At 59.2% G+C, this 56,848-nt stretch carries 57 protein-coding genes (2 of these 57 running past the window's edge); 34 read left to right on the top strand and 23 right to left on the bottom strand.

Annotated features, from left to right (window positions below; translation table 11 throughout):
• The 4 genes in view from KL786_RS02095 to KL786_RS02080 are tightly spaced (each overlapping or abutting the next) and all read left to right on the top strand, a layout consistent with a single transcriptional unit that may run on beyond the window.
• Positions 1-213, top strand: partial view of a hypothetical protein gene (locus tag KL786_RS02095; RefSeq protein WP_215516564.1) — the 3' portion only. The gene continues 66 nt to the left of window position 1, outside the view; only the last 213 of its 279 coding nucleotides appear in the window; its start codon lies beyond the left edge, outside the window; it ends in the stop codon at positions 211-213.
• Positions 210-497 (top strand): hypothetical protein, encoded by a 288-nt coding sequence (locus tag KL786_RS02090; RefSeq protein WP_215516563.1) that lies wholly within the window; start codon positions 210-212, stop codon positions 495-497. Before KL786_RS02095 ends, KL786_RS02090 begins: the two co-directional genes overlap by 4 nt.
• On the top strand, positions 494-691 hold the full coding sequence (gene xisR / locus KL786_RS02085) for an excisionase family protein (RefSeq protein WP_042944248.1): 198 nt from the start codon (positions 494-496) through the stop codon (positions 689-691). Before KL786_RS02090 ends, xisR begins: the two co-directional genes overlap by 4 nt.
• Positions 658-1,896: a site-specific integrase gene (locus KL786_RS02080; protein ID WP_215516562.1), complete on the top strand. Its 1,239-nt coding sequence runs from the start codon at positions 658-660 to the stop codon at positions 1,894-1,896. The genes xisR and KL786_RS02080 overlap by 34 nt, the downstream gene beginning before the upstream one ends.
• Positions 1,897-1,933: 37 nt before the next feature.
• Here the strand turns inward: KL786_RS02080 and KL786_RS02075 are convergent, their stop codons facing one another.
• Positions 1,934-3,142, bottom strand: a complete 1,209-nt coding sequence (locus KL786_RS02075) for a PIN-like domain-containing protein (RefSeq protein ID WP_215516561.1) — start codon at positions 3,140-3,142, stop codon at positions 1,934-1,936.
• Between the two features lie 201 nt (positions 3,143-3,343).
• Here KL786_RS02075 and KL786_RS29340 point away from each other — a divergent pair, with 201 nt between their 5' ends.
• Positions 3,344-3,676, top strand: coding sequence for a tyrosine-type recombinase/integrase (locus KL786_RS29340; protein ID WP_353844638.1), 333 nt, complete (start codon positions 3,344-3,346; stop codon positions 3,674-3,676).
• Between the two features lie 270 nt (positions 3,677-3,946).
• Here the strand turns inward: KL786_RS29340 and KL786_RS02065 are convergent, their stop codons facing one another.
• Together KL786_RS02065 and KL786_RS02060 are read right to left on the bottom strand one after the other, a co-directional pair.
• Positions 3,947-4,351 (bottom strand): hypothetical protein, encoded by a 405-nt coding sequence (locus KL786_RS02065; RefSeq protein ID WP_215516560.1) that lies wholly within the window; start codon positions 4,349-4,351, stop codon positions 3,947-3,949.
• Positions 4,352-4,365: 14 nt separating this feature from the next.
• Positions 4,366-5,148: a tetratricopeptide repeat protein gene (locus KL786_RS02060; RefSeq protein WP_215516559.1), complete on the bottom strand. Its 783-nt coding sequence runs from the start codon at positions 5,146-5,148 to the stop codon at positions 4,366-4,368.
• A 374-nt stretch (positions 5,149-5,522) separates the two neighbouring features.
• Here KL786_RS02060 and mutS point away from each other — a divergent pair, with 374 nt between their 5' ends.
• Entirely contained in the window at positions 5,523-8,102 is a 2,580-nt protein-coding gene (gene mutS / locus KL786_RS02055; protein WP_215516621.1) for a DNA mismatch repair protein MutS, read from the top strand.
• A gap of 142 nt (positions 8,103-8,244) precedes the next feature.
• Positions 8,245-8,568 (top strand): ferredoxin FdxA, encoded by a 324-nt coding sequence (fdxA, locus tag KL786_RS02050; RefSeq protein ID WP_017738276.1) that lies wholly within the window; start codon positions 8,245-8,247, stop codon positions 8,566-8,568.
• 497 nt (positions 8,569-9,065) lie between these two features.
• On the opposite strand, the gene apbC is transcribed toward fdxA, so the two are convergent.
• A complete protein-coding gene (gene apbC, locus KL786_RS02045) occupies positions 9,066-10,160 on the bottom strand; it encodes an iron-sulfur cluster carrier protein ApbC (protein WP_215516558.1) in 1,095 nt (364 codons plus the stop codon).
• 171 nt (positions 10,161-10,331) lie between these two features.
• Between apbC and metG the strand changes: the two genes are divergently transcribed.
• The 8 genes from metG to KL786_RS02005 all read left to right on the top strand — a co-directional run bounded on the left by metG (position 10,332) and on the right by KL786_RS02005 (position 17,245).
• Positions 10,332-12,383 (top strand): methionine--tRNA ligase, encoded by a 2,052-nt coding sequence (gene metG, locus KL786_RS02040; RefSeq protein ID WP_215516557.1) that lies wholly within the window; start codon positions 10,332-10,334, stop codon positions 12,381-12,383.
• Positions 12,384-12,493: 110 nt separating this feature from the next.
• On the top strand, positions 12,494-13,045 hold the full coding sequence (locus tag KL786_RS02035; protein ID WP_215516556.1) for an Rnf-Nqr domain containing protein: 552 nt from the start codon (positions 12,494-12,496) through the stop codon (positions 13,043-13,045).
• The gene (gene rsxB / locus KL786_RS02030) at positions 13,042-14,250 is read left to right on the top strand and encodes an electron transport complex subunit RsxB (RefSeq protein WP_215516555.1); all 1,209 of its coding nucleotides are present in this window, start codon (positions 13,042-13,044) and stop codon (positions 14,248-14,250) included. Before KL786_RS02035 ends, rsxB begins: the two co-directional genes overlap by 4 nt.
• Positions 14,237-15,202 carry an RnfABCDGE type electron transport complex subunit D gene (locus KL786_RS02025; RefSeq protein ID WP_215516554.1) on the top strand — a complete coding sequence of 322 codons (966 nt, stop codon included), beginning with the start codon at positions 14,237-14,239 and terminating at the stop codon, positions 15,200-15,202. The genes rsxB and KL786_RS02025 overlap by 14 nt, the downstream gene beginning before the upstream one ends.
• A complete protein-coding gene (locus tag KL786_RS02020) occupies positions 15,199-15,804 on the top strand; it encodes an RnfABCDGE type electron transport complex subunit G (RefSeq protein WP_215516553.1) in 606 nt (201 codons plus the stop codon). The genes KL786_RS02025 and KL786_RS02020 overlap by 4 nt, the downstream gene beginning before the upstream one ends.
• Positions 15,797-16,300: an Rnf-Nqr domain containing protein gene (locus KL786_RS02015; RefSeq protein WP_215516552.1), complete on the top strand. Its 504-nt coding sequence runs from the start codon at positions 15,797-15,799 to the stop codon at positions 16,298-16,300. The genes KL786_RS02020 and KL786_RS02015 overlap by 8 nt, the downstream gene beginning before the upstream one ends.
• Positions 16,301-16,316: 16 nt before the next feature.
• Positions 16,317-16,955: an endonuclease III gene (nth, locus tag KL786_RS02010; protein ID WP_215516551.1), complete on the top strand. Its 639-nt coding sequence runs from the start codon at positions 16,317-16,319 to the stop codon at positions 16,953-16,955.
• 107 nt (positions 16,956-17,062) lie between these two features.
• The gene (locus KL786_RS02005) at positions 17,063-17,245 is read left to right on the top strand and encodes a PA3496 family putative envelope integrity protein (protein WP_032858435.1); all 183 of its coding nucleotides are present in this window, start codon (positions 17,063-17,065) and stop codon (positions 17,243-17,245) included.
• 61 nt (positions 17,246-17,306) lie between these two features.
• Here the strand turns inward: KL786_RS02005 and KL786_RS02000 are convergent, their stop codons facing one another.
• The 3 genes from KL786_RS02000 to KL786_RS01990 all read right to left on the bottom strand — a co-directional run bounded on the left by KL786_RS02000 (position 17,307) and on the right by KL786_RS01990 (position 20,822).
• Complete coding sequence (locus KL786_RS02000) at positions 17,307-17,939, bottom strand: response regulator transcription factor (protein ID WP_032858436.1); 633 nt, start codon at positions 17,937-17,939, stop codon at positions 17,307-17,309.
• A gap of 628 nt (positions 17,940-18,567) precedes the next feature.
• Complete coding sequence (locus KL786_RS01995) at positions 18,568-19,785, bottom strand: argininosuccinate synthase (RefSeq protein WP_003208700.1); 1,218 nt, start codon at positions 19,783-19,785, stop codon at positions 18,568-18,570.
• Between the two features lie 128 nt (positions 19,786-19,913).
• Entirely contained in the window at positions 19,914-20,822 is a 909-nt protein-coding gene (locus KL786_RS01990) for a flagellar protein MotY (protein ID WP_215516550.1), read from the bottom strand.
• A gap of 156 nt (positions 20,823-20,978) precedes the next feature.
• On the opposite strand from KL786_RS01990, the gene pyrC reads away from it, so the two are divergent.
• Together pyrC and rnt are read left to right on the top strand one after the other, a co-directional pair.
• Positions 20,979-22,025, top strand: coding sequence for a dihydroorotase (gene pyrC, locus KL786_RS01985; RefSeq protein ID WP_032858441.1), 1,047 nt, complete (start codon positions 20,979-20,981; stop codon positions 22,023-22,025).
• On the top strand, positions 22,022-22,693 hold the full coding sequence (gene rnt, locus KL786_RS01980; protein WP_029295237.1) for a ribonuclease T: 672 nt from the start codon (positions 22,022-22,024) through the stop codon (positions 22,691-22,693). The genes pyrC and rnt overlap by 4 nt, the downstream gene beginning before the upstream one ends.
• A 70-nt stretch (positions 22,694-22,763) precedes the next feature.
• On the opposite strand, the gene KL786_RS01975 is transcribed toward rnt, so the two are convergent.
• Positions 22,764-23,366 (bottom strand): peroxiredoxin, encoded by a 603-nt coding sequence (locus KL786_RS01975; RefSeq protein WP_032858443.1) that lies wholly within the window; start codon positions 23,364-23,366, stop codon positions 22,764-22,766.
• Positions 23,367-23,602: 236 nt separating this feature from the next.
• Between KL786_RS01975 and KL786_RS01970 the strand changes: the two genes are divergently transcribed.
• Both KL786_RS01970 and bfr read left to right on the top strand, forming a co-directional pair.
• The gene (locus tag KL786_RS01970) at positions 23,603-23,821 is read left to right on the top strand and encodes a bacterioferritin-associated ferredoxin (protein WP_038442994.1); all 219 of its coding nucleotides are present in this window, start codon (positions 23,603-23,605) and stop codon (positions 23,819-23,821) included.
• A 201-nt stretch (positions 23,822-24,022) separates the two neighbouring features.
• The gene (gene bfr / locus KL786_RS01965; RefSeq protein WP_215516549.1) at positions 24,023-24,493 is read left to right on the top strand and encodes a bacterioferritin; all 471 of its coding nucleotides are present in this window, start codon (positions 24,023-24,025) and stop codon (positions 24,491-24,493) included.
• Positions 24,494-24,659: 166 nt separating this feature from the next.
• Here the strand turns inward: bfr and grxD are convergent, their stop codons facing one another.
• Together grxD and KL786_RS01955 are read right to left on the bottom strand one after the other, a co-directional pair.
• Entirely contained in the window at positions 24,660-24,998 is a 339-nt protein-coding gene (gene grxD, locus KL786_RS01960; protein ID WP_032858447.1) for a Grx4 family monothiol glutaredoxin, read from the bottom strand.
• A gap of 103 nt (positions 24,999-25,101) precedes the next feature.
• Positions 25,102-27,210, bottom strand: coding sequence for a molybdopterin oxidoreductase family protein (locus tag KL786_RS01955; RefSeq protein ID WP_215516548.1), 2,109 nt, complete (start codon positions 27,208-27,210; stop codon positions 25,102-25,104).
• Between the two features lie 434 nt (positions 27,211-27,644).
• Here KL786_RS01955 and argF point away from each other — a divergent pair, with 434 nt between their 5' ends.
• Both argF and KL786_RS01945 read left to right on the top strand, forming a co-directional pair.
• Entirely contained in the window at positions 27,645-28,565 is a 921-nt protein-coding gene (gene argF / locus KL786_RS01950) for an ornithine carbamoyltransferase (RefSeq protein ID WP_215516547.1), read from the top strand.
• Complete coding sequence (locus tag KL786_RS01945) at positions 28,562-29,671, top strand: ABC transporter ATP-binding protein (protein WP_215516546.1); 1,110 nt, start codon at positions 28,562-28,564, stop codon at positions 29,669-29,671. The genes argF and KL786_RS01945 overlap by 4 nt, the downstream gene beginning before the upstream one ends.
• Positions 29,672-29,824: 153 nt before the next feature.
• On the opposite strand, the gene ybaK is transcribed toward KL786_RS01945, so the two are convergent.
• Positions 29,825-30,295 (bottom strand): Cys-tRNA(Pro) deacylase, encoded by a 471-nt coding sequence (gene ybaK, locus KL786_RS01940; RefSeq protein ID WP_032859903.1) that lies wholly within the window; start codon positions 30,293-30,295, stop codon positions 29,825-29,827.
• Positions 30,296-30,666: 371 nt separating this feature from the next.
• Here ybaK and KL786_RS01935 point away from each other — a divergent pair, with 371 nt between their 5' ends.
• The 11 genes from KL786_RS01935 (at position 30,667) to KL786_RS01885 (ending at position 43,224) form a co-directional block, all read left to right on the top strand.
• Positions 30,667-31,521 (top strand): MIP/aquaporin family protein, encoded by an 855-nt coding sequence (locus KL786_RS01935; RefSeq protein WP_032859904.1) that lies wholly within the window; start codon positions 30,667-30,669, stop codon positions 31,519-31,521.
• A 78-nt stretch (positions 31,522-31,599) separates the two neighbouring features.
• A complete protein-coding gene (glpK, locus tag KL786_RS01930; RefSeq protein WP_090291916.1) occupies positions 31,600-33,105 on the top strand; it encodes a glycerol kinase GlpK in 1,506 nt (501 codons plus the stop codon).
• 97 nt (positions 33,106-33,202) lie between these two features.
• Entirely contained in the window at positions 33,203-33,958 is a 756-nt protein-coding gene (locus KL786_RS01925) for a DeoR/GlpR family transcriptional regulator (RefSeq protein WP_032859906.1), read from the top strand.
• A 293-nt stretch (positions 33,959-34,251) separates the two neighbouring features.
• The gene (gene glpD / locus KL786_RS01920; protein ID WP_032859907.1) at positions 34,252-35,790 is read left to right on the top strand and encodes a glycerol-3-phosphate dehydrogenase; all 1,539 of its coding nucleotides are present in this window, start codon (positions 34,252-34,254) and stop codon (positions 35,788-35,790) included.
• 410 nt (positions 35,791-36,200) lie between these two features.
• Positions 36,201-37,133: a glutamate/aspartate ABC transporter substrate-binding protein gene (locus KL786_RS01915; RefSeq protein WP_029295166.1), complete on the top strand. Its 933-nt coding sequence runs from the start codon at positions 36,201-36,203 to the stop codon at positions 37,131-37,133.
• Between the two features lie 192 nt (positions 37,134-37,325).
• Positions 37,326-38,072, top strand: a complete 747-nt coding sequence (locus KL786_RS01910; RefSeq protein WP_032859908.1) for an amino acid ABC transporter permease — start codon at positions 37,326-37,328, stop codon at positions 38,070-38,072.
• Complete coding sequence (locus KL786_RS01905) at positions 38,072-38,743, top strand: amino acid ABC transporter permease (protein ID WP_032859909.1); 672 nt, start codon at positions 38,072-38,074, stop codon at positions 38,741-38,743. Before KL786_RS01910 ends, KL786_RS01905 begins: the two co-directional genes overlap by 1 nt.
• Positions 38,740-39,474: an amino acid ABC transporter ATP-binding protein gene (locus tag KL786_RS01900; protein ID WP_032859910.1), complete on the top strand. Its 735-nt coding sequence runs from the start codon at positions 38,740-38,742 to the stop codon at positions 39,472-39,474. The genes KL786_RS01905 and KL786_RS01900 overlap by 4 nt, the downstream gene beginning before the upstream one ends.
• 162 nt (positions 39,475-39,636) lie before the next feature.
• Positions 39,637-41,538, top strand: a complete 1,902-nt coding sequence (gene aauS, locus KL786_RS01895; RefSeq protein WP_215516545.1) for a two-component sensor histidine kinase AauS — start codon at positions 39,637-39,639, stop codon at positions 41,536-41,538.
• Positions 41,535-42,875: a two-component response regulator AauR gene (gene aauR / locus KL786_RS01890; RefSeq protein ID WP_215516544.1), complete on the top strand. Its 1,341-nt coding sequence runs from the start codon at positions 41,535-41,537 to the stop codon at positions 42,873-42,875. The genes aauS and aauR overlap by 4 nt, the downstream gene beginning before the upstream one ends.
• Before the next feature lie 10 nt (positions 42,876-42,885).
• Positions 42,886-43,224 (top strand): GlpM family protein, encoded by a 339-nt coding sequence (locus tag KL786_RS01885; protein ID WP_215516543.1) that lies wholly within the window; start codon positions 42,886-42,888, stop codon positions 43,222-43,224.
• Between the two features lie 57 nt (positions 43,225-43,281).
• On the opposite strand, the gene KL786_RS01880 is transcribed toward KL786_RS01885, so the two are convergent.
• The 6 genes from KL786_RS01880 to KL786_RS01855 all read right to left on the bottom strand — a co-directional run bounded on the left by KL786_RS01880 (position 43,282) and on the right by KL786_RS01855 (position 50,701).
• Positions 43,282-44,679, bottom strand: a complete 1,398-nt coding sequence (locus tag KL786_RS01880) for a sigma-54-dependent transcriptional regulator (protein WP_215516542.1) — start codon at positions 44,677-44,679, stop codon at positions 43,282-43,284.
• The gene (locus KL786_RS01875; RefSeq protein WP_032859915.1) at positions 44,669-46,447 is read right to left on the bottom strand and encodes a sensor histidine kinase; all 1,779 of its coding nucleotides are present in this window, start codon (positions 46,445-46,447) and stop codon (positions 44,669-44,671) included. Before KL786_RS01875 ends, KL786_RS01880 begins: the two co-directional genes overlap by 11 nt.
• Complete coding sequence (locus KL786_RS01870) at positions 46,444-47,571, bottom strand: GNAT family N-acetyltransferase (RefSeq protein WP_215516541.1); 1,128 nt, start codon at positions 47,569-47,571, stop codon at positions 46,444-46,446. The genes KL786_RS01875 and KL786_RS01870 overlap by 4 nt, the downstream gene beginning before the upstream one ends.
• Before the next feature lie 193 nt (positions 47,572-47,764).
• Positions 47,765-48,619: an alpha/beta hydrolase gene (locus tag KL786_RS01865; protein WP_215516540.1), complete on the bottom strand. Its 855-nt coding sequence runs from the start codon at positions 48,617-48,619 to the stop codon at positions 47,765-47,767.
• Complete coding sequence (locus tag KL786_RS01860; RefSeq protein WP_032859918.1) at positions 48,616-50,010, bottom strand: aspartate aminotransferase family protein; 1,395 nt, start codon at positions 50,008-50,010, stop codon at positions 48,616-48,618. Before KL786_RS01860 ends, KL786_RS01865 begins: the two co-directional genes overlap by 4 nt.
• Positions 50,003-50,701, bottom strand: coding sequence for an MtnX-like HAD-IB family phosphatase (locus KL786_RS01855; RefSeq protein ID WP_215516539.1), 699 nt, complete (start codon positions 50,699-50,701; stop codon positions 50,003-50,005). The genes KL786_RS01860 and KL786_RS01855 overlap by 8 nt, the downstream gene beginning before the upstream one ends.
• A 229-nt stretch (positions 50,702-50,930) precedes the next feature.
• On the opposite strand from KL786_RS01855, the gene KL786_RS01850 reads away from it, so the two are divergent.
• Entirely contained in the window at positions 50,931-51,695 is a 765-nt protein-coding gene (locus KL786_RS01850) for a MipA/OmpV family protein (RefSeq protein ID WP_215516620.1), read from the top strand.
• A 186-nt stretch (positions 51,696-51,881) separates the two neighbouring features.
• Here the strand turns inward: KL786_RS01850 and KL786_RS01845 are convergent, their stop codons facing one another.
• The 5 genes from KL786_RS01845 to KL786_RS01825 form a co-directional block, all read right to left on the bottom strand.
• Positions 51,882-52,295, bottom strand: coding sequence for an EamA family transporter (locus tag KL786_RS01845; protein ID WP_029297410.1), 414 nt, complete (start codon positions 52,293-52,295; stop codon positions 51,882-51,884).
• Positions 52,292-52,672, bottom strand: coding sequence for a DMT family transporter (locus KL786_RS01840; RefSeq protein WP_215516538.1), 381 nt, complete (start codon positions 52,670-52,672; stop codon positions 52,292-52,294). Before KL786_RS01840 ends, KL786_RS01845 begins: the two co-directional genes overlap by 4 nt.
• On the bottom strand, positions 52,669-53,589 hold the full coding sequence (locus KL786_RS01835; protein WP_215516537.1) for an arginase family protein: 921 nt from the start codon (positions 53,587-53,589) through the stop codon (positions 52,669-52,671). The genes KL786_RS01840 and KL786_RS01835 overlap by 4 nt, the downstream gene beginning before the upstream one ends.
• A 136-nt stretch (positions 53,590-53,725) precedes the next feature.
• Complete coding sequence (locus KL786_RS01830) at positions 53,726-54,379, bottom strand: DsbA family oxidoreductase (RefSeq protein WP_215516536.1); 654 nt, start codon at positions 54,377-54,379, stop codon at positions 53,726-53,728.
• Positions 54,380-54,440: 61 nt separating this feature from the next.
• Positions 54,441-55,460 carry an alpha/beta fold hydrolase gene (locus KL786_RS01825; protein ID WP_215516535.1) on the bottom strand — a complete coding sequence of 340 codons (1,020 nt, stop codon included), beginning with the start codon at positions 55,458-55,460 and terminating at the stop codon, positions 54,441-54,443.
• 182 nt (positions 55,461-55,642) lie between these two features.
• On the opposite strand from KL786_RS01825, the gene metR reads away from it, so the two are divergent.
• Positions 55,643-56,560 (top strand): transcriptional regulator MetR, encoded by a 918-nt coding sequence (gene metR / locus KL786_RS01820; RefSeq protein WP_032859924.1) that lies wholly within the window; start codon positions 55,643-55,645, stop codon positions 56,558-56,560.
• 4 nt (positions 56,561-56,564) lie between these two features.
• Here the strand turns inward: metR and KL786_RS01815 are convergent, their stop codons facing one another.
• On the bottom strand, positions 56,565-56,848 hold the 3' portion of the coding sequence (locus tag KL786_RS01815) for a LysE family translocator (protein ID WP_032859925.1). Its footprint extends 355 nt past the window's final position; the window shows 284 of its 639 coding nt (coding positions 356-639); the start codon falls outside the window, past its right edge; it ends in the stop codon at positions 56,565-56,567.

Here is a 56,848-nt window from a genome sequence, read left to right as displayed (position 1 = left end):
GAAACGACGGCTGAACTGTTAAGCGCTGAGCGTTTTTTCGTCGGATATCTAGCCGCGAGTGTTGATTTTAAAGCCATAAAAAGCGCGGAACGTGACCGTCTTCTCGTACTTTTGAACAACGCCCGAAAGCTGCGAACGAAAGAACTGGATGCCTTCCAAAAGAAACAAAAACCACCTCGCGTACCTGGACCGTGGACGAAGGTGAGTTCATGAGCGAAGTAACCATAGTTCTCTATGCCCCTCCAGATGCATTTCTAGACGTAATTCGAGACAAGGACTACTTCGTCACAACGTCATATGGGAATTCAATCGAGCAGCGTGATGCCGCACATCGTCGTGAAATTGCGCTGAGAGATGAGCTTGATCTTCTCAAAGTCAGACATTCCAAATCGTTAGCCCGAGAAGATGCACTAGAAAAAGAGATTGATGAGGTACGCATTCAGGGGCTCAGTAACCAAAGCCCAAGTCTAAACACCACACAGGACGCCACTCAATGAGTCTTCCTAGATGGGTAATGATCAGCCGCGCCTCTGAACTGACGGGCTACAGCGAAGACGCCATCCGCCACAAAGTGAAAAACGGCACCTGGGCCCAAGGCCGTATCTGGCGCAAGACGCCGGACGGCCGTATTGCTATCAACATGACGGAGTATGACAAGTGGGCCGAGAGCGCACCTCAGGAAGCGGCCTAGAAACCGAGCTGGCTAAGCACAAAGGAATTGAGATACACGGCGGCAACCTGCGTGTCGTGTTCATGTGGCGGCGGATACGCTGCCGCGAATCCCTAGGGCTTCCAATCACCAAAGCCAACATCAAACACGCCGCCCTCTTAAGGGCGGCAATTCTTCACGAGATCAAAACCGGTCACTTTGAGTATGGGCGGCACTTTCCTAACTCAAAGCACGCGACCAACTACAGCAGTGCCAAGGACGAAAGGCTTGGGGCATTGCTGAAGCGGTACAAGCCGTTGAAGGCTGTCGACATCACCCCGATGACCGAGGAAAAGTACGGCTATGCCTTGGACATCTGCACTGCCTTGGTTGGAATTGATCGTCTCGCCGGAGTTTTGTTGCCCGAAGACATCCAGTTGCTGAGGACTTTGCTGATCGCAGATCGAGCACCGTCCACTGCCAACCACTACCTGGCGACATTTTCCGGGTTCCTCGGCTGGTGCGAGACCAACGGATACTGCCGTAAGGGGCTGTCGGAAGCCTGCAATAGGTTCGCCATGCAAGGTCAGGAACCAGATCCGCTGACTCGCGATGAGTTTCAGCTACTGATCGATAAAGGGTGCCTTCACCCCCAAGACTCGGCGGCAATCACATTGGCGGTGTATACCGGGCTTCGACCAGGTGAGCTCTGCGCACTTTCCGTTGAGGACATTGACCTGGAAGGCGGACAAATCAACATCACCCGGGCCATTACCGCCAACGGTACGTTCAAGGTCCCCAAAACAGGGAAGCCACGCTCAGTACTACTAATGCCTCCAGCATTAGAGGCCTGTCGGGTTCTGATGTCGCTGGTTGTCGATCATCCCACCCGCTCCATCGAGGTGTTCCACAACAGGCACGAGAGCCGGCAGGAAAAGGTCACCCCACTGCTCTCACCTATCACCCAGGCGCGCAAGAAGATCATCAACCTCTGGTATGTCCCCACCGCATGGAACACCAAATGGGCAGCAGTCCAGAAGCGCTCAGGTATCCGTCCGCGCCGACCTTACCAGACTCGCCACACCTATGCCTGCTGGTGCCTGACTGCTCGTGGGAACCTTGCTTTTATCGCGAAGCAAATGGGACATAAAGACTTCACCATGTTGGTGGAGGTTTATGCTAAGTGGATGGATGATGAGTCACCAACTGAGTTGAAAAACATATGGGAGAAATTAAAACCGCCGTGAACCATTTAACTATAGGGTGTCGCGGCACCCTATAGTTTTAGATCGAATTATCTCTGAGCATCTGCGAAAGCTTTCTAGCGTAATATCTTTGCTTCATACGTAGTGACTTCCTCCGACCTAATACATGAGCCAATCGCTCCTCATAAATTTTTACGACTGCGGGTGATGAAATAGCCTCAGCCTCTCGCAACTTCTGCTTCAAATTTATAATAACTTCTTCTAGCTGCTCTACCGCAGATTCAGCCTTAGCCCCTAACTGCCGATAATAATCAGCACTATACCGACCTGACAACGATACATCCTCATTATCATCGTCCAAATCTTCAAGCAAAGTTATTTCCGTATTGCCCATCCTTGCAAGCCACGGCATCTCACTAACAAAGGCATCCCTGACCTCTTCAACAGCTGCCGGGGAAGTATCTTGATGAAGATAATCGTTCGCAAGATGGAGGAAGCTGTGTGTAGAATAAATATAGAACTCTTTTCCTGTCACCGTCGCAAACTCCTCCATAAGCTCTGGTAGCGGCCCAATGGTTTTTCCACCACACTGAGACCACCAGTCCTCTTTACGCTCTCCTGTCACCAAAATTACCGAAGTTCCTGACTCTTTAGCCTTATCAAGAATTTGCTTCCAAAAAATCAAATCCCCGTACCTTTTATTGATTTCCTTTGTAAGCACAGAGCCTTTATGCTTGTCTTTATCCTCGAACCCTGGTGGTATTTTCTGAGAATACCGACGATCCCCTTCTACCGCCAAAGCCTCTAAAATAGCACTGGAATATCCCGGACCGATCTTTCCATCTAGAAGCACAGCCAGATGCTCTTTTACATCATCATTTGTTATTCTTGCCTCGTGAAGATCACGTCTACTTTTCAAGTCTTCGAGAACCCGCTCAGCAGAACGACAAAAATCTTCATATATCTCTGCAGATACGAAAGGTGGCCGAGTCGGCACATCAATGTCGGACTTCAACTCCTCCAACTTAGAAATAGCAGACGCATATAATTTCGACTGATCAAATACGATTTTTGCACGATTATCCAAGTACTCAAACATTACTTGATATGGAACCCACAACCTTTCACCAAGCGACCCTATAACCCTATAAAGAGCATCCCTTGTCTCATCAGAGTATTTATATATGCCAGTCAAAACATTCGTATCAACTACAAATATGCACTCTCCCCATAGCTTTTCAATCCTTTCCGGGCAACTCGCAAAATGACTAGGAAATAACGTCTTCATGAATTACTCCTTCAACTTCACTCGGGCACGTAGTACGGACAATACCAGTACGCCATTACGATTCTCATCATCCTACCTCAATAAATGGCTAAACAGATAACCATCTGACGATTTGATAAATTTCTGACCTGAAAAGCCACTCGGAGGATTTCTGGATTGTTGCCACACCAAAGTGTACTGCCGCAAGGGGCTATCTGAAGTCTGCAATATGCTCTTCATGCAAGGCAAGGCAAGGCACCGAACCCGCTTACGCGTGACGAATTCGCACTGCTGGTAGCTAAAGGTTGCCTATACCAACTAGACTCGGCAGCGATAACGTTAGCGGTTTACAAGGGGATTCGACCAGGTGAGCTATGCACACTGGAAGTTGAGGACGTTGACCTAGATGGTATGCAAATCAACATCACCCGAGCCATTACCGCCAATGGTACGTTCAAGGTACCCAAAACAGGGAAACCGCGCACCATACTATTAACGCCGCCAGCGGTCGATGCATGCAGGACTTTAATGTCTTTAGTTGCTGAATACCCTTAGCGAGCGATCGAAGGGTTCCAGAACAGGCACAAGAGTCGACAAGAAAAAGTCACCCCAGCGATACAGAGCCCCTGAGGTATACGCCCACGACGACCTTATCAAACCATATACGTGCGGGCACCTTGGCGCCAGAGGAAACTTTGCATTTATCGCCAATCAAATGGAAAACAAAGACTTTACTATGTTAGTTAAAGTCTATGCCAAACGGACGGATGAAGAATCACAGAACGAGATTGAAAGAATATGGCATAAGCTAAAGCAGCCAAAGGGCTAGGCTGCCTCAGCTGAAAGCAACTCGTCAAACTCTTTCAGTCGCATACCACAACGCGAGACATGATCTTGCGCCTTGCTAAGACTAATGCCTGTTTCAAGCTCGTAATCAGCTTCAACCCTACCAGCATGCAGCTGTTTCAAACAATATCCCAACCTTCTAAGGTTCCGTCGCGAGGACATATCCGAATGCATACTGCCCTCGAAGTACAAGGAAAGCTTTCGATGCGTAGGACCTGCAAAATCGCTGACTGGAGGCACACTTACGGTATCGGCATAGGTTAAGGCTGCATGATATACAGCATAATAAGACCGAGACATCGAGTTTCTCCAGCTAAACTCACAATCTTCAACCTTTATCCCTTCAGCAGCGTACTCAAAAAACCGCTTGTAGTGAATTCCCATTTCCCGAATAATCCTTATGCAACTTCTTCTTTATCAACAGTCCATTCGGAAACTGTGAATACAAGCCTATTCCAAGCTTCTATATCGTCCGCACTGGCCATAGCATCGGCAATAGCATCATTAACGAAGTTCAGTCCTAAACCTGAATCAGCATTAATAAGAATATCTACATTAACATGAGGGACGCCATCAAAAGTCCCCCCATGAAAATTAATGGCTTCTACGGAGCCCCGACACTTCATAGCCAGCATTACCGACTCAATAAGTTGCATAGCCGCTCGAAAGTCATCCGATGAAACATCTGCTCGATCTAGATAGCTTTTAACATTTCTTATATATCTAGCAGCATGAACCTTATCCAAGCTGCGTTCTGGATTCGCTTTGGCAAAACGGTCTAGTATTTGCTCGTACTGAGTTAAATCGCCAGCAAAAATCATAGCTTGAGCAGCCTCTTCAAACACTTCCTCAACGGGCGCCATATCAAATGCTCTCAGTAGCAGACGCAACGCATCTGCACTCGCCCCTAATCGCTTTAACGAAAAAGCGTAATTCTCAAGAAATATTATTTCAGAGGAGAGCTTTAGAGACCGCTCATGATTTTCACGACATTCTTTCTCATCTCCGAGAACAGAATACAACATGCCTAACAGCATGTAGTGCTGCGCAATATCCGCTGCTTTGAGTCGTTCAATTTCTCGCTTAACACGACGAACTTCAAAATCAGTAGGTCGCGCAGTCTTTGCGAGCTGATTGATCTGATCTGTAACTGTCGACGTTGTCGTGAGCTGAACCGCCATCATTCCTCCAGAAGCTGATCATCCTGATCAGCGAGGCAAACCTTCACTACTGAGTGAAGCGTAAACTAAAACACAAAACAATCAATTTATGCAGCTTCGCCCCCGACAGGCCCTATGGCCTGTCGGGGGCGAAGCTAAATAACGGGAAAGGGAGATAGGACGGCATTAAGCCAGCAGTCAAGGGGATGGTCAAATTTTTCTAGCAATCCAACATGACCGCCCGTCGTTCAACAAGCGTCCTTTGTGCGTGATACCCTTCCTTGATGGTCGCGTATCTCGACTCAAGCAGTTGAACACACGTACCAAATGATAAGTGCCCCAAATTCGCCCCAGACTTTAAGCAAGTAGCTCTCAAATCACTGATGAATAAAACAATTTCCGATCTGTCCTCCCACACTCCAATGATGCAACAGTACTGGCGCCTGAAAAACCAGCACCCTGATCAGTTGATGTTCTATCGCATGGGCGATTTCTACGAGATCTTCTATGAAGATGCGAAGAAGGCCGCCAAGTTGCTGGACATCACCCTGACCGCGCGCGGGCAGTCGGCTGGGCAGGCGATTCCGATGTGTGGGATTCCTTATCACTCGCTGGAAGGTTACCTGGTCAAGCTGGTCAAGCTCGGCGAGTCGGTGGTGATCTGCGAGCAGATCGGCGACCCGGCCACCAGCAAGGGGCCGGTGGAGCGTCAGGTGGTGCGCATCATTACGCCGGGGACGGTGAGTGATGAGGCGCTGCTGGATGAGCGCCGCGACAACCTGATCGCGGCGGTGCTGGGGGATGAGCGGCTGTTCGGCCTGGCGGTGCTGGATATCACCAGTGGCAACTTCACAGTCCTGGAGATCAAGGGCTGGGAAAACCTGCTGGCAGAGTTGGAGCGGATCAATCCGGTGGAGTTGATGATCCCGGATGACTGGCCCAAGGACCTGCCGGCGGAAAAACGTCGTGGGACCAAGCGTCGTGCGCCGTGGGATTTTGAGCGTGATTCGGCGCTGAAAAGTCTGTGCCAGCAATTCTCCGTGCAGGATCTCAAGGGCTTTGGCTGCGAGACCCTGACCCTGGCCATCGGCGCTGCCGGTTGCCTGCTCAACTATGCGAAGGAAACCCAGCGCACCGCCCTGCCGCATTTGCGCAGCCTGCGCCATGAGCGCCTGGACGACACCGTGGTGCTCGATGGCGCCAGCCGACGCAATCTGGAGTTGGACACCAACCTGGCTGGCGGGCGTGACAATACCCTGCAGTCAGTGGTCGACCGTTGCCAGACCGCCATGGGCAGCCGTTTGCTGACCCGCTGGCTGAACCGCCCGCTGCGCGACTTGACGGTGCTGCAAGCGCGTCAGTCATCTATTACCTGCCTGCTGGACGTCTACCGTTTTGAAAAGCTGCAGCCGCAGCTCAAGGAGATCGGTGATATCGAGCGGATCCTCGCGCGAATCGGCTTGCGTAACGCTCGCCCTCGCGACCTGGCACGTTTGCGAGACGCGCTGGGCGTATTGCCCGAGTTGCAACAGGCGATGACCGAACTGGAAGCGCCGCACCTGCAACAACTTGCCGTCACGGCCGGTACCTACCCGGAACTGGCGGCGCTGCTGGCAAAAGCCATCATCGACAACCCACCCGCGATCATCCGCGACGGTGGTGTGCTCAAGACCGGTTACGACAGCGAGCTGGACGAACTGCAAGCCCTGAGCGAGAACGCCGGGCAGTTCCTGATTGACCTGGAAGCCCGCGAAAAAGCCCGCACCGGCCTGGCCAACCTCAAGGTCGGCTACAACCGCGTGCACGGCTACTTTATTGAGCTGCCGAGCAAACAAGCCGAACAGGCACCTATCGATTACCAGCGCCGCCAGACCCTCAAAGGCGCCGAACGCTTCATCACCCCCGAGCTCAAAGCATTCGAAGACAAGGCGCTGTCGGCCAAGAGCCGCGCCCTGGCCCGGGAAAAGATGCTCTACGAGGCCCTGCTCGAAGACCTGATCGGCAAGCTCGCTCCACTGCAGGACACCGCCGCGGCCCTGGCCGAGCTGGATGTGCTGAGCAACCTGGCCGAGCGCGCCCTCAACCTTGACCTGAACTGTCCGCGTTTTGTCAGCGAGCCGTGCATGCGCATCGTGCAAGGCCGCCATCCGGTGGTGGAGCAAGTACTGACCACGCCGTTCGTGGCCAACGACCTGTCGCTGGACGACGATACGCGCATGCTGGTGATCACCGGTCCGAACATGGGTGGTAAATCCACCTACATGCGCCAGACCGCATTGATTGTGCTGTTGGCGCATATAGGCAGCTTCGTACCGGCGGCCAGTTGCGAGTTGTCACTGGTAGACCGCATCTTTACCCGGATCGGCTCCAGCGATGACCTGGCCGGTGGTCGTTCGACCTTTATGGTGGAAATGAGCGAAACCGCCAATATCCTGCACAACGCCAGCGACCGCAGCCTGGTGCTGATGGACGAAGTGGGACGCGGCACCAGTACCTTCGACGGCTTGTCCCTGGCCTGGGCGGCAGCCGAGCGCCTGGCGCATCTGCGGGCCTATACGCTGTTTGCCACCCACTACTTCGAGCTGACCGTATTGCCGGAAAGCGAGCCGCTGGTGGCCAACGTGCATCTCAATGCCACCGAGCACAACGAACGCATCGTGTTCCTGCACCATGTGCTGCCAGGCCCGGCCAGCCAGAGTTACGGCCTGGCCGTAGCGCAACTGGCCGGTGTACCGAACGATGTGATTCTGCGCGCCCGCGAACACCTCAGCCGCCTGGAAACCACGGCCCTGCCCCATGAGAATGTGGTCGCCAGCCCCGCCAAGGCCACCAGCAAACCTGCGGCACCGCACCAGAGCGATATGTTCGCCAGCCTGCCCCATCCAGTACTGGATGAGTTAGCAAAGCTTGACCTGGATGACTTGACACCGCGTAAAGCGCTCGAAATGTTATATGCACTGAAGACTCGGATATAACGCAGACGCTTGCAAGCTGGTAGACTCTCGCGCGGTTTGGGATGCTGCGGGCTTTTAGCCTGGCCCGCAGACTATCGCTCCCGAACCTCGCGAGCCCTGCCACAAGGGGTTTCGCTGCCGCCGCCTGAGGAGAAAATTAGAAATGACCTTCGTCGTCACCGACAACTGCATCAAGTGCAAGTACACCGACTGCGTAGAAGTGTGTCCGGTGGACTGCTTTTACGAAGGCCCGAATTTCCTGGTGATCCACCCGGATGAGTGCATTGACTGCGCCCTGTGTGAACCAGAATGCCCGGCCGTTGCGATTTTCTCCGAGGATGAAGTCCCGGCAGAGATGCAGGAATTTATTCAGTTGAACGTCGAGCTGGCGGAAATCTGGCCAAACATCACTGAGAAGAAAGACTCGCTGCCAGATGCAGCCGAGTGGGATGGCGTAAAAGGCAAGATCAAAGACCTCGAACGCTAACAGCGTCGCGCCCCTTCAAAAGGCCCCTTGCGGGCCTTTTTGCGTTTCTGCACGCCGGTCTTTTACTTTTCTGCAGGCAAAAAAAGGGGCGGTTTGACCCGCCCACATTTTTTCCCTAGTCCCTGTGTTCCTTTTCATCGTCCTGATGAATCGCATCCTGCGAGGTTCCCTGAGTCATCGATCCTTGATGACCGTGTCAATCCGTGGACACAGGGCTGATAGTAGAGACTTCCCGAACAACTTCAACGGGATCCATTCGCAAGCACAACCTGCCGCCGCCTTCGAAGTAGAATAAATAAATGTTGTTTTTCAACAACATAGAAATATGTCCAGGTGATTCGAGACGTCCCGGCGCGGTTAAAAAACCAAACACTTACGAAAAAGTAAGCGAATGCTTACACGGCCCATTATGGAAATGCGCACTCGACCGCCCAAAAGGTTTACGCCAGACAAGAAAAAGCCCCGACAGGGTCGAGGCTTTTCTGCCTTCAGGCTGATCAGTCGTCGCTGACAGTGATGGTCGGCATTGCCTGGGAACCGGCTTCCTGCAAGACAATCCGCGCGCCCACATGGCGGGCCAGTTCCTGGTAGACCATGGCGATCTGCCCGTCGGGCTCGGCGACCACCGTCGGCTTGCCGCCATCGGCCTGCTCGCGAATGCCCATCGACAGCGGCAATGAAGCCAGCAACTCAACGCCATATTGGGTGGCGAGCTTTTCACCGCCGCCTTCACCGAACAGATGCTCGGCATGACCGCAGTTGGAGCAGATGTGCACCGCCATGTTTTCCACCACGCCCAGCACCGGGATGTTGACCTTGCGGAACATCTCAACGCCTTTGCGCGCGTCAAGCAGCGCCAGGTCTTGTGGGGTGGTCACGATCACTGAACCAGCCACCGGCACCTTTTGCGCCAGGGTCAGCTGGATATCACCGGTGCCTGGCGGCATATCGATCACCAGGTAGTCCAGGTTGCCCCAGTCGGTCTGCATCACCAGTTGCATCAAGGCCCCGGACACCATCGGCCCACGCCAGACCATCGGCGTGTTGTCATCGGTGAGGAACGCCATCGACATGACTTCCACGCCATGGGCCTGGATCGGCACGAACCACTTCTGATCCTTGATCTTGGGCCGCGAACCTTCGGCAATGCCAAACATCACGCCTTGGCTGGGGCCATAGATATCCGCGTCGAGAATCCCCACCCGCGCGCCTTCACGGGCCAGGGCCAGGGCCAGGTTGGCCGCCGTGGTCGATTTGCCCACGCCGCCCTTGCCCGACGCCACGGCCACCACGTTCTTGACGTTGGCCAGGCCCGGGATCTGTGCCTGGGCCTTGTGCGCGGCGATCACGCACTGGATGTCGACCTTGGCCGAACGCACACCGTCCAGGCCTTCAATGGCCATTTGCAGTATCTGCGCCCAGCCACTCTTGAACAAACCGGCGGCGTAGCCCAGTTCAAGCTGGACCGTGACCTGATCGCCCTGCACATCAATGGCCCGGACACAGCCGGCGCTGACCGGGTCCTGGTTCAGATAGGGGTCGGTGTACTGGCGAAGAACGGCTTCCACCGCTGCGCGATTGACGGCGCTCATGGGCTACTCCCGGAAAAGACAGACTAAAACAGGCGGCTATCCTAACCGTTCCCGCGCCCGAGGGGCATGCTTTCGCGACATTGGAAAACCCTGAAACAGCCTCACGGGGTGAAATAAATTCGCCGGCGCTTTATAGTGGCCGACCTCCGTTTCATCAAGTAGCCGAGCCCCATGTCCGAGCCACGCAAGATCCTCGTCACCAGCGCCCTGCCCTATGCCAATGGTTCCATCCACCTTGGCCATATGCTTGAGTACATCCAGACCGATATGTGGGTGCGCTTCCAGAAGCATCGCGGCAATCAATGCATCTATGTCTGCGCGGACGACGCCCACGGTTCGGCCATCATGTTGCGCGCCGAAAAGGAAGGCATCACCCCGGAACAACTGATCGCCAACGTCCAGGCTGAACATAGCGCCGACTTTGCCGAGTTCCTGGTGGACTTCGACAATTTCCACTCGACCCACGCCGAAGAAAACCGTGAGCTGTCGAGCCAGATCTACCTGAAGCTGCGTGACGCCGGGCACATTGCCACGCGCTCGATCACCCAGTATTTCGACCCGGAAAAGAAAATGTTCCTGGCCGACCGCTTCATCAAGGGCACCTGCCCCAAGTGCGGCACTGAAGACCAGTACGGCGACAACTGCGAAAAATGCGGTGCCACCTATGCCCCCACCGACCTGAAGGATCCGAAGTCGGCGATCTCTGGCGCCACCCCGGTGCTCAAGGATTCCCAGCACTTCTTCTTCAAGCTCCCGGATTTCCAGGAAATGCTGCAAGCCTGGACCCGCAGCGGCACCCTGCAGGACGCCGTGGCCAACAAGATCGCCGAATGGCTGGATGCTGGCCTGCAACAGTGGGACATCTCCCGCGATGCGCCGTATTTCGGTTTTGAGATCCCCGATGAGCCGGGCAAGTACTTCTACGTGTGGCTGGACGCACCGATCGGCTACATGGCCAGCTTCAAGAACCTCTGCGACCGCACGCCAGAGTTGGATTTCGACGCGTTCTGGGGCAAGGACTCCACCGCCGAGCTGTACCACTTCATCGGCAAGGACATCGTCAACTTCCACGCCCTGTTCTGGCCGGCCATGCTCGAAGGCTCGGGCTACCGCAAGCCAACCGGCATCGCCGTGCACGGCTACCTGACGGTCAACGGCCAGAAGATGTCCAAGTCCCGTGGCACCTTTATCAAGGCGCGCACCTACCTGGACCACCTGTCGCCGGAATACCTGCGCTACTACTACGCGTCCAAGCTGGGCCGTGGCGTCGACGACCTGGACCTGAACCTGGAAGACTTCGTGCAGAAGGTCAACTCGGACCTGGTGGGCAAGGTAGTCAACATCGCCAGCCGTTGCGCCGGGTTTATCCACAAGGGCAATGCTGGCGTGATGGTTCCGGTCAACGCCGCGCCAGAACTGACCGACGCCTTCCTGGCCGCCGCGCCAAGCATCGCCGATGCCTATGAAGCCCGCGATTTTGCCCGTGCCATGCGTGAGATCATGGGCCTGGCCGACCGTGCCAACGCCTGGATCGCCGACAAGGCGCCGTGGTCGCTGAACAAGCAGGAAGGCAAGCAGGATGAAGTCCAGGCCATTTGCGCCACCGGCATCAACCTGTTCCGCCAACTGGTGATCTTCCTCAAGCCAGTGCTGCCGTTGCTGGCCGCCGACGCCGAGGCATTCCTCAACGTTGCGCCGCTGACCTGGAATGACCATACCCGCCTGCTCAACAACCATCAGCTCAACGAGTTCAAGCCGTTGATGACCCGTATCGACCCGGTCAAGGTGCAGGCCATGAGTGACGCGTCCAAGGAAGACCTGACCGCCAGCCAGACCGATACCGGTCAGGCAGCCCCAGCGGGCAATGGCGAGTTGACCAAGGATCCGCTGTCGCCGGAAATCGACTTCGACGCGTTTGCCGCAGTGGACCTGCGTGTCGCGCTGATCATCAAGGCCGAAGCCGTGGAAGGCGCCGACAAGCTGTTGCGCCTGACCCTGGATATCGGTGATGAGCAACGCAACGTGTTCTCCGGGATCAAGAGCGCGTATCCGGACCCGTCCAAGCTCGATGGTCGCCTGACCATGATGATCGCCAACCTCAAGCCACGGAAAATGAAGTTCGGTATCTCCGAAGGCATGGTGATGGCTGCCGGCCCCGGCGGTGAAGAGATCTACCTGCTCAGCCCGGACAGCGGCGCCAAGCCTGGCCAGCGCATCAAGTAACACCTCAAGCCTGCCCTGCCGTGGTGATTAGCCGCGACAGGGCGGTTTGCGCTAGTACCCTCTCCCTGCTTGCCGGATAATCAGGCCCTGTTTGCTTAACCGGCTCGACCATGACCGAAATGCTAGTCGCCCTTCTCAGCGCCACCCTGATCAGCCAGTACATGCTGCGCCGGTCGCTGCCTGGTGATCCACCGTTGGAACGACTGCGGGTGCATGCCCTTGGGCTCGCGACCACGCTGCTGATGGCGCTGGCCGGTATTTCGAGCTATCTGCTGGACCTTTTTTTGTTGCAACCGTTGGCGCTGGGCGCGTTATGGCTGTTTGCCTACGTGCCCGCGGTGATCCTGTTGAGCCAACCGTTGCTGAATGTGCTTTCCCGCCGCGTGCCCGCACTGCCCTTTACTGGGTTGTGGGTGCCGCTGCTGGCCAACGCCGGCGTGCTCAGTGTGGTGCTCTTGAGCCCTGGCAATACCAGCCAACTGATTTATTGCGTGGGCATCGGCCCGGCGTTCTGGCTGACCCTCAGCCTGTTCAATGACCTGCGCCAGCGAATAGACCAAAACGATATCCCCCAGCCCTTCAAAGGCCTGCCCGTGGACCTGCTCAGCGCCGGGCTGATGGCCGTGGCGTTGCTGGGCTTAAACGCAATGATCACACCATGAGCCTGATTCAACGTATCGACGCCCTGCTGCCCCAGACCCAATGCGGCAAATGCGGGCACCCGGGTTGCAGGCCCTACGCCGAGGGCATCGCCCAGGGCGAGGCCATCAACAAGTGCCCGCCTGGCGGCACCGAAACCATCGCCGAGCTGGCGCAGCTGTTGAGCCTGGCGCCGCTGGAACTGGACCGTTCCCGTGGCGAAGCCCCCGCGCAGATTGCCTTTATCCGCGAGGCCGAGTGCATCGGCTGCACCAAGTGCATCCAGGCCTGCCCGGTGGATGCGATTGTCGGCGCAGCGAAGTTGATGCATACGGTCATCGTCGATGAATGCACCGGCTGCGACTTGTGCGTGGCCCCGTGCCCGGTGGACTGCATCGATATGCTGGCGCTGCCCCAGGCCACGGTGCAGCCGATAGTCGCAGGCTTTGCCAACACCGCCGCGGAGCTCCAGGCGCGAGCGACCAAGCGCGACCGCGCCCGGCGTCGCTTCGAACAGCGCAATGCACGGCTGCAACGCGAGGAAGAACACAAACTGGCGGAACGCCTGGCCCGCAGCAAACGCCCTGCCCCCAGCCCACAGGTTGAGAGCGACCCTATGCAGGCCGCCATCGAACGGGTCCGCGCGCAAAAAGCTGCCGACATCGATGCTGCGGTAAAAAAGGCCAAGATCAACCTGGCAATGAGCCGAGCGCAACTGCACAAATCCCTCAAAGCCTTTGGCCACCCGCCAACCTTTGAGCAACAGTCGCAATTGATCATCCTGCAACAGCAATTCGAATCCGCCGAACAGGCATTAAACGCACTCGAAGCGAACGCCCCCGCCGTGGCGATCCCGCAAACCAATAAAGACCCTGAGCTCAAGCGCGCAAAAATCCAGCTGGCCATGCGTCGCGCCGAGCTGAAAAAAGCCCAGGACGCGCTGGCCGGCGCCGAACAGTTGGCCACACTGGGCACAGCCCTGGCCGCTGCTGAACAGGCGTTGCACGCTGCCGAGGAAAACTCGGCCCAGCCCAGGCCAGACCTGCAACGTGTCGAGAAACGGCCGATCGACAGCCAACTGCGCCAATTGAAGACTGCCCTGGCTTATGCCCGCGCCGACCTGAGCAAGCTCGAACGCCACCCCGCCAGCAGTGCAACCGAGCTGATGGACGCCAGGCAGCGCCTGGCTGACGCCCAACGTTGGGTGGATGAACATGTCGGCGCCTGAAGCCGTCGAGCGCCAACAACAGGCCATGCAGCGCCTGTTAATGGCGGTAACGCCTGGCTTGCTGGTGCTGTTCTGGCTGTATGGCTGGGGCGTGCTGATCAATCTGTTGCTGGCCGGCACCTGTGCATGGGCTGTCGAAGCCTTGGTGCGTCGGGTGCGCGGCCATGACTCCCGCGACCTGAGTGGCCTGGTCAGCGCGGTGCTGCTGGCCCTGGCATTGCCACCTTATTGCCCGTGGTGGTTATGCCTGGGCGCTGTCAGCAGTGCATTGCTGTTGGGCAAACACCTGTATGGCGGCAAGCAGAACCCGTTCAACCCGGCCATGGTCGGTTATGCCCTGATGTTGCTGGCCTTTCCCCAGCCAATGACCCATTGGCCGGCGTCCCACGGCCTGGACCTGCTGGCCGGCCTGCAACAGGTGTTCGGCCTGCACGGCGAGACCGCCGATGCCTGGGCCCGGGCCACGGCGCTGGACGCCTTGCGCATCAACAACAGCCTGACCATCGATGAGCTGTTCGCCCGCCACCCGGCTTTCGGCCAGATCGCAGGCAAAGGAAGCGAGTGGGTGAACCTGGCGTTTCTCGTCGGCGGGCTTTTTTTACTGCAGCAACGGGTCTTCAGTTGGCACGCGCCAGTGGGCATGCTCGCCAGCCTGTTCGTCATCAGCCTGCTGTGCTGGAACGGTTCGGGCTCCGACTCCCATGGCTCGCCGCTGTTTCATCTGCTGACCGGGGCCACCATGCTTGGGGCTTTCTTCATCATCACCGAACCGGTGTCGGGTGCGAAAAGTGCGCGGGCGCGCTTGCTGTTTGGCGTGGGCGTGGGTGTGTTGACCTACCTGATCCGCACCTGGGGCAGCTACCCGGATGGCGTAGCGTTCGCGGTACTGATGATGAACCTCGCGGTGCCGGCGCTGGAACGCTGGGCGCGACCGCAGGCGGTGAAGGCATGAAGCGTACCTCTCAAGCCTTGATCGTGCTGCTGATCGCCGTCGGCGCGGTGGGCCTGACCATGGGCCTGCAACAGCTGACGGCCAAACCGATTGCCGCACAACAGCGCGAGCTGCAAAACCGGGCGTTGCTAGATGTGTTGCCCACTGGCGGCTATGACAATCAACCGCTGGAGCACCCACTGGGCATCCCCTCGTCAATGCTGGACAACAGTCAACTGTTGGGGGGTTACCTCGCGACCCTGGCCGGTAAACCCAGTGCGGTTGTGCTGCGCTCGCAGGTCGATGGATATGGTGGGCGCATTGAATTGCTGATTGCCATCGACCGCAACGCCAAGCTGCTCGGGGTAAAGACCCTGGCACACGCGGAAACGCCCAGTCTGGGCGGGCACATTGGCGAGCCCGGCAATGCGTGGATTGCTGCATTCAAGGGGCTGTCGCTGGAAAATCCACAGGCCTGGGCGCTGAAGAGAGACAGCGGCCAATTCGACCAGATGGCCGGCGCCACCATCACGTCTCGCGCGGTGATCAATGCGATCCATGATGCCTTACGCTACTTTGACGAGCATCGCCAGGCACTGCTGGAGCCCATCGACCATGACTAAACCGTTCGCCCTCGCCAGCCTGTTGCTGCTGCCTGCGCTGCTGGGTGTCAGCGCAACGCCGTCGGGCGCCGCAATATTCTGGGTTTCGTGGGTGCTGATCGTAACGCTCCATGGCTGGAGCTGCGGCTGGGTGCGCAATCGCCTCAGTGGCCATTGGCGGCTGATGGCCAATGTGTTGCTGGCCACCACCTGGGTCAGTTGCGCGCACCTGGTGGCGCAGGCTCTGGCTTTGGCGCCGTCTACGGGCCTTGGGGCATACCTGGCGCTGATCGCCATGCAATGCGTACTGCTTGAACAAGACGGCCTGTTCGCTGCCAACCAGCGCAGGGCACGGCTTCAACTGATCGCCGTGTCAGCCGGGCTGTTGGTTGCAATCACTCTCGCACGCTTTTTACTCGCCAGCAGCATCGCCATGCTCGCCCCAACAGGGTTTATTCTGCTCGGGTTGCTGCTTGCCGGATGGCAGGCCTGGACTCAACGCCGCACACCACACTGAAGGAACCGCTCGCCCAATGAACGCCGCAAAACGCCTGGAGATCTTTCGAAGGTTTCACGAAGACAATCCGGAACCCAAGACCGAGCTGGCCTACTCGTCGCCGTTCGAATTGCTGATCGCCGTGATCCTGTCTGCGCAGTCGACGGATGTGGGCGTGAACAAGGCCACGGCCAAGCTGTTTCCCGTGGCCAACACCCCGGCGGCGATCCATGCCCTGGGGGTGGAAGGGCTGTCGCAGTACATCAAGACCATTGGCCTGTACAACAGCAAGGCGAAGAACGTCATTGAAACCTGCCGGTTGCTGGTCGAGTTGCATGACGGTGAAGTGCCACAGACCCGCGAAGCACTTGAAGCGTTACCCGGCGTGGGGCGCAAGACGGCCAATGTGGTGCTCAATACGGCGTTTCGCCAACTGACGATGGCGGTGGACACCCATATTTTCCGGGTCAGCAACCGCACCGGGATCGCTCCGGGCAAGAATGTGGTGGAGGTGGAGAAGCAACTGATGAAGTTTGTACCCAAGCCTTACCTGCTCGACTCCCACCACTGGCTGATCCTGCACGGGCGCTATGTGTGCCAGGCCCGCAAGCCGCGTTGTGGCAGCTGTCGCATCGAGGATCTGTGTGAATACAAGGAAAAGACGTCGGACGATTGAGCAATCATTGGTTTTATTGATCAGTCGATTGAAAAAATCTTTTTTACCCGGTGCACGATTGTCGATATAAGGAGCGCCAACGGCAGTCTTAGCCTGGAGTTAACCTTATGAGCACTGGCAAAGAACAACTGGATGTAGAAGATGACTTTGTGGCTGCAGACACTGACGAAGCAGCCGAGGCACCTGTAGAAGTTGCCAAGACCAATTTGAGCAAACGCCGCACCATCGACAACCTTCTGGAAGAGCGACGCCTGCAAAAACAGTTGGCCGATTACGATTTCGATCTCTAGCCAAACGATCACACAGAAGCCTCCGCCATGGAGGCTTTTCCTGCCTGTTGCTCCCTGCTTCTTAAACCAGGCCGTTACGCTGGGCAAGCTCGATCAGGTCCACCAGGGACCGGGCATTGAGCTTGAGCAGCAAGCGTGTCTTATACGTGCTCACCGTCTTGTTGCTGAGGAACATGCCGTCGGCGATCTCCTTGTTGGTTTTGCCCTGGGCCAGTTGCTGCAACACCATCATCTCCCGGCCTGAGAGCCGCTCGACCATATCCGCTTCACTGGTATTGCCTTGCGTGGAGCGCACCGAGTTGAGGGCCTGGTTGGGGAAGTAGCTGTAGCCAGACAGCACCGCCTTGATCGCACTCAGCAACTCGGTGAGATCCTGTTGCTTGCACACGTAGCCCGCGGCACCAGCCTGCATGCAACGCATGGAAAAATGGCCTGGCGCCTGTGACGTCAAGACCAGCACCTTGAAGGGTTGCGCCTGCTTTGTGGAAGACAGGCGACAAATAACTTCCAAACCATCAAGTTTGGGGATTCCAATATCCAGGATGACAATATCCGGCATATGCTCCCGCGCTAGTTGCAACGCGTCGACTCCGTTATCGGTCTCTGCAACGACCTCATAACCATGACGTTCCATTAGCATGCGTACAGCAAGGCGAATGACGGGATGATCATCCACGATCAGCACTTTATTCATGGGCAAGTCCAATTTCGCTGTTCGAATTATTCAGAACCAGCACAATAGCCTAGTCGTTTCCTCCTTGGCATAGCACTCCCCCCCAAGTAACGACAAGCAGAGACCTGGCCCACAAAGTTATGAGAATAGACCTACAAAAAAACGACTATATGGATGTGTCGGTTCTTGTTCGGCCTTTCAGAACTTTCCGCTGGCAAACATATATTGACTCAAAAAAACCTCCATCGCCGCGGAAAAGTAAACGTGACGCACGCCACTTTCAGGAAATACCCCTTGCACGATTTGCATCGGTGGGCGTCGGAGCCGCTAAAACCGCTTCCAAAAAGTTCCCCCGTGCAACACTCCCTAACAACAACTGGAATTATCTGACGGACATTTCTACAAGCAAAACCTAGCGCGCCCTATTTCCTACTAAACAACTGAATGATTTTAAACACAAATAAGACTATTCGCCGAAAAACACCAACTTCCAGATACAAAAACCCAAATGTAAAAAATAATAAACGCCAAAAATACCGAACACCAAAAGAACATTAAACATTAATAAACAAAACTGCCCCCCCTGAATCACGGACAAAAAAAATGGTCCCTCTTTCGAGGAACCATTCTTTATGAGGCTTCAGGTTTTTCAGAACAACTTGCGGCCCTTGTTGGCCGCAATGCGCATGCGCAGGGCGTTGAGCTTGATGAAACCAGCGGCATCGGCCTGATTGTAGGCACCGCCGTCCTCTTCAAAGGTCGCGATGTTGGCATCGAACAGCGACTCATCGGACTTGCGGCCGGTCACGATCACGTTGCCTTTGTACAGCTTCAGGCGCACAACACCGTTCACATGGACCTGGGATGCATCGATCATCTGTTGCAGCATCAGGCGCTCAGGGCTCCACCAGTAGCCGGTGTAGATCAGGCTGGCGTACTTGGGCATCAGCTCGTCCTTGAGGTGAGCCACTTCACGGTCCAGGGTGATGGACTCGATGGCGCGGTGAGCGCGCAGCATGATGGTGCCGCCTGGGGTTTCGTAGCAGCCACGGGACTTCATGCCCACGTAACGGTTTTCCACGATGTCCAGACGGCCAATGCCGTGCTCGCCACCGATACGGTTCAAGGTCGCCAATACGGTGGCCGGGGTCATTTCGACGCCGTCCAGCGCGACGATGTCGCCGTTGCGGTAGGTCAGTTCCAGGTACTGGGCCTTGTCTGGAGCGTTCTCCGGGGAGACGGTCCATTTCCACATGTCTTCTTCGTGCTCGGTCCAGGTGTCTTCCAGCACGCCGCCTTCATAGGAGATGTGCAGGAGGTTGGCGTCCATCGAGTACGGGGACTTCTTCTTGCCGTGGCGTTCGATCGGGATTGCGTGCTTTTCAGCGTAATCCATCAGCTTTTCACGGGACAACAGGTCCCATTCACGCCAAGGGGCAATCACTTTTACGCCAGGCTTCAAGGCATAGGCGCCCAGTTCGAAACGCACCTGGTCGTTGCCCTTGCCGGTGGCGCCATGGGAAATGGCGTCAGCGCCGGTTTCGTTGGCGATTTCGATCAGGCGCTTGGCGATCAGCGGACGTGCGATGGAAGTACCCAGCAGGTACTCGCCTTCGTAGACGGTGTTGGCGCGAAACATCGGGAAAACGAAATCGCGGACGAATTCTTCGCGCAGGTCGTCAATGTAGATCTCTTTGACGCCCATGGCTTGCGCCTTGGCTCGTGCAGGTTCGACCTCTTCGCCCTGACCCAGGTCAGCGGTGAAGGTCACCACCTCACAGTTATAAGTATCCTGCAGCCACTTGAGGATCACCGAAGTGTCCAGGCCGCCGGAATACGCGAGAACGACCTTGTTTACGTCGGCCATGCCATCACTCCACGGGGTTTTACGGAAAGGCGTCGATTCTACCGATCAAAACCGTGAAATTACAGGGGCGCGACAGCAAATGAAGATAAAGCGACAGATTATGTCGGGCGCGCGACGAATGGCCGCACTCAGGACGTCGCCGCCGCATTCGCCGGGGCCGTGGCCTGGGGCGCCGGTTTCTCGGGGACTGGCACGCGATCAAGGTGAATATTCACTCGCCGGTTCTTCGCCCGGTTGGCCGGATTGGTATTGGGCACCAGCGGATAACGTTCACCGTGGAAGCGCAGGACAATCTGCGACTCCGCAATGCCGTTGGCCTTGAGGAAGTCCATCACCGCCAGGCCCCGGCGCCGGGACAGGTCGCGATTGGTCAGGCGGTTGCCGCTGTTGTCCGAATGGCCGTCCAGTTCGATATGGTTGACCGTAGGATCGGCCTTGATGAATTCGAGCATCACCATCAACTTGGCCTTGGCGGCCGGATCCAGGTCGATACCACCACCCGGAAAGCCCACCTCAGCCTGCTTGACCTGTTCGAAATTCATCGGCAGCAATTTCGCGGTACACAACTGGTAGTCGCTATAGGCCTTGTTGAATCGCACCGGCAGCAGGCGGATTTCCGAATAACCGCCGTCCCGGGAATAGTGGCGCACGGTGGGGCTGCGACCCTCCAGCAAACCCGTGAACAGGCGCCCGGCCTGGGCCTGGGAGCTGTTGAACAGCACATCGCCGCTGCCCGCTCGTACAGCACCAAGGTTGATATCACCGCGCCCCGGCTGCCACGGTGCAGCCGCCGCCAATAGCGTTGCGGAGCCAACACCCAGCGCACTGTTATAGGCTTTCAGACGGAATGTCGCCTGCTCGCCAGCCCGGCGCACGAACTCACCCGAACCAAAATCGGTGATCGGCTGGCTCAAGCGGCACTCGAACTTGTCGCCCTCCACCTTCCACTCGATATTCTCCAGGCGCGTCTGGAATGTCAGGGCCATCGCGGGCAGGCTGGCGAACACGCTGAGCAGGGCTAGATATTGCTGGCGCACGGGCGGCTCCACTGGTTTCTACAACACATCAAGGCGTCATACATCGTTAAGGCATACCCAGGGATATCGGTCGCACCCTGCAAAACTTGATAGCGAGTGCCTGCAAGAGTCTTTTCCGGTAGCATTCCCACCAGATTGACCCGCCTGGAATCCCCAATGTCCGACCGCCTGACCCTGCTGCGTCCCGACGACTGGCATATTCATCTTCGCGATGGTGCTGCGTTGCCCCAAACCGTGGCCGATGTTGCGCGCACGTTTGGCCGCGCCATCATCATGCCTAACCTGGTACCTCCGGTGCGTAATGCCGCTGAAGCCGACGCCTATCGCCAGCGCATCCTCGCTGCACGACCGGCCGGTAGCCGCTTCGAACCGTTGATGGTGCTTTACCTTACCGACCGCACCCAGCCCGCCGAAATCCGCGAGGCCAAGGCCAGCGGTTTCGTGCACGCCGCCAAGTTGTACCCGGCCGGCGCCACGACCAACTCCGACTCCGGCGTAACCAGTATCGACAAGATCCTGCCCGCCATCGAAGCCATGGCCGAAGTGGGCATGCCGCTGCTGATCCACGGTGAAGTCACCCGTGGCGATGTCGATGTCTTCGATCGCGAGAAGATCTTCATCGACGAGCACATGCGCCGCGTGGTCGAGCTGTTCCCGACCCTCAAGGTGGTGTTCGAGCACATCACCACCGCAGACGCCGTGCAGTTCGTCACCGAGGCTTCGGCCAACGTCGGCGCAACCATCACCGCGCACCACCTGCTGTACAACCGCAACCACATGCTGGTGGGCGGGATCCGGCCGCACTTCTATTGCCTGCCGATCCTCAAGCGCAACACTCACCAGGTAGCGTTGCTCGATGCCGCCACCAGTGGCAGCGCGAAGTTTTTCCTCGGCACCGACTCGGCGCCCCACGCCCAGCACGCCAAGGAAGCGGCCTGCGGCTGTGCCGGCTGCTACACCGCTTATGCGGCGATCGAGTTGTACGCCGAGGCCTTCGAGGCGCGCAACGCCCTGGACAAACTAGAGGCCTTCGCCAGCCTCAATGGCCCGCGTTTCTACGGCCTGCCGGCGAATACCGACCGCATTACCCTGGTTCGTGAAGACTGGACCGCCCCCACCAGCCTGCCATTTGGCGAGCTGACCGTTATCCCGCTGCGCGCCGGTGAAACACTGCGCTGGCGCCTGCTGGAGGAACACAAGTGAGTGAAGACCATTACGACGACGAACAGGAACACGGTGGCGGCGGTTCGCGTCACCCGATGGCCGAGCGTTTTCGCGGCTATCTGCCTGTCGTTATCGACGTAGAGACCGGCGGTTTCAATTGCGCCACCGATGCGCTGCTGGAAATTGCCGCGACGACCATCGGCATGGATGAACAGGGCTTTGTGTATCCAGAACACACCCACTTCTTCCGCGTCGAGCCGTTTGAAGGCGCCAACATCGAAGCCGCTGCCCTGGAGTTCACCGGGATCAAGCTCGATCATCCGTTGCGCATGGCCGTCAGCGAAGAAGCTGCACTGACCGACATCTTCCGTGGTGTGCGCAAGGCGTTGAAGGCCAACGGCTGCAAACGCGCGATCCTGGTCGGCCACAACAGCAGTTTCGACCTGGGCTTCCTCAACGCCGCCGTGGCGCGCCTGGACATGAAGCGTAACCCGTTCCACCCGTTTTCCAGCTTTGACACCGCCACCCTGGCGGGCCTGGCTTATGGCCAGACCGTATTGGCCAAGGCATGCCAGGCAGCCGGCATCGACTTCGACGGACGTGAAGCCCACTCGGCTCGCTACGACACCGAGAAGACCGCCGACCTGTTCTGCGGCATCGTCAACCGCTGGAAACAGATGGGCGGCTGGGAAGACTTCAGCGACTGATTGCGTCCCTGAATCCCATGCATAAAAAAACCGGCCCTCTCAGGCCGGTTTTTTTTACCGCGAACCTGGCTTACAGCTTGCCAGCGTTCTCGGTCAGGTAAGCCGCAACGCCTGCTGGCGAAGCGTTCATGCCTTTGTCGCCTTTTTTCCAGTTGGCCGGGCAGACTTCGCCGTGCTCTTCGTGGAATTGCAGAGCGTCGACCAGACGGATCAGCTCTTCCATGTTACGGCCCAGCGGCAGGTCGTTGATGATCTGCGAGCGCACAACGCCCTTGTCGTCGATCAGGAACGCGCCACGGAATGCCACGCCGCCTTCGGACTCAACGTCGTAGGCCTTGGCGATGTCGTGCTTCATGTCGGCAGCCATGGTGTATTTGACTTTGCCGATGCCGCCATCATTGATGGCAGTGTTGCGCCAGGCGTTGTGGGTGAAATGGGAGTCGATGGAAACGGCAACCACTTCAACGTTACGCGCCTTGAAGTCGTCCATGCGGTGATCCAGGGCGATCAGCTCGGACGGGCAGACGAAGGTGAAGTCCAGCGGGTAGAAGAACACCAGGCCGTATTTGCCTTTGATGGCTTCAGACAGCTTGAAGCTGTCAACGATTTCACCATTGCCGAGGACGGCTGGTACGTCGAAATCCGGGGCTTGTTTGCCGACGAGTACGCTCATTGGTTATCTCCTGATGGTAATTGAAGTAAATGGACCGCCCTTGAGTCTGCCGTGATTTGACGACAGGCCCGTGACGCGATCACGCTTCGTAAAGACCGACCATCATACCTGAAAAAAGCCGTTCGTCAGTGAGGGCCCCACGGGGGGCAACGGTTTGAGAAAGCACTTTGACAATCATTCTCGTTAACATTAAGATCCATCGCACTTAAGCCTTAAACCCGCGATGGTTCTCCCTTATGTATGTCTGCCTCTGCACTGGCGTCACCGACGGACAAATCCGCGAAGCGATCTATGAAGGTTGCTGCAGCTACAAAGAAGTGCGTGAAACCACCGGCGTAGCCAGCCAATGCGGCAAATGTGCCTGCCTCGCCAAGCAAGTGGTACGGGAAACCCTGACAAAACTGCAGGTAGCCCAGGCCGCGATCCCCTATTCAGCAGAATTTACACACGCCTGAAACAGCCTATTTTAAAGAACCGGACTTAATGTCCGGTTTTTTTATGCCTGTAATTCAAATAGTTAGCGCCAAGACGCGGAACACAAACATTCTTATTCCGATTAATTTTCATTTATTATTCAATAACTTAGGTTTGACACTGGTAATTGTGCGGCTCAAACTCTGCCCTATATACAACGAATACAGGGCAGGCCCCCAATCATGAAAGGCGACATCTCAGTCATCCAGCAACTCAACAAAATCCTTGCCAATGAACTGGTCGCGATCAATCAGTACTTCCTGCATGCACGCATGTATGACGACTGGGGCCTGGAAAAGCTCGGCAAGCGTGAGTACAAGGAATCGATCAAGGCCATGAAGGATGCAGACGCGCTGATCAAGCGCATCCTGTTCCTCGAAGGCCTGCCGAACGTCCAGGACCTGGGCAAGCTGAACATCGGCGAGCACACCCTGGAAATGCTCAACAGCGACCTGAACTTCGAGCGCAAGAGCCACGCCGACCTCAAGGCCGCCATTGCCCACTGCGAGACCAAGGGTGACTTCGGTAGCCGTGAGCTGCTGGAAGATATCCTGGAAGACCAGGAAGAGCACATCGACTGGCTGGAAACCCAAGTCGGCCTGGTCGACAAAGTGACCCTGGAGAACTACCTGCAATCGCAGATGGGTGAATAATCGCTAACTATTGTAGGAGCGAGCTCGCTCGCGAAGGACGTTAACGATAACGCGAGCATTCTGAATGAACGCGGTGCCTTCACGCTTTTCGCGAGCAAGCTCGCTCCTACAGGGACAAAAAAGCCCCGCTCTCGAATGAGAAGCGGGGCTTTTTATTGCGCGCGAATTACGCTTCGGTCTTGGCAGCAGCTTTTTCAGCAGCGTCCTTGATCAGTGCCTGCAACGAACCATCAGCCGCCATTTCGGTGATGATGTCGCTACCGCCGACCAGTTCACCGGCTACCCACAGTTGTGGGAAAGTTGGCCAGTTGGCGTACTTCGGCAGGTTGGCGCGGATTTCCGGGTTTTGCAGGATATCCACGTAAGCGAACTTTTCACCACACTGCATGACAGCCTGGGAAGCCTTCGCGGAGAAGCCACACTGAGGGGCATTCGGGGCGCCCTTCATGTAAAGCAGAATGGTGTTGTTGGCAATCTGCTCTTTAATCGTTTCGATGATATCCATGGAACACCTCGGCTGGAACTTTGCGACTCACAGGTCGGCACGGTGGCGCATTGTAACGCAAAATCCCAGCGTGGTGCTCGGGCTCCCCGACAGACTCACTGCGTCACGCCGCCGCGACCTGCACTGGCACGCCGTTCAGTGCTGCGTTGCCCGACAGCTCGTCCAACTGCCGCTCATCCGTGAGGTCGTTGGCGCTGGCTCCAGGCTGTGCGCTGGCAATGTTCATGTGTACGCCCGGCCGGTCATGCCCCCAACCGTGGGGCAGGCTGACGACGCCAGGCATCATCTCCAGGCTGGACAGCACTTGCACTTCGATCATGCCGATCCGCGAGCTGACCCGCACCTGCTGCCCATCACTGAGCTGACGACTGGCGAGGTCATCCGGGTGCATCAGCAATTGATGCCGTGGCTTGCCCTTCACCAACCGGTGATAGTTATGCATCCATGAATTATTGCTGCGCACGTGCCGGCGACCGATCAGCAGCAACTCATCGGCCTTGGGCAGCGGCAGGGCCGCAAACCGCGCCAGGTCCGCCAAAATCACTGCTGGCGCCGCCTGCACCCGACCATTGGCGGTTTTCAAGCGCCCTGCCAGGTTGGCCTTCAACGGCCCCAGGTCCAGGCCATGGGGATGCTCGGCCAGCATGGCCACCGACAGTTTATGGCTGGAGGCATCGCCATAGGCGCCCGCCCGCAGGCCAAAATCAATCATCTGCGCTGGTGCCATCGTGGGCTTGAGCGGGTTGCCGGTCCTGGCCGCAAACGCCTGGGCCAGGCCGACGAAAATTTCCCAGTCGTGCAACGCGCCCTCAGGCTTGGGCAGGATCGCCCGGTTGAAGCGCGTGACGTTACGCACCGCAAACATATTGAAGGTGGTGTCGTAGTGATCGTTTTCCAGGGCCGAGGTCGACGGCAGGATCAGGTCGGCATAGCGCGTGGTTTCATTGATATACAAGTCCACGCTGACCATGAACTCCAGGCCGTCCAGCGCCTGCTCCAGTTGCCGCCCGTTGGGTGTGGACAACACCGGATTGCCGGCGACCGTCACCAGTGCGCGGATTTGCCCTTCGCCTTCGGTGAGCATTTCTTCGGCCAGGGCCGACACCGGCAGTTCACCGCTGTATTCGGGGCGCCCGGACACCCGACTCTGCCAGCGATTGAAATGCCCGCCGGAGGTCGCCGCCACCAGGTCCACTGCGGGCTCGGTGCACAAGGCGCCGCCTACCCGATCCAGATTGCCGGTGACCAGGTTGATCAACTGCACCAACCAATGGCACAAGGTGCCGAATGCCTGGGTCGACACCCCCATCCGGCCGTAGCAGACCGCCTTGTCTGGCGCTGCAAAATCCCGCGCCAACTGACGAATCTGTGCCGCCGGGATCGCGCACCGGGCGCTCATGGCCTCGGCGGTAAAACCCTCGACGGCGCGGCGCACCTCATCCAGGCCGTCCACCGGCAGATGGCTGCCACGGGTCAGGTTCTCGGCAAACAAGGTGTTGAGCAGCCCGAACAGTAGCGCCGCATCCCCACCGGGGCGCACAAACAGATGCTGGTCGGCCATGGCCGCCGTCTCACTGCGCCGGGGGTCAACCACCACCACCTTGCCGCCCCGCGCCTGAATCGCCTTCAGGCGCTTTTCCACATCCGGCACGGTCATGATGCTGCCATTGGAGGCCAGTGGGTTGCCGCCCAGGATCAACATGAAGTCGGTCTGGTCGATATCCGGGATGGGCAGCAACAGGCCATGGCCATACATCAGGTGGCTGGAAAGGTGGTGGGGCAGTTGGTCCACCGACGTCGCGGAGAAACGATTGCGCGTCTTCAACTGCCCGAGAAAGTAGTTGCTGTGGGTCATCAAGCCATAGTTATGCACGCTGGGATTGCCCTGGTACACCGCCACCGCATTCTGCCCATGCCGCGCCTGGATGCCGGCCAACCGCTCGGCCACCAGGGTGAAGGCCTCGTCCCACGGGATCGGTTGCCATTCGCTGCCCACCCGCAGCATCGGCTGGTGCAGGCGATCAGGATCATTCTGGATATCCTGCAGGGCCACGGCCTTGGGGCAGATATGACCACGGCTGAAGGTGTCCTGGGCGTCACCCTTGATCGAAGTGATAGCGATGCCGCCGTCCTCGGAGGTGGTGGTTTCCAGGGTCAGGCCGCAGATGGCTTCGCACAGGTGGCAGGCACGGTGATGGAGAGTCTTGGTCATGGCCAGTCTCTTTATTAGGGCTTTGGCCCAACTATGGGCCGCGGCCACTAGCGGCGCCAGCAACGTTCGCCCCGTGAATCAAAGGGCATAGGCCAGGCGATGGCCAAGCATGAGCAAATGTTTCAGAGAGCGTCCGCACGGCCCAGGAAACCGACACAACCCGGCCCCAGACCGCCATCACACATTGCAAAAGGTCGCGACGCCAGTGTACAAATGACCCGCTGCTGTGCGTAAACAGGCCTCAAAAGTGCAATTCCCGCCCCTTTGAACCCCTCTAAAAAACCGTAGCCTATTGGTAAGACGCGACATTTAGTGTCAATATCGCGCCTTCCCCTATTTCGTCGCCCCGTGCGGCTTTCGCCGCAGGTCTCGCCCGTTGTCACAATAAACAAGGCTTTGAGTATCTGCGGTCTGTTGCAAAAAGGTAGTTAATGATGAGCGCAAGGCACTTTCTCTCCCTGATGGATTGCACGCCCGAAGAGCTGGTCAGCGTGATCCGTCGAGGCATTGAGCTTAAAGACCTGCGTAATCGCGGCGTACTGTTCGAGCCTTTGAAAAACCGCGTACTCGGGATGATTTTCGAGAAGTCGTCCACCCGTACCCGCCTGTCCTTCGAAGCCGGCATGATCCAGCTCGGCGGCCAGGCCATCTTTCTGTCGCCACGGGACACCCAACTGGGCCGTGGTGAGCCGATCAGCGATTGCGCCATCGTCATGTCGCGCATGCTCGATGCGGTGATGATCCGTACCTTCGCCCACAGCACTCTCACTGAATTTTCCGCCAACTCGCGGGTGCCGGTGATCAACGGGCTGTCCGATGACCTGCACCCGTGCCAGTTGCTGGCCGATATGCAGACGTTCCTCGAACATCGCGGCTCGATCCAGGGCAAGACCGTGGCCTGGATCGGCGATGGCAACAACATGTGCAACAGCTATATAGAAGCGGCGATCCAGTTCGACTTCCATCTGCGCATTGCCTGCCCTGAAGGCTATGAGCCCAGCGCTGAATTCCTGGCCAAGGCCGACGCCCGCGTACAAATTGTGCGTGACCCGAAAGACGCCATGATCGGCGCGCATCTGGTGAGCACCGACGTCTGGACCTCCATGGGCCAGGAAGACGAAACCGCCAAGCGCTTGGCCCTGTTCGCGCCTTATCAAGTCACCCGTGAGTTGCTCGACCTCGCCGCGCCAGACGTGTTGTTCATGCACTGCCTGCCCGCGCATCGCGGTGAAGAAATCAGCCTCGACCTGTTGGACGACCCGCGCTCCGTCGCCTGGGACCAGGCAGAAAACCGCCTGCATGCCCAGAAGGCCTTGCTGGAGTTCCTGGTCCCACCGGCGTATCACCACGCATGAGCCAGCCACTTCTGCTGAATCTGCGCAATCTGGCATGCGGCTATCAGGACCAACGGGTGGTGCAGAACCTCAATCTGCACCTCAACGCAGGTGATATCGGCTGCCTGCTGGGCTCCTCGGGCTGTGGCAAGACCACCACCCTGCGGGCGATTGCCGGGTTCGAGCCGGTGCACGAAGGCGAAATCAACCTGGCCGGCGAAGTCATCTCCAGTGCAGGGTTTACCCTGGCTCCGGAGAAACGTCGCATTGGCATGGTGTTCCAGGACTACGCACTGTTCCCCCATCTCAGCGTGGCCGACAACATCGGCTTCGGTATCCGCAAACACCCGCACAAAGAGCGCGTGGTCGGCGAGCTGCTGGAGCTGGTCAACCTGAAGAACCTGGGCAAGCGCTTCCCCCACGAACTGTCTGGCGGGCAGCAGCAACGCGTGGCCCTGGCCCGTGCATTGGCGCCGGAACCGCAATTACTGCTGCTCGATGAGCCCTTCTCCAACCTCGACGGCGAACTGCGCCGCAAGCTCAGCCATGAAGTACGGGACATCCTCAAGGCGCGGGGCACCAGTGCGATCCTGGTAACCCATGACCAGGAAGAAGCCTTTGCCGTGAGCGACCATGTAGGCGTGTTCAAGGAGGGCCGCCTGGAGCAGTGGGATACGCCCTACAACCTCTATCACGAACCGCTGACACCTTATGTCGCGAGCTTTATTGGCCAGGGCTATTTCATCCGTGGGCAGTTGATTACGCCGGAATCGGTCACCACTGAACTGGGTGAATTACGCGGCAATCGTGCCTACACCTGGCCAGCCGGCTGTGCAGTGGACGTGTTGCTGCGCCCGGATGACATCGTTTACGCACCGGACAGCGCGCTGAAAGCACAGATCGTCGGCAAGACCTTCCTGGGTGCCTCGACCTTGTACCGCCTGCAGTTGCCGACCGGCGCCCAGCTGGAGTCGATCTTCCCCAGCCATGCCGATCATCAGGTCGGTGTACAGGTCGGGATTCGCGTGGCGGCCGAACACCTGGTGCTGTTCCAGGCCTCGGGGAGCACAGCGGCGCAGATTCCGCAGGTGGAGTCCGGTGTGCGGCGCTATAGCACTGCCAGCTGAAGCAACCAAATCCAAAATGTGAGAGCGGGCTTGTGTGGGAGCGGGCTTGCTCGCGATAGCGGTAGATCAGCCAATATAGAGGTTGACTGACCCACCGTTTTCGCGAGCAAGCCCGCTCCCACATTTAGATTGCCGATACCTTCGAAATTGAAGTCAGGCCCGGCCAATCGGCGCAAATTTACCCTGGGTGTGCTCTGCCAGCACTGCTGCCCCCAACTCTACCTCCAGCCCTCTCCTGCCGGCGCTGACAAAAATTGTCGCAAAAGGCTGGGCACTCACATCGATGAACGTGCGCAAGCGTTTCTTCTGTCCCAACGGGCTGATTCCGCCCAACAAATAACCGGTAGAACGCTGCGCCGCAGCCGGGTCGGCCATCTCGACTTTCTTGACGCCTGCTGCGTGAGCCAGGGCCTTCAAATCCAGACTTCCGACGACTGGCACCACCGCCACCAATAACTCACCTTTTTCGCTGCTGGCGAGCAAGGTCTTGAACACCTGCGCCGGGTCAAGGCTCAACTTTTCCGCGGCCTCCAGGCCATAAGAGGCGGCCTTGGGGTCATGTTCATAACTGTGGATGCGATGTTCGGCGCGAACTTTTTTCAACAAGTCCAATGCGGGGGTCATGGAGGCTCCAGGCTTGGGGAAAACGTGGAAAAGCAGACCGCCGATTCTAGGACAAACCCAGGCAAAACGCTCTAGTGCAGGGCGCCGTGCGGCGAATCCGCGCAGAGCCTGGACCCGCTTGCCGCCCATTCATTTGCCGTGCTGTCGCGATCATTCATCACACTAATAGTTAGAAAATGACCGGCCGTTCACTTTCGACCTTTGACAGCAGTGTTTCTTGTCTATATTTTTTCGTTTCCGAATACTGTACGAATCTTCCCGCAGTGATCGAGCAGTAAGCCATGAACGGGATGGGGATCCTGTCCATGGTGAAAATCGCGCCTTGTCCGTTGTGACAACGCGCCAGACAAGAAAAAAAACCGAGGTTTTCAATGACAACTGCTCTTCAACAGCCTTCACTTTCAAGCCAATGCATGGCCGAGTTCCTCGGCACCGCGCTGCTGATCTTCTTCGGCACCGGCTGCGTCGCTGCGCTCAAGGTCGCGGGTGCCAGCTTTGGCTTGTGGGAAATCAGCATCATCTGGGGGATCGGCGTGAGCATGGCGATCTACCTGAGCGCGGGCATTTCCGGGGCTCATCTCAATCCAGCCGTCAGTATCGCGCTGTGTATTTTTGCCGACTTCGACAAACGCAAACTGCCCTTCTATATCATCGCCCAGGTCGCCGGCGCCTTTTGTTCCGCCGCGTTGGTTTACACGCTCTACAGCAACCTGTTTTTCGATTACGAACAAACCCACCAGATGGTCCGTGGCTCCGCAGCCAGCCTGGAGTTGGCCTCGGTGTTCTCCACCTACCCTCACGCCTTGCTGAATACAGCCCAGGCGTTTCTGGTGGAAATGGTCATCACCGCCATCCTCATGGGCGTGATCATGGCCCTGACCGATGACAATAATGGCCTGCCCCGCGGCCCTCTGGCCCCCTTGCTGATCGGCCTGCTGATCGCCGTCATCGGCAGCGCCATGGGCCCGCTGACCGGGTTTGCGATGAACCCGGCCCGGGATTTCGGCCCCAAACTGATGACGTTTTTCGCCGGTTGGGGTGAAATGGCTTTCACCGGCGGGCGCGACATTCCGTATTTCCTGATTCCGATCTTTGCACCGATTGTCGGTGCCTGCCTCGGCGCTGCGGCCTATCGCGGGCTGATTGCCCGCCACTTGCCCAACGCCGCACCTGCTACAACTGATGCAGCCGACACCGCCGCCAGCGGTAATACCCGAACATCCTGATAACGGTAGCCTGAGCCCTCCTGCCCTTTGCGGCCCAGGCTACTTACCCACTCCCTTTTTCCGTCCAAGGCAATCGACATGACCGACACACAGAATAAGAACTACATCATTGCCCTTGATCAGGGCACCACCAGTTCACGGGCGATCATCTTTGATCGTGACGCCAACGTGGTGTGCACCGCCCAACGTGAATTCGTCCAGCACTACCCGCAAGCCGGCTGGGTCGAGCATGACCCGATGGAAATCTTCGCCACCCAGAGCGCCGTGATGGTCGAGGCCCTGGCGCAAGCCGGCCTGCACCACGATCAGGTCGCCGCCATCGGCATCACCAACCAGCGTGAAACCACGGTGGTCTGGGACAAGATCACCGGCCGCCCGATCTATAACGCCATCGTCTGGCAATGCCGCCGCAGCACCGAGATCTGCCAGCAGCTCAAGCGCGACGGCCACGAGCAATACATCAGCGACACCACCGGCCTGGTCACCGACCCGTACTTCTCCGGCACCAAGTTGAAGTGGATCCTCGATAACGTCGAAGGCAGCCGCGAACGTGCGCGCAATGGCGAGCTGCTGTTCGGCACCATCGACAGCTGGCTGATCTGGAAATTTACCGGCGGCAAGACCCACGTCACCGACTACACCAACGCCTCGCGCACCATGCTCTTCAACATCCACACCCTGGAGTGGGACGCGAAGATGCTGGAGGTGCTGGACATCCCGCGCGAGATGCTGCCAGAGGTCAAGTCCTCCTCGGAAATCTATGGCCGCACCAAAAGCGGGATTGCCATTGGCGGGATTGCCGGCGACCAGCAAGCGGCGCTGTTCGGCCAAATGTGCGTCGAGCCGGGCCAGGCGAAAAACACCTACGGCACCGGCTGCTTCCTGCTGATGAACACCGGCGACAAGGCGGTCAAATCCAAGCACGGCATGCTCACCACCATCGCTTGCGGCCCCCGTGGCGAAGTGGCCTACGCTCTCGAAGGCGCTGTCTTCAACGGCGGTTCCACCGTGCAATGGTTGCGTGACGAGCTGAAGATCATCAATGACGCCCACGACACCGAATACTTCGCCAACAAGGTCAAGGACAGCAACGGCGTGTACCTGGTGCCGGCCTTCACCGGCCTGGGCGCGCCGTACTGGGACCCGTATGCCCGTGGCGCGCTGTTCGGCCTGACCCGTGGCGTACGCGTGGATCACATCATTCGTGCAGCCCTGGAGTCGATTGCCTACCAGACCCGCGACGTACTCGACGCCATGCAGCAGGATTCCGGCGAGCGCCTCAAATCCCTGCGGGTAGACGGCGGCGCTGTGGCCAACAACTTCCTGATGCAGTTCCAGGCCGACATCCTCGGCACCCAGGTCGAACGCCCGCAAATGCGCGAAACCACTGCATTGGGCGCCGCTTACCTGGCCGGCCTGGCCTGTGGTTTCTGGGGCAGCCTGGAAGAACTACGTGGCAAGGCGGTGATCGAGCGTGAATTCGAACCGCAACTGGACGAGCCGGCCAAAGAAAAACTCTACGCCGGCTGGAAAAAAGCGGTCAGCCGCACCCGCGACTGGGAACCCCACGAAGGCGCCGAATAAGCCAAGCGCCGGACCCACTTAGGGTTGTAACTGGCAGGGAGCAGATTCCTGCGTCATCATGGGCCACTTTTTTGTACGGCAGCCCAAAGGACGCCCCATGAATCTGCCTCCCCGTCAGCAGCAAATCCTCGAACTGGTCCGCGAACGCGGCTACGTCAGCATCGAGGAAATGGCGCAGCTGTTCGTTGTCACACCGCAAACCATCCGCCGCGATATCAACCAACTGGCAGATGCCAACCTGCTGCGGCGCTACCACGGCGGCGCGGCCTATGACTCCAGTGTCGAAAACACCGAGTACGCCATGCGTGCCGACCAGATGCGCGATGAAAAACAGCGTATCGGCGAAGCCATTGCCGCACAGATCCCCGATCACGCCTCGCTGTTCATCAATATTGGCACCACCACCGAATCCATTGCCCGGGCGCTGCTCAACCACAGCCACCTGAAAATCATCACCAACAACCTCAACGTCGCCATGATGCTCAGCGCCAAGGACGACTTCGACGTACTGCTGACCGGCGGCAATGTGCGCCGTGACGGCGGCGTGGTGGGCCAGGCCAGCGTGGACTTCATCAACCAGTTCAAGGTCGACTTTGCCCTGGTGGGTATCAGCGGCATTGATGAGGACGGCAGCCTGCTGGACTTCGACTACCAGGAAGTGCGGGTTTCCCAGGCGATCATTGCCAATGCACGCAAGGTGATCCTCGCGGCGGACTCCAGCAAATTCGGGCGCAATGCCATGATTCGCCTGGGGCCGATCAGTTTGATTGATTGCCTGGTCACCGATCAGCCGCCGGTGCCGGCGCTGGTGCAGTTGCTCAATCAGCATAAGATTCGCCTGGAAGTCGTATAAGCCTCCTACTGAATCTCCGGTGCCTGTACTGCCGTCATCGCGGGCAAGCCCGCTCCCACATTGGAATGCGATCAACCTGTGGGAGCGGGCTTGCCCGCGATGGCGACCTATAAGGCAACAACTCTCTTGAGCCAGCACCCGGCTCAATGTTCACAAATTTTCCTTTTTCGGCCCTTCGATGAGTTTTTTCAATCGAAGTCGACTGGCTGCGCCTGCGTTTATGAGCTACCATTTTCGCAAATGAACATTAATGTTCGAATTCAAATATTAAAAATACATCGTGAGGCCCGCCGATGCCCCTTTCTACCTTGCCTGCTCCACCCCTAGCCGAAGTCTATGACGTCGCCGTTATTGGCGGTGGGATCAATGGCGTGGGCATCGCGGCAGACGCGGCCGGTCGCGGCCTGTCGGTTTTCCTTTGCGAAAAGGACGACCTGGCCAGCCACACCTCGTCCGCCAGCAGCAAGCTGATCCACGGCGGCCTGCGCTATCTTGAACATTACGAATTCCGCCTGGTACGCGAAGCCCTGGCAGAGCGCGAAGTACTGCTGGCCAAGGCCCCGCACATCGTCAAGCAGATGCGCTTTGTGCTGCCCCATCGCCCGCACCTGCGCCCGGCCTGGATGATTCGCGCCGGCCTGTTCCTGTATGACCACCTCGGCAAGCGCGAAAAACTCGCCGGCTCCAAAAGCCTGAAGTTCGGCGCCGACAGCCCGCTGAAAAGCACAATCACCAAAGGCTTCGAATACTCCGACTGCTGGGTGGATGACGCGCGCCTGGTAGTGCTCAATGCCATGGCCGCCCGGGAAAAAGGGGCGCATATCCACACCCAGACCCGTTGCGTCAGCGCCCGTCGCAGCAAAGGCCTGTGGCACCTGCACCTGGAACGTGCCGATGGCAGCCTGTTCTCGATCCGCGCCAAGGCCCTGGTGAACGCTGCCGGCCCGTGGGTAGCCAAGTTCATCAAGGATGACCTGAAGCTGGATTCGCCCTACGGCATCCGCCTGATCCAGGGCAGCCACCTGATCGTGCCGAAACTGTACGAAGGTGCCCACGCGCACATCCTGCAGAACGAAGACGGGCGCATCGTCTTCACCATTCCGTACCTCAATCACCTGACCATCATCGGTACCACCGACCGTGAGTACACCGGCGATCCGGCAAAAGTGGCGATTACCGAAGGTGAAACGGACTACATGCTCAATGTGGTCAATGCCCACTTCAAGCAGCAGTTGAGCCGCGACGATATCGTGCACACCTATTCCGGCGTGCGCCCGCTGTGCAACGACGAGTCCGACAACCCATCGGCCATTACCCGCGACTACACCCTGGCGTTGTCGGGCACGGGCGAAGAAGCGCCGATCCTGTCGGTGTTCGGCGGCAAGCTGACCACCTACCGCAAATTGGCCGAATCGGCACTGGCGCAACTGGCCCCGTACTTCCCGCACATCAAGCCAAGCTGGACCGCCAAGGCCAGCCTGCCCGGCGGCGAAGACATGACCACACCAGAAGCCCTGGCCACGGATATTCGCAGCAAGTTCGAGTGGATCCCCAGCGAAATCGCCCGTCGCTGGTCGACGACCTATGGCAGCCGCACCTGGCGCCTGCTTGAAGGCGTGCAATCGCTGGAAGACATGGGGGAGCACCTGGGCGGTGGCCTCTACACCCGGGAAGTCGACTACCTGTGCGCCGAGGAATGGGCGACCCAGGCCTACGACATCCTGTGGCGCCGCACCAAACTCGGCCTGTTCACCACCCCCGACGAGCAGGAGAACCTGCAGCGCTACCTGATCAAGGTCGAGCAGAACCGCAGCAAGATCGAAGCGGCCTGATTAACGAAGCCCCTGCACCGGAAGGTCCAGGGGTTTTTTATGGCCGTCTTCTTAATGTGAAATGCGATCAATGTGGGAGCTGGCTTGCCTGCGATGGCGGACTGACAGTCAATAATGCGACCACTGACGGATGACAATCGACGGTAAGCCAACACCTATGGATTCGGTTTTCCGAACACGCTGCTGTCGCCGATTCGGTTTGCCGGACTTAAACATCGATTAAACAGCGTCACATAAAGTTAATAACCATATAAATCATATAGTTAGACTTTTATTAACGGTCTGGCACGACTCATGCTCTACACTTGCTACGTGTTTGCCTGAGATGCTTCAGGAGCCGTCACAGGCATTCGCTGTATCGAAAGAGCCGTCCAGGCTTCATAAAAAAAACAAATGTCGAGGAAGTATTGATGCGTATCGTTCCCCATATTTTGGGCGCAGCTATCGCTGCCGCTCTGATTAGCACTCCAGTTTTTGCCGCTGAGCTCACCGGCACCCTGAAGAAAATCAAAGAGTCGGGCACCATCACCCTGGGCCACCGCGACGCCTCCATCCCGTTCTCCTACATCGCAGACGGCTCGGGCAAGCCAGTGGGCTACTCCCACGACATTCAACTGGCCATCGTCAAGGCTGTCGAGAAAGACCTCGGCATGAAAGAAGGCGAGTTGAAGGTCAAATACAACCTGGTCACCTCGCAAACCCGTATCCCGCTGGTGCAGAACGGCACCGTGGACGTTGAATGTGGTTCCACCACCAACAACGTCGAGCGTCAGCAACAAGTCGACTTCTCCGTCGGCATCTTCGAAATCGGTACCCGTCTGCTGTCCAAAAAGGACTCGACCTACAAGGATTTCGCTGACCTCAAGGGCAAGAACGTCGTAACCACCGCCGGTACCACGTCCGAGCGCATCCTCAAGTCCATGAACGCTGACAAGCAAATGGGCATGAACGTCATCTCCGCCAAGGACCACGGTGAATCCTTCCAGATGCTGGAAAGCGGCCGTGCCGTTGCCTTCATGATGGACGACGCACTGCTGGCCGGTGAAATGGCCAAGGCCAAGAAGCCAACCGACTGGGCCGTGACCGGCACCCCACAATCCTTCGAAATCTACGGCTGCATGGTTCGCAAAGGCGATGCCCCGTTCAAGAAAGCTGTGGATGACGCCATCGTCGCTACCTACAAGTCCGGCGAAATCAACAACATCTACACCAAGTGGTTCAGCTCGCCGATCCCACCAAAAGGCCTGAACCTGATGTTCCCGATGAGCGACGAACTCAAGGCCCTGATCGCCAACCCGACTGACAAAGCGGCTGACGACAAAACGGCTGAAAAAAAGTCCTGATTCCGAACTAACCTTATCCCCTGAGGGAGCCAACCCTCCCTCAGGTGTCTGTTACTACCTGCTGGCATTATTTGGAACACTCGACCTGGCGGTTTCCGAGCCGATCTTGTGTGCCTGACGTTCACCGTCAGGCGGGAATGGATTTTCCCCAAGCGGGTGCTTGTACATCGATCGATTTCGGGGGAGACCCTAATGAATTACAACTGGGACTGGGGCGTATTCTTCAAGTCCACCGGCGTGGGCAGCGAGACCTATCTCGACTGGTTCATCTCCGGTTTGGGCTGGACCATCGCCATCGCCATCGTGGCCTGGATCGTCGCCTTGCTGCTGGGCTCGATGCTGGGTGTGATGCGTACGATGCCTAACCGCCTCGTGGCCGGCATCGCGACCTGCTATGTAGAACTTTTTCGTAACGTGCCGCTGCTGGTTCAGCTGTTCATCTGGTACTTCCTTGTACCCGACCTGCTGCCGCAGAACCTGCAGGACTGGTACAAACAAGACTTGAACCCGACCACCTCGGCCTACCTGAGCGTTGTCGTGTGCCTGGGCCTGTTCACCGCCGCCCGCGTATGTGAACAAGTGCGTACCGGCATCCAGGCGCTGCCCCGTGGCCAGGAAGCCGCCGCGCGCGCCATGGGCTTCAGCCTGTCGCAGATCTACTGGAACGTGCTGCTGCCCCAGGCCTACCGGATCATCATTCCGCCGCTTACCTCGGAGTTCCTCAACGTCTTCAAGAACTCCTCCGTGGCGTCCTTGATCGGCCTGATGGAGCTGTTGGCGCAAACCAAGCAGACCGCCGAATTCTCGGCCAACCTGTTCGAAGCCTTCACCCTGGCCACGCTGATCTACTTCACCCTGAACATGAGCCTGATGCTGCTGATGCGCCTGGTCGAGAAGAAAGTCGCAGTGCCCGGCCTGATTTCCGTGGGGGGTAAATAATGGAATTCGATTTCAGCGGCATTATCCCGGCCATCCCCGGCCTGTGGAACGGCATGGTCATGACCTTGAAGCTGATGGTCATGGGCGTGGTCGGCGGCATCATCCTCGGCACCATCCTGGCGTTGATGCGCCTGTCCTCCAGCAAACTGCTGTCGCGCGTGGCTGGCGCCTATGTGAACTACTTCCGCTCGATCCCGCTGCTGCTGGTGATCACCTGGTTCTACCTGGCGGTGCCGTTCGTATTGCGCTGGATCACCGGCGAAGACACGCCAATTGGTGCATTCACCTCCTGCGTCGTGGCGTTCATGATGTTCGAGGCGGCGTACTTCTGTGAAATCGTGCGGGCCGGCGTGCAGTCGATCCCCAAGGGCCAGATGGCTGCTGCACAAGCGATGGGCATGACCTACGGCCAGACCATGCGCCTGATCATCCTGCCCCAGGCGTTCCGCAAGATGACCCCGCTGCTGTTACAGCAGAGCATCATCCTGTTCCAGGACACCTCGCTGGTCTACACCGTGGGCCTGGTGGACTTCCTCAATGCTTCGCGCGCCAATGGCGACATCATCGGGCGTTCCAATGAGTTCCTGATCTTCGCCGGTGTCGTCTACTTCATCATCAGCTTTGCCGCCTCGCTGCTGGTCAAGCGTCTGCAAAAAAGGTTTGCCGTATGATCTCTATCAAGAATATCAACAAGTGGTATGGCGACTTCCAGGTGCTGACCGATTGCAGCACTGATGTCAAAAAAGGCGAAGTGATCGTGGTGTGCGGGCCGTCCGGCTCGGGCAAATCCACCCTGATCAAGTGCGTCAACGCCCTGGAACCGTTCCAGAAAGGTGACGTCGTGGTCGACGGCACTTCGATTGCCGACCCGAAGACCAACCTGCCAAAACTGCGCTCGCGCGTCGGCATGGTGTTCCAGCACTTCGAACTGTTCCCGCACATGACCATCATCAAGAACCTGACCGTCGCGCAGGTGAAAGTGTTGGGTCGCAGCGAAGAAGAGGCCAAGAAGAAAGGCCTGCAATTGCTGGAGCGTGTGGGTCTGTCGGCGCACAAGGACAAGCACCCTGGCCAACTGTCCGGCGGCCAGCAGCAGCGCGTGGCGATTGCCCGTGCACTGGCCATGGACCCGATCGTCATGCTGTTCGACGAACCGACCTCGGCCCTGGACCCGGAAATGGTCAACGAAGTACTGGACGTGATGGTGCAACTGGCCCAGGAAGGCATGACCATGATGTGCGTGACCCACGAAATGGGCTTCGCCCGTAAAGTGGCCGACCGCGTGATCTTCATGGACGCCGGCAAGATCATCGAAGACTGCCCCAAAGAGGAGTTCTTCGGTGATATCAGCGCCCGTTCCGAACGTGCGCAGCACTTCCTCGAAAAAATCCTGCAGCACTAAAAAAGCCGCAACTCGCTCCTCTGCTGTAGGAGCGAGCTTGCTCGCGAAAAACTCAAGGGCACCGCGTTCATTCAGGATGCACGCGTCATCGTTGGCGTTTTTCGCGAGCAAGCTCGCTCCTACAAGAAGCAGGCAAGCTGTAGCTGACCCAAGGCATCTGTGATGAAATGCGACCCCACCCTCTATCGCGCCGCGCCGCCATCCCTTGCCGTGAAGCCTCGTCTGATTCGCCAGTTGTTCCTGCCGCCCCTGATCATCCTGTTGATGATCGGCCTGGGCTTTATCGGCTTCTGGACCAGCGAGCACTACGGGATTCGTACCCTGGGCGAGAACGGCGAGCGCCAATTGGAGTTGCATGCGCGCACGGTCGAGAGTGAGATCAGCAAGTACACCTACCTGCCCAGCCTGCTGGAGCTGGAATCCAGCGTCTCCAAACTGCTGGCCGACCCGAGCCCGGAACACCGGCAAACGGTCAACGAATACCTCGAAGGCCTGAACCGGCGCAGCCGCAGTCGGGCCATTTATGTGATGGACACCACCGGCCGGGTAATGGCCACCAGTAACTGGCGCGATGTCGACAGTTACCTGGGGGAAGACCTGTCGTTCCGCGCCTATTTCCAGAATGCCGTGCGTGGCCAGCCGGGCCGATTCTATGGGATCGGCAGCACCAATGGCGAACCCGGCTACTACCTGGCCCATGGCCTTGAAGAGCGCGGCAAGATCATTGGTGTCGCAGTGGTCAAGGTACGCCTGGAAGCGCTGGAAGAACGCTGGCAGCGCGCGCGCCTGGAAGCCTTTGTCAGCGATGAGAACGGCATCATCATCCTCTCCAGCGACCCGGCACGCCGGCTCAAGGCCGTGCGCCCGCTAAGCGACGACACCAAGGAACGCCTGGCCCGCAGCCTGCAATATTACTGGGCGACCCTCAACGAACTGCAACCCCTGGCCCGTGAACACCTCACTGCGGGCAGCGAAAAACTGACCTTCCCCGCCAACAGTGAAGTGGTGGCCGACGACCAGGAAGTCACCTACCTGGCCCAGACCCGGCCACTGAACGACACGCCGTGGAATTTCACCCTGCTCACCCCGCTCAACGACCTGCGCCAGGCCGCGATCAACCAGGGCATCCTCGTGGCGGTGGCCTTTGCCCTGGTGGCGTTCCTGCTGATTGCCTGGAATGAGCGGCGCAAGGTCATCGCCACGCGCCTGGCCGCCCGCGAAGCCTTGCAGGAAGCCAACAACCAGTTGGAACGGCGAATCGCCGAACGCACCACTGACCTGCGCGCCAGCAACGAACGGCTCAAGGCGCAGATCCGCGAACGACGCCAGGCCGAAGAAACCCTGCGCCGCGCCCAGGATGAGTTGGTCCAGGCCGGCAAACTGGCGGCCATCGGCCAGATGTCCACCAGCATCGCCCATGAACTGAACCAGCCCCTGGCCGCCCTGCGCACCTTGTCCGGCAATACCGTGCGCTTCCTGGAGCGCGGGGCACTGGAGACCGCCAGCACCAACCTCAAGACCATCAACGAACTGATCGACCGCATGGGCCGCATCACCGCCAGCCTGCGTTCGTTTGCCCGGCGCGGTGACGATCAAGGCGAGGCCAGCCTGGGCAAGGCCGTGGACGCGGCGTTCCAGGTCCTGGGCAGCCGCCTCGACAGCCTGCCACTGACCGTACACCGTGGCTTCAGCCAGGCCATGTTGCAGATCGACCAGACCCGCCTGGAACAAATCCTGGTCAACCTGATCGGCAACGCCCTGGATGCGATGCATGCCCAGCCCGCCCCCGAGCTGTGGCTGGAAAGTGAGATCAGCGACGGCAAATACCGCCTGCGGGTGCGCGATAACGGGCATGGCATCGCCCCCGAAACCCGCAAGCATCTGTTCGAACCTTTTTTCACCACCAAACCCGGCGAACAAGGGTTGGGCCTGGGCCTGACCCTGTCGGCCAGCCTCGCGGCGGCCACCGGCGGCAACCTGGCCGTCGAACATCCGGCCGATGGTGGTACAGCCTTTGTCCTGAGCCTGCCCCTGGCAGGCCATCAACCCGGCGAATCGACATGAACAGCCAACCCAACACCGAACTGACCGTGCTGATCGTCGAAGACGATCCCCATGTGTTGCTCGGCTGCCAGCAAGCCCTCGCCCTGGAAGACATCCCCAGCGTCGGCGTGGCCAGTGCCGAAGAGGCCCTCAAGCGCGTCGGCGAAAACTTCGCCGGCATTGTGATCAGTGATATCCGCCTGCCCGGCATCGACGGCCTGGAGCTGTTGACCCGCCTCAAGGCCCTGGATAAAAGCCTGCCGGTGGTGCTGATCACCGGCCATGGCGATATTTCCATGGCCGTGGGCGCGATGCGCAATGGCGCCTATGACTTCATGGAGAAACCTTTTTCCCCGGAGCGCCTGGTGGACGTGGTGCGCCGCGCCCTCGAACAGCGCGGCCTGGCCCGCGAAGTCTGGGCGCTGCGCCGGCAACTGGCCGAGCGTGACTCGTTGGAAGGCCGGATCATTGGCCGCTCGCCGGCGATGCAGAACCTGCGTGAACTGATCGCCAACGTCGCCGACACCTCGGCCAACGTGCTGATCGAAGGCGAGACCGGCACCGGCAAGGAACTGGTCGCCCGCTGCCTGCACGACTTCAGCCGCCGCCATGCCCACCAGTTCGTCGCCCTGAACTGCGGCGGCCTGCCGGAAAACCTGTTTGAAAGCGAGATTTTCGGTCACGAAGCCAACGCCTTCACCGGTGCCGGCAAACGGCGTATCGGCAAGATCGAACATGCCCATGAAGGCACGCTGTTCCTCGACGAAGTGGAAAGCATGCCGATGAACCTGCAGATCAAACTGCTGCGGGTCCTGCAGGAGCGCACCCTGGAGCGCCTGGGCTCGAACCAGAGCGTGGCGGTGGATTGCCGGGTGATCGCCGCCACCAAGTCCGACCTCGACGAGTTGAGCCGTGCCAGCCAGTTCCGCAGCGACTTGTACTACCGCTTGAACGTGGTGACCCTGGAGCTGCCGCCGCTGCGCGAGCGCCGTGAAGACATCCTGCAACTGTTCGAACACTTCCTGCAGCAATCGTCCCTGCGTTTCGACCGCATCGCGCCAGAGCTGGACAACCAGACCCTGTCCAGCCTGATGAGCCACGACTGGCCCGGCAACGTGCGTGAACTGCGCAACGTCGCCGAACGGTTCGCGCTGGGCCTGCCGGCCTTCAAGAAAAGCGGCGCCAGCGCCGGCAACCATGGCCTGGCCTTTACCGAAGCGGTGGAAGCCTTTGAACGCAACCTGCTCAGCGACGCCCTGCAACGCAGCGGCGGCAACCTGACCCAGGCCAGCCTGGAACTGGGCATGGCCAAGACCACCTTGTTCGACAAGGTCAAGAAATACGGCCTGAGCCACTAAGGAGTCGCACATGGACTTAGTCTTCAAGGCGGCCCTGGGTGCAGCCGTGGTGTTGATCCTGGCGATGCTGGCCAAGACCAAAAATTACTACATCGCCGGGCTGGTGCCGCTGTTTCCGACCTTCGCGCTGATCGCCCACTACATCGTCGGCAAGGGCCGCTCGGTGGATGATCTGAAGACCACCATTGTGTTCGGCATGTGGTCGATCATTCCGTACTTTGTGTACCTGGCGACGTTGTATGTGATGGTCGACCGCATGCGCCTGGAGGCCTCGCTGGCGGTGGCGGCGGTGGCCTGGCTGATGGCCGCGACGGTACTGGTTAGCGTGTGGATACGCATCCACGCCTGACTCACCTCAATCACATGTGGGAGCGGGCTTGCCCGCTCCCACATTTTGATCAGTGTTTCAGCGCACGATCTTGTCGATCTGGATCCCGAGCTTTTTCAGGCGGTACCAGAAGCTGCGCTCGGAGATCCCGATCCTCGTCGCCGCTGCCGCCTGCACGCCATTGCTCTCTTGCAACGCCGCCAGGATGTATGCCTTCTCCACCTCTGCCAGCGCCGCATCCAGGTCCTGGGGTACGCCTGGGCCTTCGCTGAGGATCGTCGTCACATCACCCGCCGTCGGCTGGGACGCGAACAGATAGGCTGGCAAGTCGATATCTTCAATCACCGGGCTGGCTGCCACGATGGTCGCGCGCTCCACACAGTTTTGCAGCTCGCGGATATTGCCCGGCCAGCTGTAGGCGGCCATGGCCTGCAAGGCGTCGGCGCTGAAGCCAGTGATGCGTTTACCGGCATTGGCGCTCAGGCTGCGGGCAAAGTGCCGGGCCAGCGGGGCGATGTCTTCGACGCGCTCGCGCAACGCCGGCAACGGGATCGGGAAGACGTTGAGGCGATAGTAAAGGTCTTCGCGAAACTCCTTGTTCGCCACCGCGTCCAGCAGGTTCTTATTGGTCGCGGCAATCACTCGCACATCGACTTTGCGCTCGCGGGGATCGCCCACCGGCTCGATCACCCGCTCCTGCAAGGCGCGCAGGATCTTGGCCTGCAACGCCAGGGGCATATCGCCCACCTCGTCGAGAAACAGAGTGCCCTTGTCGGCCTGCATAAAGCGCCCGACCCGATCGGCCACCGCGCCGGTGAAGGCCCCCTTGCGATGGCCAAACATCTCACTTTCCAGCAAGCCTTCGGGGATCGCGGCGCAGTTGACCGCGACAAAGGGTTTATCGGCGCGGTTGCCATGCTTGTGAATGGCGCGGGCGACCATTTCCTTGCCGGTGCCACTTTCGCCGGTCAACAGGATGGTGGCGTTGCTTTCGCGCACCGAATCCACCGCTTGCAGCACACGGCGGAACGCCGGGCTGTCGCCCACCAGGCTGTCGAACTGCGCATGCTCGTCGAGCTCGGCGCGCAGCCGTGCGTTGTCGCGCATGATGTCGCGAAACTGCAAGGCCTTGGCCACGGTGATGTCCAGCTCGTCGATGTCGAAGGGCTTGGCAATGTAGTCGTAGGCACCGTTGCGCATCGACTGTACGGCATTCTTCACGGTGCTGTAGGCCGTCATCACAATCACTGGCAACTGCGGGTAACGCACCTTAATCTCAGCCAGGAGCTGAGGGCCGTCCATGCCGGGCATGCGCCAGTCGCTGATCACCAGGTCGATATCTTCCTGCTCCAGCACCTTGAGGGCATGCAGGCCATTGCCGGCGATAAACACCTGGATATCGTTCTGGCTCAGGGCCGACGCCAGTAAATCGCAGAGTTTGGGCTCGTCGTCGACCACCAATATGTTATGCGTCATGACTGTCCTCGTCGTCGCCGTCATCTTCACCGTTGGCCGGAATGTACAGGCTGAAGGTTGCGCCGGCATCCTTCTCGCTGGTGCATTCGATGCGGCCATCGTGACTTTCCATGATCGAATAGACTTTCGCCAGGCCAAGGCCAGTGCCCGAGGCCTTGGTGGTGACGAAGGGGGTAAAGATCCGCTCGATCATCTCTGCCGGGATGCCCTGCCCGCTGTCGCTGACACTGATCACCGTGGATTGATCGACGCGGCTGATGCTTAACGTCAGGCGCCCGCCCTGGGGCATGGCGTCGATGGCGTTGAGAATCAGGTTCAGGCACGCCTGCTTGAATTGCTTGGCGTCCACATAGAGGGTCGCGCCAGGCGCCTGGTCGTCGAGGTGCGCGTCGATGGCGTGGCTCGCCAGCTCCGGCGCGCAGAACCCCAGGATCTCTTCCACCAGCGGTCGCGCCAGTTGCTGGCTGCGCAGTGGCTCGCTGGGTTTGGCGAAGTCGAGAAAGTCAGTGATCAGGTCATTGATCCGGCTGACTTCGCTGACCACGTATTCCAGGTGGCGCTTGTCAGTCTCCGGCAGGTCCGTGCGGCGGTGCAGCAGTTGCGTCGCGGTCTTGATGATGCCCAGTGGGTTGCGGATTTCATGGGCCAGGCCCATCGCCACTTCGCCCAGGGCATGCAGGCGGTCGCGCCGACGCAGTTGGGCTTCGAGGTGATGCAACTCGCCCAGGCGCTCGGTCATATGGTTGAAGGTGCTGCTCAGTTGCGCCAGCTCGTCGCCGCCGGTGACGGCCACGCGGTGTTGGTAGTTGCCGCTGATCACCGCACTCACGCCCTGGGACAACTCACGCAGCGGCCGGGTCAGGTGCCGGGAGACCAGCACGCCGGCCCCCAGGGACAAGGCGGAACTGAGCAGGAAGATCAGCACGAACAGATTGCTCTGGTTCACCAGCCCCACCAGGCTGGTGTGGCGCAGCAGGCCGCTGAAGATCACACCCTGCAACTCGCCGGTGTCATTGAAGATCGGCCAGTACAGGCCACTGTAGTTACTGGTGAATTGCTCGCTAGGCTGCTTGGTGCTGCGCAGCAGGGTTTCGACGGATTTGGGCACGCGGGTCGGGTGGTCTTCAAAGCGCTGGGTCGAGAATATCTCCGAGAAACCGTCGGTATTGGCCAGGTACAAGCGCAAGTCCAGGGAGTGCACCTCGGCGACACTGGTCAGGAAGCTGCTGTCCAGGTACGTGCCCACCAACAGTTCGTAATCGACGCCGTCCTGACTGGTCTCGAACGAGGAAATCACGGCCCCGGTGGCCACGCCGCCGACCTGCACGGTTTGCAATACGGCATTGGGGGCGAGGCTGATTTGTTTCACCACATCATCGCCCACAGTGCTGAACATCACTTTGCTGTCACTGCTGCGAATCAGCGTTACCACGTCAATATCAGTGGCGCTGGCAATGTCCGCGATCAAACGGTCATGACGCATCGCTTCATGGGTGGAGGGCGGACGCACATAACGCAGGAAGATCTGCGCCACGCGGGCGTTGTCGTGCAGGATGTCACTGACTTCGTCCTTGACGATACGGGTCGATTCCTGCAGCCAGATGCGCACGTTACTGTCGAAAATCTGCGACAAGGTGGTGGCCGCCAGTTCAGCGGCAATCATCGTCGGGATCACCGTCACCAGCCAGAACGCCAACACCAGCTTGCGCTGCAGGCTCCAGCGGGAAATGGCAAACGGGCGGGCTTTCTGGCGGGTTTTGGCGATCATCGGGTTTCGCTTATTGCAGCAGCCATGGCAGGGTCGGATCGATCCGGGCGAATAAACACTTTTACCACCTTGAGCAGGGTGTCGAGCAGGCGGTTGCGGTGCTGGAAGAACAGCGTATTGCCAGCGAACTCGCAACCCAGGCGCAGCTTACTGGCATAACCGGCCTGCCCGCACTCATACAACGCAATTTTGTGCTCGATGCAGTAGTCGACGTTGGTCAGCCAACTGCGAAAGTACAGGTTGTGTTCGCGGCTGTGGGCCAGGTCGTGGGCAAAGAACTTGTCGATCAGCCGGTGCTGGTCGAGCAGCACCAGGTTGAACGCCACCAGTTGCTCGTCCACCCAGTAAAGTACACACAGCGCCCGTTGATCAAGCTGGGCGAGCACTTCACGAAAGTAACCGGCCGGCAAACGTTCGAATTGCAGATCGGCACGGGCCAGGGTCGCTTCGTAAAGGCGCATGATCTGGGGCAACACATCATCGACATTGCGCCGCCACTCCACCCGCGGGCCCGACGCGCGCAGCTTGCGCCGCAAGTCCTTGCGCGTGGATTTGCCCAGGGAACCCAGGTAGGCATCCACCGAGCCGTAGGGCAGCGGCAGTAGCCCGGTAGGCAAGCTCGGCATGCTGTGCAGGCCGGCGGCCTTGCAGCTGTCGGCCCAGTCCTGATCCCGGGTCGGAGCATCCTTGACCGCCAGCAGGCCGATGCCGAATGCATCGGCATCCCGGCGCGCAGCGGCCAGCAGTTGCGCCAGCAGGGCAGCACGCCGTGCAGCCGGCACATGGCTGGCAACACCGGCATGGCATTGCTCGGCCACTGGCGAACCGATGGCGTACAGGCCCAGGCGCAATGCGCCGGGCCACCAGCGTTCCAGGCGTTGGGTGAAGCGTTTGCCAATGCCCGAGACGGTGGTGTCGAGGCGGTAATGGGTGATGAACGCCGGCGCGACGGCCAGCAGTTGCCCATTTTCGTAGAGGGCCAGATAGCGCCATTGGAAATCGTCGATGGCGGCGTTTTCCACGGCGACGTAGTAGTCCCAATCTTCCAATGCCAGGGGAAAGCAGTCGTTCCAGGCACTGCGGTCGATGGCTTGGATGGTTGAATAGGCTTTAGTGCTGATCACAGCGTTTCCTTAATCTAAAAACACCGCGTAAACCGGGCCACATGCGTCCATCGCCGGCAAACCGACGCCTACAGAGGGTGCGTTGTAGGAGCGAGCTTGCTCGCGAAAAACGTTATCGATAACGCGAAAAACCTGACACCCAGCGTCGCTCTCAGGTTTTTCGCGGGCAAGCCCGCTCCTACAGGGGTCGGTGTCAAGCCCGGCGATATTCGTCCACAGGGGTGGTGTGCTGCTCGATGAAGTCGGCACTCAACTCGATCACCCGGCGGTATTGCAGGTCGACGGTGATCATGTGATAGCAGTTGTCCAACAGGATCTTGGTCACCGGGCCGCCGAGGTGGCGTTCCACGTAGTCGGCGTTCCAGCGGCTGGTGATGTCGTCCTCGATGGAGTGCAGGACCAGCGCCGGAGTCTTGATCGACGGCATGCGTTTCTTCACCACGGCATTCATCCAGTGCAACTCACGCACGGTGACGCCTTCCATGGTCAACAGCCCGGCCTCACTGCTCTCGCCCTCTTTCATCTGCCGCTCGACGATCGCCCGCAAGCGTTCGTTCTTGATGCCGTAGGGCGGCTTCTCGGTAAAGCGGAACAGGCGCACGCCGAAGGGAATGCGGATCAGCAACGGCGTGATGAACGCCATTTTGTTGATGCTCCAACCGTCGTACTTGAGGGTCGTGGAATACATCAGCAACCCGGCGACCTGGCCCGGAAACTCCGAAGCCAGGTACATCGACATCACCGCGCCCATGGACAAACCACCGACGAACACCTGCGCATGGCGCTGCTGCACCCCGACAAAGGTCTTGCGCACGCCCTCGTACCAGTCGCGCCAGCCGGTGGCCTGCAGGTCGTCGTTGCCCCCGCAGTGCCCGGCCAGGGTCGGCACGTACACCGTGCAATTACCCGCCTTGACCAGGCCCTGGGCCACCCGCCGCAACTCGGTCGGGGTGCCGGTCAGGCCGTGGATCAACAGGACCCCGACCGGACCGTTGCCGAGAACGAAGCCGGCGTTGCCTTCGCCGAGATCGATATCGGCCAGACTCACCGCTTCATCGCTCGGGTCAGCAGTTGCTCCAGCAGCTTCAAGCCCAGGTCGATTTCCGGGTAGCTGATTTCCAGGGACGGCGCCAGGGTGATCACGTTCTTGTAGTAGCCGCCCACGTCGAGGATCAGCCCCAGTTTCTGACCGTCCACCAGCATGTCGCCTTTCATGCCTTCCTCAACCATGTAGTCCAGGGCTGCCTTGTCTGGGGTGAAACCGTCCGGCCCGCAGATTTCGCAGCGCAGGGCCAGGCCCAGGCCATCCACATCGCCGATGATCGGGAAGCGCTTTTGCAGGTCCTGTAGGCCTTCGAGGAAGTATTTGCCCTTGGCCATGACCATCGCGCCGTAGTCGACTTCGCTGGTCATCTTGAACATTTCCAGGCCCACCGCCGTGCCCAACGGGTTGGAGGCGAAGGTGGAGTGAGTGGAACCCGGCGGGAACAGTTTCGGGTTGATCAGCTCTTCCTTGGCCCAGATGCCGCCCAATGGGTTGAGGCCGTTGGTCAAGGCTTTACCGAACACGATCACGTCTGGTTGCACATCGAAGTGCTCGATCGACCACAACTTGCCGGTGCGCCAGAAGCCCATCTGGATTTCATCGACCACCATCAGGATGCCGTGCTGGTCGAGTACTTGCTTGAGTTCGCTATAGAAGTTCATCGGCGGGATCACGTAGCCGCCGGTGCCCTGGATCGGCTCGACGTAAAACGCTGCGTATTCGCTCTGGCCGACCTTCGGGTCCCACACACCGTTGTATTCGGTCTCGAACAAGCGCGCGAATTGCTGCACGCAGTGGCTGCCGTATTCTTCCTTGGTCATGCCCTTTGGCCCACGGAAGTGGTACGGGAACGGGATGAAGTTGGCACGCTCGCCAAAGTGGCCGTAGCGACGACGGTAGCGGTAGCTGGAGGTGATGGACGACGCGCCAAGGGTGCGCCCGTGGTAGCCGCCTTCGAAGGCGAACATCAGGCTCTTGCCGTTGCAGGCGTTGCGCACCACCTTGAGCGAGTCCTCGATGGACTGCGAACCGCCGACGTTGAAGTGCACACGGCCATCAAGGCCGAATTTCTTCTTGGCGTCCACCGCGATCATTTCCGACAGCTCGATCTTGCCCTTGTGCAGGTACTGGCTGGCGATTTGCGGCAGGGTGTCGATCTGCTGTTTCAGCGCATTGTTCAGGCGCGGGTTGGCGTAGCCAAAGTTGACCGCCGAGTACCACATTTGCAGGTCGAGGTAGGCCTGGTCTTCGGTGTCCCAGACGTAGGAGCCTTCGCAACGGCTGAAGATGCGCGGTGGGTCGATGTAGTGGACGGTGTCGCCGTAGGAGCAGTATTTGGCTTCTTTATCCAGCAGAACCTGGTCTTCGGCGGTAGCGATGCGGATATCAGACATGATGAAAGAGTTCCTGAGTGTCAGAAGTAAAGTGAGTGGCGTTGGCGGCCATGCCCTGGGGCAGTTGGGCCAGTAATGCAGGCAGTTCGGCAAAGCTGTCGAAGCGCAGATGGGGGATGGCGTGGGCCTGGCAGTACTGCGCCAGGCTGCCTTTGGCGAAGACGAAGTCGGCGGTGGCCGACACACACATGTCGGACTTGCCGTCGCCGATCACCAGCACCCGCTTGTTGCGCGGGGTGGACTTGCATTTGCAGTTGCCCGAGGCCGCGCGGCAGGCGTCGCTGGTGTGCGGGAAGTCGATGCGCCAGCTGTTCTGGTCAACCTGGCGCAGGCGGTTGGCGATGATCGGCAGCAGGGTCACGTAGTTGCGCGAGAGGATCCGCGCGATGCCCTGCTCGATGCCGTCGCTGACCACTTCAAGGGAGGCACCGAGGCCAAGGACATGGTCGACGAAGTCCGGGAAATCCGGATCGATCTCGACCGTGTCGAAGTACGCCAGCAGCTCGGCCGGCGTCGCCTTGATCAGCGCCAACTGGCGACTCAGGCATTCACGCGAACCGATATGGCCGTCCAGCCATTGCTGCTCGATGGTTTCCCATTCGGGGCCTGCGAAGCGTTGGAGAACGTTGTCGATGACATCGGTGGGTGTGATGGTCCCATCGAAGTCACACACGATATGCCAGTCATTCATCTGCGTTTACCTTGGATGCTAGCGCGCTGATGCGCCGTTGACAGGGATAGAGCAGGGACTGTGCCAAGTGGACAAAACCCAGCGGGGCTGGGGCTCGCGGGCATGCATGGGGAATAAAAGCAGCGCCGAAGCTACAATTTTTGTAGGTCGCTACAAACAAGATGAGTGCTTGCACACGCCCCGCGCCTGCGCGTTCATGCGCGTATGTTTTCGAGAGGGCAATAACATGATGTGCAGGATGAGTTCGGCGCTGTTCGCCGGTGTGCTTGGCCTCTGGGCGGGCTCGGCGCTGGCTGAAGGCATTAGCGGTGAGGTCGGCCTTGGCGCCAGCTACCAAGCCCGGGAACCCACTGGCAGCCGCTATCACACGGTACCGGTGCCCTACTTCGACCTGGACTGGGGAAATGTCAGCCTGGATACCGACGACGGCCTGGCCTGGAGTGCGCTCAACCACAATGGTTTCAGCGCTGGCCCCTACCTCAACTACCTGGCGGGACGCACGGCCAATGGTCCGCTACGGGGCTTGCGGGACGTGTCGGACATGGCCGAGATCGGCGGGTTTATCCAGTACGCTCCGGCCGACTTCTGGCGGGTCTATGCGCAACTGGGGCGCAGTGTGGGTGGCGCTCACGAACAGAGCGGCGTACTCGGCAAGCTCGGCGGCGAACTGGGTTATCCGTTGGGCGGCGGGGTCATTGGCAGCACGGGGCTGGTGGCGCACTTTGCCGACGAGAGCCAGACCCAGACGTTTTTCGGGGTCGATGAGCATGAGGCGCAGGCCTCGGGGATTCGTCCGTACAACGCCAGCGGCGGGTTCCAGAACCTGACGCTGACCCAGAGCCTGCAGATCCCGCTGGCGCCCAAGTGGTCGCTGCTGGCCAGTGCCAGTTGGGTACACCTGACAGGCTCGGCGGCCGACAGCAGCATCGTGCGCCAGACCGGCGAGGTGAATCAGGGGCAGGTGCAGACGGCGATCAGCTATACCTTCGATTGATTGTCCAAAGCCCAATCCCCATCAAAATGTGCAAGCTGGCTGTTGTGGGAGCTGGCTTGTGTGGGAGCTGGCTTGCCTGCGATGCAGGCGCCTCGGTGCATCAGTTAAACCGCGGTGATGCTATCGCAGGCAAGCCCGCTCCCACACAAGCCCGCTCCCACAGTTGTCCGGCATTCCAGCCTGGGCTCAGTTTTCCTCGCCCTCGGCCAGCAGCGCGATCCCGCCAATGATCACCACCACGCCCACCCAGTGCAGGAAGCTGATGTGCTCGCCCAGGCCCAGCCATGAGCCGAGCAGCACCACCACAAACACCAACGAACTCAGGGGGAAGGCCAGGGACAGGCTGCTGCGCCGCAGGATCAGCATCCACACAAAAAACGCGCCGATATAACAGGCGATGGCCGCGAGGATCCCCGGGTTGACCGCCACCGCCGCCAGCCATTGCCAGTTGAAATCCATCTGCCCCAACTGATCGCCGGCCACCTTGGTAAACAACTGGCCGCCGCTTTCGGTCAAGATCAACAACGCCCACAACACCAGCGTCCCCAGGCGACCGTGCAGCCAGCCAACCGGACGGATAGCGATATTTTCCGAATTCATGCTTGAGTCCCCGCAACAGCAACCAGCATCACGCCGGCCGTAATCACCAGGGTGCCCAGCCACCGACGGCGGCTGACGGTTTCCCCCAGTACGACTTTGCCCACCAGTACCACCAGGCAGTACGCCAGCGCCGCCAGCGGAAACAACAGGCTCAGCGGCGCACGGGACAAGGCCTCCAGCCACACGAAAAATTCAATGACATAAGCGCCGATGCCCGCCCAGAGCAACGGCGCATTGAGCACCTGGCCCCAAAATACACTCAGGCGAAAACCGCCATTGATCTCGGGCAAGCGGTCCACGCCCAGCTTGAAACACAACTGGCCAATCACATCGAGCACGATGGAAAAGACCAATAACACCACTACGGTCAGGGTCACGGATACAGCTCCTCGAACAGGTTGATCAACGCCTCATTGGTCGCCGCGTTGCGCAGCAAATCGTCCGCGCTCCAGCGCTCGGCCGGCGGCTGGTCGGACTTGGCTTCCCAGCGTTTGAACGCGTTGCTGAACGCGGGCGTAGCAAACTCGCCACACACATCGATACCGATGATCCGCTTGCTCGCCGCCAACGCACGCAGGGCTTGCAACAGATGCGTCAGGCGCATGCCGCCCTGGTCCCAGTTGGTGGCGGCGTCTTCGCTGGCCAGCACGTCCTTGTCAATGGTGATCCACACCGCCTCGGTGGGCAGGCTGGCAATCATTTGCGCAAGGAATGCGGCCCAGTCGAGCTCAGCCAGGTTGCGCCAGTGCAGGTGGTTTTCCTGTTGCGCATGGCCGGCGCCATCCCCTACCCGGCCCCAGACTTTCGACGGTGGGTGCTGCCAGGGAAACAACTGCAAATGCCCACGCTTGAGGGCGCCCAGGTTGCCACCGCGCAGTTGCGGGTTGTGCAGGTCGTCACTGCACGGGCCGAGGGTGACGATACGTTTGATCGTCGGCATCTTCAGCGCCTGGTTGACCCACGAGCCGCAATGCCGGCGCGGTGCCAGGCGCACCCAGTCGGGGTGGTTGTCGAAGTGGATCAGGCTGATCGGTTCCTGCACTTCGGCGAGAAAAGCCGGGGTCAGGTGGTGATAGTCGCCGGAGCCGACGAAGAAGATTTCCGGGCGCAGCGTACTTGGCCGGGGCCGCTGGGCCAGGCGCTGGGCGAAGTGTTTCCAGGTTTTTTCGGTGGACCACAGGCGCAGTTTCGGACCCAGGTCGAGCAGGTCCAGACGCGTGGCCTGACCGTTGGCCAGGCGCAGGGCAATCGGCGCCTGGGCTGTGAGGCTGTGGTCGAGATCGAGGATATTCAAGGTAATGTTTCACCCCTTGGCAGCGCCCAACCGCACGCCGGCTGGGCTTTAAGGGGGTAATGCAAGGGATGGGCCAGGGGGGGGGCAACAATGATCCAATGTGGGAGCCCGCTCCCATTTTGCTTTGCGCTCGGCTTTAGGCCTTGGACTCCTGGATGATCTGGCGGATTGCGCCGACGAACGCTTCAGCCGGCTGGCCGCCGCTGACTGCGTACTGGTCGTTGAACACAATGGTCGGCACCGAGGTCACGCCACGGGAGACCCACAGTTGTTCCTGCTCGCGGACTTCGGCGGCGTACTCGTCCGAAGCCAAAATCTCGGCTGCACGCTTGAGATCCAGCCCGACGCTTTCAGCAATGATCGCCAAAGTGGGGTGATCGGAAGGGTCCTGGCCATCGCTGAAGTAAGCCTTGAACAACGCTTCCTTGAGGTTGTACTGCAAGCCCTCAAGCCCGGCCCAGTGCAGCAGGCGATGGGCGTCGAAGGTGTTGTAGATGCGGCTCTGGCCATCGGTGCGAAAGGCAAAGCCCAGCGCGGCGCCCATGTCGCGGATGCGGGCGCGGTTGGCCTGGGATTCTTCGGCGCTGGAGCCGTATTTCTCGGTGATGTGCTCAACGATGTTCTGCCCTTCGGCGGGCATGTTCGGGTTCAGTTCGAAGGGCTGGAAGTGGATCTCGGCCTGCACTTCGGCGCCCAGTTGGTCCAGGGCTTCGGTCAGGCCGCGCAGGCCGATGATGCACCAGGGGCAGGACACGTCGCTGACGAAATCGATTTTCAGGGAAGTACTCATTTACGCAACCTCGCAGGCATTACACGCCACAAAGTTCGCACCATACACCCCTAGGCCGCTCTCATAAAACCTTGGAAGGCAGCCCGGGCTCAACCTGCGCCCAATGCGGCGCATCCTCGCGGTGGGCTTGCAGGTACGGCAACACCGCCGCCAGCAAAGGTGCCTTGAACGCCTCCTGGAAACGATGGGCCAGGCCCGGAATCAAGCGCAACTGGCTGCCCTGGATATGCGCCGCCAGATGCACACCGTGCATCACCGGCAGCAGCGGGTCGGCCGTACCGTGGACCACCAGGGTCGGCACCCGCAGTTGGTTGAGCAAGGGTACCCGGCTCGGCTCGGCAAGAATCGCCATGATCTGGCGTTTCACGCCCTCGGGGTTGAACGCCCGGTCGTAGGACTGCGCCGCCTGATGCAGCAATGCCTGGCGATCATCCTTGACCTCGGGGCTGCCCAGGGCCGCCAGCAAATCGGCCTGCTGTTCCAGGGCCACTTCGCGGTTGGGCGCGCTGCGCCGTGACAGCAACTGCACCAGTGCAGCATTGGGTGCCGGCAGGCCTTCGGCGCCGGAACTGGTCATGATCAGGGTCAGGCTTTCCACGCGCTGCGGCGCCATGGCCGCCAGGTGCTGGGCGATCATCCCGCCCATGCTGGCCCCCAGCACATGGAACTGGCGGACCTGCAACGCATCCATCAACCCCAGGGCGTCGTCGGCCATGTCGGTCAAGGTGTAGGGTGCAGCCACCGGCAGGCCCAGTTTGTAGCGCAGCACTTCAAAGGTCAGGTTGGCGCTGGCAGGCGCCTGGCGCCAGGTGGACAGTCCGACGTCGCGGTTGTCATAGCGGATCACCCGAAAACCTTGCTGACACAGGGCGACCACCACCTCGTCGGGCCAGTGGATCAACTGCCCGCCCAGGCCCATCACCAGCAACAAGGCCGGATCGGAAGCACGGCCAATGCTCTGGTACGCCAGGCTCACCTGGTCCAGGTCGACCCGTTCAGTCGGGACATTGACATCACATCGAGAAGCCGCAAACGACGGCAGGCCGAACAATAAGGCGGCCAGTAAAAGCAACACGCGCATGAAAAACACCGAAACGCAGAACCCCAGTAGAGCGCGAGTCTGATGAAGTTTGTTCAAGCGCGCTGCCACAGTTACGTGACAGTTTGATGAAGAGCGCCCAGCGGTCATGGTCGACAGCGCTGGCAACATGAGACAAACTCACGCTATCCGAACTTGTCACAAATTGTCTTCATGGAGAGCCCGTGCTCGAAATCCGTCATCTCAAGACCCTGCACGCCTTGCGCGAAGCCGACAGCCTGGTGGAAGCCGCCGAGCGCCTGCACCTGACCCAGTCGGCACTTTCGCACCAGTTCAAAGAGCTGGAAGAACGCATGGGCATGCCGCTGTTTGTGCGCAAGACCAAGCCCGTGCGCTTCACCAGTGCCGGCTTGCGCCTGCTGCAATTGGCGGATGCCACCCTGCCACTGCTGCGCGGTGCCGAACGGGATATCGCCCGCCTGGCCGGGGGCACTGCCGGACGCCTGCACATGGCGATCGAATGCCACAGCTGCTTCCAGTGGCTGATGCCGACCATCGATCAGTTCCGCGATGCCTGGCCGGAAGTAGAACTGGACCTGGCCTCCGGTTTTGCCTTCGCCCCGCTGCCGGCCCTGGCCCGTGGCGACCTGGACCTGGTGGTGACCTCCGACCCACTGGAGCTGGCGGGCATCACCTATGTACCGTTGTTCACCTACGAAGCGATGCTCGCCGTGGCCAACCAGCACGCGCTGGCGAACAAGCCGTATATCGTGCCCGAGGATCTGCTCAGCGAAACCTTGATCACCTACCCGGTGGAGCGCGACCGCCTGGATATCTTCACCCGTTTCCTGGAGCCGGCCGATGTCGAGCCGGCCCAGGTCCGCACTTCAGAGCTGACGGTGATGATGATGCAGTTGGTGGCCAGCGGCCGCGGCGTGTGCGGCATGCCCCACTGGGCGCTGCATGAGTACAGCTCGCGCGGTTATGTGAAGGCCAAGCGGCTGGGGGAGAAAGGGCTGTTCGCCACGCTGTACGCCGGAATCCGGGCCGACATGCTGGATGCGCCGTACATGCGCGACTTTTTGCTGACCGCCAAGGACACATCGTTTTCGACCCTGGACGGGGTCAGCGCGGTGCGTTGATTGTTTATGCGCTGCGCCGTTGCTCCAGCATCAGGCGCACCGCCAGGGCCGCCAGCACAAACCCCATGAAATAGCGCTGCACCGCCAGCCACGTGGGGTTGTGGATAAACCAGGCGGCGATGCTGGCGGCGCACAGCGAGATCAGCAGGTTGACCACAAAGCTGACGCTGATCTGGGTAAAGCCCAGCATCAGGCTTTGGGTAAAGACCGAACCGTGCTCCGGGGTGATGAACTGCGGGAACACCGACAGATAGAACACCGCGATTTTCGGGTTCAATGCACTGGTCA

Origin of the sequence: Pseudomonas sp. TAE6080, from assembly GCF_018732265.1 — a bacterium.
GTDB lineage: Bacteria > Pseudomonadota > Gammaproteobacteria > Pseudomonadales > Pseudomonadaceae > Aquipseudomonas > Aquipseudomonas brenneri.
The sequence above is the reverse complement of the archived record's forward strand: the minus strand, read 5'-3'. Positions and strand labels throughout refer to the sequence as shown.

Excerpts from the sequence above, each read along its gene's own strand:
- metG (WP_215516557.1), top strand. The coding sequence starts at position 10,332 with ATGTCCGAGCCACGCAAGATCCTCGTCACCAGCGCCCTGCCCTATGCC.
- pyrC (WP_032858441.1), top strand. The coding sequence starts at position 20,979 with ATGTCCGACCGCCTGACCCTGCTGCGTCCCGACGACTGGCATATTCAT.
- fdxA (WP_017738276.1), top strand. The coding sequence starts at position 8,245 with ATGACCTTCGTCGTCACCGACAACTGCATCAAGTGCAAGTACACCGAC.
- KL786_RS01975 (WP_032858443.1), bottom strand. The coding sequence starts at position 23,366 with ATGAGCGTACTCGTCGGCAAACAAGCCCCGGATTTCGACGTACCAGCC.
- apbC (WP_215516558.1), bottom strand. The coding sequence starts at position 10,160 with ATGAGCGCCGTCAATCGCGCAGCGGTGGAAGCCGTTCTTCGCCAGTAC.
- KL786_RS02005 (WP_032858435.1), top strand. The coding sequence starts at position 17,063 with ATGAGCACTGGCAAAGAACAACTGGATGTAGAAGATGACTTTGTGGCT.
- KL786_RS01830 (WP_215516536.1), bottom strand. The coding sequence starts at position 54,379 with ATGAGTACTTCCCTGAAAATCGATTTCGTCAGCGACGTGTCCTGCCCC.
- KL786_RS01995 (WP_003208700.1), bottom strand. The coding sequence starts at position 19,785 with ATGGCCGACGTAAACAAGGTCGTTCTCGCGTATTCCGGCGGCCTGGAC.
- KL786_RS01905 (WP_032859909.1), top strand. The coding sequence starts at position 38,072 with ATGGAATTCGATTTCAGCGGCATTATCCCGGCCATCCCCGGCCTGTGG.
- KL786_RS02075 (WP_215516561.1), bottom strand. The coding sequence starts at position 3,142 with ATGAAGACGTTATTTCCTAGTCATTTTGCGAGTTGCCCGGAAAGGATT.
- ybaK (WP_032859903.1), bottom strand. The coding sequence starts at position 30,295 with ATGACCCCCGCATTGGACTTGTTGAAAAAAGTTCGCGCCGAACATCGC.
- KL786_RS02000 (WP_032858436.1), bottom strand. The coding sequence starts at position 17,939 with ATGAATAAAGTGCTGATCGTGGATGATCATCCCGTCATTCGCCTTGCT.
- xisR (WP_042944248.1), top strand. The coding sequence starts at position 494 with ATGAGTCTTCCTAGATGGGTAATGATCAGCCGCGCCTCTGAACTGACG.
- aauS (WP_215516545.1), top strand. The coding sequence starts at position 39,637 with ATGAAATGCGACCCCACCCTCTATCGCGCCGCGCCGCCATCCCTTGCC.
- KL786_RS01935 (WP_032859904.1), top strand. The coding sequence starts at position 30,667 with ATGACAACTGCTCTTCAACAGCCTTCACTTTCAAGCCAATGCATGGCC.
- KL786_RS01955 (WP_215516548.1), bottom strand. The coding sequence starts at position 27,210 with ATGACCAAGACTCTCCATCACCGTGCCTGCCACCTGTGCGAAGCCATC.
- KL786_RS01860 (WP_032859918.1), bottom strand. The coding sequence starts at position 50,010 with ATGTCTGATATCCGCATCGCTACCGCCGAAGACCAGGTTCTGCTGGAT.
- KL786_RS02035 (WP_215516556.1), top strand. The coding sequence starts at position 12,494 with ATGACCGAAATGCTAGTCGCCCTTCTCAGCGCCACCCTGATCAGCCAG.
- nth (WP_215516551.1), top strand. The coding sequence starts at position 16,317 with ATGAACGCCGCAAAACGCCTGGAGATCTTTCGAAGGTTTCACGAAGAC.
- aauR (WP_215516544.1), top strand. The coding sequence starts at position 41,535 with ATGAACAGCCAACCCAACACCGAACTGACCGTGCTGATCGTCGAAGAC.
- KL786_RS02090 (WP_215516563.1), top strand. The coding sequence starts at position 210 with ATGAGCGAAGTAACCATAGTTCTCTATGCCCCTCCAGATGCATTTCTA.
- KL786_RS01875 (WP_032859915.1), bottom strand. The coding sequence starts at position 46,447 with ATGATCGCCAAAACCCGCCAGAAAGCCCGCCCGTTTGCCATTTCCCGC.
- glpD (WP_032859907.1), top strand. The coding sequence starts at position 34,252 with ATGCCCCTTTCTACCTTGCCTGCTCCACCCCTAGCCGAAGTCTATGAC.
- KL786_RS01970 (WP_038442994.1), top strand. The coding sequence starts at position 23,603 with ATGTATGTCTGCCTCTGCACTGGCGTCACCGACGGACAAATCCGCGAA.
- KL786_RS01885 (WP_215516543.1), top strand. The coding sequence starts at position 42,886 with ATGGACTTAGTCTTCAAGGCGGCCCTGGGTGCAGCCGTGGTGTTGATC.
- KL786_RS01945 (WP_215516546.1), top strand. The coding sequence starts at position 28,562 with ATGAGCCAGCCACTTCTGCTGAATCTGCGCAATCTGGCATGCGGCTAT.
- KL786_RS01900 (WP_032859910.1), top strand. The coding sequence starts at position 38,740 with ATGATCTCTATCAAGAATATCAACAAGTGGTATGGCGACTTCCAGGTG.
- KL786_RS01850 (WP_215516620.1), top strand. The coding sequence starts at position 50,931 with ATGTGCAGGATGAGTTCGGCGCTGTTCGCCGGTGTGCTTGGCCTCTGG.
- glpK (WP_090291916.1), top strand. The coding sequence starts at position 31,600 with ATGACCGACACACAGAATAAGAACTACATCATTGCCCTTGATCAGGGC.
- KL786_RS01880 (WP_215516542.1), bottom strand. The coding sequence starts at position 44,679 with ATGACGCATAACATATTGGTGGTCGACGACGAGCCCAAACTCTGCGAT.
- KL786_RS02015 (WP_215516552.1), top strand. The coding sequence starts at position 15,797 with ATGACTAAACCGTTCGCCCTCGCCAGCCTGTTGCTGCTGCCTGCGCTG.
- KL786_RS02065 (WP_215516560.1), bottom strand. The coding sequence starts at position 4,351 with ATGGGAATTCACTACAAGCGGTTTTTTGAGTACGCTGCTGAAGGGATA.
- grxD (WP_032858447.1), bottom strand. The coding sequence starts at position 24,998 with ATGGATATCATCGAAACGATTAAAGAGCAGATTGCCAACAACACCATT.
- KL786_RS01855 (WP_215516539.1), bottom strand. The coding sequence starts at position 50,701 with ATGAATGACTGGCATATCGTGTGTGACTTCGATGGGACCATCACACCC.
- KL786_RS01825 (WP_215516535.1), bottom strand. The coding sequence starts at position 55,460 with ATGCGCGTGTTGCTTTTACTGGCCGCCTTATTGTTCGGCCTGCCGTCG.
- KL786_RS02020 (WP_215516553.1), top strand. The coding sequence starts at position 15,199 with ATGAAGCGTACCTCTCAAGCCTTGATCGTGCTGCTGATCGCCGTCGGC.
- KL786_RS01925 (WP_032859906.1), top strand. The coding sequence starts at position 33,203 with ATGAATCTGCCTCCCCGTCAGCAGCAAATCCTCGAACTGGTCCGCGAA.
- KL786_RS02060 (WP_215516559.1), bottom strand. The coding sequence starts at position 5,148 with ATGGCGGTTCAGCTCACGACAACGTCGACAGTTACAGATCAGATCAAT.
- argF (WP_215516547.1), top strand. The coding sequence starts at position 27,645 with ATGAGCGCAAGGCACTTTCTCTCCCTGATGGATTGCACGCCCGAAGAG.
- rsxB (WP_215516555.1), top strand. The coding sequence starts at position 13,042 with ATGAGCCTGATTCAACGTATCGACGCCCTGCTGCCCCAGACCCAATGC.
- bfr (WP_215516549.1), top strand. The coding sequence starts at position 24,023 with ATGAAAGGCGACATCTCAGTCATCCAGCAACTCAACAAAATCCTTGCC.
- KL786_RS01915 (WP_029295166.1), top strand. The coding sequence starts at position 36,201 with ATGCGTATCGTTCCCCATATTTTGGGCGCAGCTATCGCTGCCGCTCTG.
- KL786_RS01910 (WP_032859908.1), top strand. The coding sequence starts at position 37,326 with ATGAATTACAACTGGGACTGGGGCGTATTCTTCAAGTCCACCGGCGTG.
- KL786_RS02025 (WP_215516554.1), top strand. The coding sequence starts at position 14,237 with ATGTCGGCGCCTGAAGCCGTCGAGCGCCAACAACAGGCCATGCAGCGC.
- KL786_RS01845 (WP_029297410.1), bottom strand. The coding sequence starts at position 52,295 with ATGAATTCGGAAAATATCGCTATCCGTCCGGTTGGCTGGCTGCACGGT.